The organism is Acaryochloris thomasi RCC1774, assembly GCF_003231495.1.
Taxonomy (GTDB): Bacteria; Cyanobacteriota; Cyanobacteriia; order Thermosynechococcales; family Thermosynechococcaceae; genus RCC1774.
Genome location: NZ_PQWO01000009.1, coordinates 1 through 57671, shown reverse-complemented (window position 1 = coordinate 57671; position 57671 = coordinate 1). Strand labels below are relative to the sequence as shown.

At 50.5% G+C, this 57671-nt stretch carries 53 protein-coding genes and 1 tRNA gene (1 of these 54 running past the window's edge); 25 read left to right on the top strand and 29 right to left on the bottom strand.

Annotation, left to right across the window (positions count from 1 at the left end):
* From polA to C1752_RS14880, 3 genes are all read left to right on the top strand, one after another.
* Window positions 1–1501, top strand: the 3' portion of a protein-coding gene (polA, locus tag C1752_RS14890; protein WP_233501610.1) for a DNA polymerase I. The gene continues 1400 nt to the left of window position 1, outside the view; the window shows 1501 of its 2901 coding nt (coding positions 1401–2901); its start codon lies beyond the left edge, outside the window; its stop codon occupies window positions 1499–1501.
* A gap of 115 nt (window positions 1502–1616) precedes the next feature.
* Window positions 1617–2405 (top strand): hypothetical protein, encoded by a 789-nt coding sequence (locus C1752_RS14885; RefSeq protein WP_110986872.1) that lies wholly within the window; start codon window positions 1617–1619, stop codon window positions 2403–2405.
* Window positions 2406–2576: 171 nt separating this feature from the next.
* Window positions 2577–3416: a response regulator transcription factor gene (locus C1752_RS14880; protein ID WP_110986871.1), complete on the top strand. Its 840-nt coding sequence runs from the start codon at window positions 2577–2579 to the stop codon at window positions 3414–3416.
* Between the two features lie 11 nt (window positions 3417–3427).
* Here C1752_RS14880 and C1752_RS14875 read toward each other — a convergent pair whose 3' ends face one another.
* A complete protein-coding gene (locus tag C1752_RS14875) occupies window positions 3428–4000 on the bottom strand; it encodes a hypothetical protein (RefSeq protein WP_110986870.1) in 573 nt (190 codons plus the stop codon).
* Between the two features lie 105 nt (window positions 4001–4105).
* Here C1752_RS14875 and C1752_RS14870 point away from each other — a divergent pair, with 105 nt between their 5' ends.
* On the top strand, window positions 4106–4924 hold the full coding sequence (locus C1752_RS14870) for an ABC transporter permease (RefSeq protein WP_110986869.1): 819 nt from the start codon (window positions 4106–4108) through the stop codon (window positions 4922–4924).
* A 10-nt stretch (window positions 4925–4934) separates the two neighbouring features.
* On the opposite strand, the gene C1752_RS14865 is transcribed toward C1752_RS14870, so the two are convergent.
* From C1752_RS14865 to C1752_RS14840, 6 genes are all read right to left on the bottom strand, one after another.
* Window positions 4935–6233 carry a sensor histidine kinase gene (locus C1752_RS14865; RefSeq protein WP_199464410.1) on the bottom strand — a complete coding sequence of 433 codons (1299 nt, stop codon included), beginning with the start codon at window positions 6231–6233 and terminating at the stop codon, window positions 4935–4937.
* A gap of 52 nt (window positions 6234–6285) precedes the next feature.
* Window positions 6286–6963 (bottom strand): response regulator transcription factor, encoded by a 678-nt coding sequence (locus tag C1752_RS14860; protein ID WP_110986867.1) that lies wholly within the window; start codon window positions 6961–6963, stop codon window positions 6286–6288.
* Between the two features lie 157 nt (window positions 6964–7120).
* Complete coding sequence (locus C1752_RS14855; protein WP_110986866.1) at window positions 7121–8305, bottom strand: DUF4168 domain-containing protein; 1185 nt, start codon at window positions 8303–8305, stop codon at window positions 7121–7123.
* A gap of 81 nt (window positions 8306–8386) precedes the next feature.
* Window positions 8387–8776: a hypothetical protein gene (locus C1752_RS14850; protein WP_146242353.1), complete on the bottom strand. Its 390-nt coding sequence runs from the start codon at window positions 8774–8776 to the stop codon at window positions 8387–8389.
* A gap of 1022 nt (window positions 8777–9798) precedes the next feature.
* Window positions 9799–10878 (bottom strand): class II fructose-bisphosphate aldolase, encoded by a 1080-nt coding sequence (gene fba, locus C1752_RS14845; protein ID WP_110986864.1) that lies wholly within the window; start codon window positions 10876–10878, stop codon window positions 9799–9801.
* Window positions 10879–11084: 206 nt separating this feature from the next.
* A tRNA-Lys gene (locus C1752_RS14840) sits at window positions 11085–11156 on the bottom strand.
* A gap of 268 nt (window positions 11157–11424) precedes the next feature.
* Between C1752_RS14840 and mgtE the strand changes: the two genes are divergently transcribed.
* The 11 genes from mgtE (at window position 11425) to C1752_RS14790 (ending at window position 22509) form a co-directional block, all read left to right on the top strand.
* Complete coding sequence (gene mgtE / locus C1752_RS14835; RefSeq protein WP_110986863.1) at window positions 11425–12822, top strand: magnesium transporter; 1398 nt, start codon at window positions 11425–11427, stop codon at window positions 12820–12822.
* A gap of 53 nt (window positions 12823–12875) precedes the next feature.
* Window positions 12876–14855, top strand: a complete 1980-nt coding sequence (locus C1752_RS14830; protein ID WP_110986862.1) for an ATP-binding response regulator — start codon at window positions 12876–12878, stop codon at window positions 14853–14855.
* A 174-nt stretch (window positions 14856–15029) separates the two neighbouring features.
* Window positions 15030–15311 (top strand): ATP-dependent Clp protease adapter ClpS, encoded by a 282-nt coding sequence (gene clpS, locus C1752_RS14825; RefSeq protein WP_110986861.1) that lies wholly within the window; start codon window positions 15030–15032, stop codon window positions 15309–15311.
* A 6-nt stretch (window positions 15312–15317) separates the two neighbouring features.
* Window positions 15318–16133: a CPBP family intramembrane glutamic endopeptidase gene (locus tag C1752_RS14820; RefSeq protein ID WP_233501609.1), complete on the top strand. Its 816-nt coding sequence runs from the start codon at window positions 15318–15320 to the stop codon at window positions 16131–16133.
* Between the two features lie 166 nt (window positions 16134–16299).
* Window positions 16300–17784 (top strand): glutamate synthase subunit beta, encoded by a 1485-nt coding sequence (locus tag C1752_RS14815; RefSeq protein WP_110986859.1) that lies wholly within the window; start codon window positions 16300–16302, stop codon window positions 17782–17784.
* A 91-nt stretch (window positions 17785–17875) separates the two neighbouring features.
* On the top strand, window positions 17876–18085 hold the full coding sequence (locus tag C1752_RS14810; protein WP_110986858.1) for a hypothetical protein: 210 nt from the start codon (window positions 17876–17878) through the stop codon (window positions 18083–18085).
* Window positions 18086–18295: 210 nt separating this feature from the next.
* A complete protein-coding gene (locus C1752_RS14805) occupies window positions 18296–18658 on the top strand; it encodes a hypothetical protein (RefSeq protein ID WP_110986857.1) in 363 nt (120 codons plus the stop codon).
* 52 nt (window positions 18659–18710) lie between these two features.
* Window positions 18711–18833: a hypothetical protein gene (locus tag C1752_RS29740; protein WP_274704520.1), complete on the top strand. Its 123-nt coding sequence runs from the start codon at window positions 18711–18713 to the stop codon at window positions 18831–18833.
* 10 nt (window positions 18834–18843) lie between these two features.
* Entirely contained in the window at window positions 18844–20499 is a 1656-nt protein-coding gene (gene bicA / locus C1752_RS14800; RefSeq protein WP_110986856.1) for a bicarbonate transporter BicA, read from the top strand.
* Window positions 20500–20569: 70 nt separating this feature from the next.
* Window positions 20570–21721 (top strand): metallophosphoesterase family protein, encoded by a 1152-nt coding sequence (locus tag C1752_RS14795; protein WP_233501608.1) that lies wholly within the window; start codon window positions 20570–20572, stop codon window positions 21719–21721.
* 218 nt (window positions 21722–21939) lie between these two features.
* Window positions 21940–22509 carry a DUF2808 domain-containing protein gene (locus C1752_RS14790; protein ID WP_110986854.1) on the top strand — a complete coding sequence of 190 codons (570 nt, stop codon included), beginning with the start codon at window positions 21940–21942 and terminating at the stop codon, window positions 22507–22509.
* A 58-nt stretch (window positions 22510–22567) separates the two neighbouring features.
* Here the strand turns inward: C1752_RS14790 and C1752_RS14785 are convergent, their stop codons facing one another.
* From C1752_RS14785 to C1752_RS14765, 5 genes are all read right to left on the bottom strand, one after another.
* On the bottom strand, window positions 22568–24844 hold the full coding sequence (locus C1752_RS14785) for a tetratricopeptide repeat protein (RefSeq protein WP_110986853.1): 2277 nt from the start codon (window positions 24842–24844) through the stop codon (window positions 22568–22570).
* 373 nt (window positions 24845–25217) lie between these two features.
* Window positions 25218–25991 (bottom strand): 2OG-Fe dioxygenase family protein, encoded by a 774-nt coding sequence (locus tag C1752_RS14780; protein WP_110986852.1) that lies wholly within the window; start codon window positions 25989–25991, stop codon window positions 25218–25220.
* Between the two features lie 47 nt (window positions 25992–26038).
* The gene (locus C1752_RS14775) at window positions 26039–26347 is read right to left on the bottom strand and encodes a hypothetical protein (RefSeq protein WP_110986851.1); all 309 of its coding nucleotides are present in this window, start codon (window positions 26345–26347) and stop codon (window positions 26039–26041) included.
* Window positions 26348–26516: 169 nt separating this feature from the next.
* Window positions 26517–27254 (bottom strand): dienelactone hydrolase family protein, encoded by a 738-nt coding sequence (locus tag C1752_RS14770; protein ID WP_110986850.1) that lies wholly within the window; start codon window positions 27252–27254, stop codon window positions 26517–26519.
* Window positions 27255–27517: 263 nt separating this feature from the next.
* Entirely contained in the window at window positions 27518–27988 is a 471-nt protein-coding gene (locus C1752_RS14765; protein WP_146242351.1) for a hypothetical protein, read from the bottom strand.
* A 469-nt stretch (window positions 27989–28457) separates the two neighbouring features.
* Here C1752_RS14765 and C1752_RS14760 point away from each other — a divergent pair, with 469 nt between their 5' ends.
* Entirely contained in the window at window positions 28458–30029 is a 1572-nt protein-coding gene (locus C1752_RS14760; protein ID WP_110986848.1) for a Ppx/GppA phosphatase family protein, read from the top strand.
* On the opposite strand, the gene ribBA is transcribed toward C1752_RS14760, so the two are convergent.
* A complete protein-coding gene (gene ribBA, locus C1752_RS14755) occupies window positions 30016–31689 on the bottom strand; it encodes a bifunctional 3,4-dihydroxy-2-butanone-4-phosphate synthase/GTP cyclohydrolase II (RefSeq protein WP_110986971.1) in 1674 nt (557 codons plus the stop codon). The two genes, C1752_RS14760 and ribBA, sit on opposite strands and share 14 nt — an antisense overlap.
* A 181-nt stretch (window positions 31690–31870) precedes the next feature.
* Here ribBA and argC point away from each other — a divergent pair, with 181 nt between their 5' ends.
* Together argC and C1752_RS14745 are read left to right on the top strand one after the other, a co-directional pair.
* Window positions 31871–32923 carry an N-acetyl-gamma-glutamyl-phosphate reductase gene (gene argC, locus C1752_RS14750; protein ID WP_110986847.1) on the top strand — a complete coding sequence of 351 codons (1053 nt, stop codon included), beginning with the start codon at window positions 31871–31873 and terminating at the stop codon, window positions 32921–32923.
* 54 nt (window positions 32924–32977) lie between these two features.
* Complete coding sequence (locus tag C1752_RS14745; RefSeq protein ID WP_110986846.1) at window positions 32978–33376, top strand: hypothetical protein; 399 nt, start codon at window positions 32978–32980, stop codon at window positions 33374–33376.
* Between the two features lie 32 nt (window positions 33377–33408).
* On the opposite strand, the gene C1752_RS14740 is transcribed toward C1752_RS14745, so the two are convergent.
* Window positions 33409–35094: an OmpA family protein gene (locus tag C1752_RS14740; protein ID WP_110986845.1), complete on the bottom strand. Its 1686-nt coding sequence runs from the start codon at window positions 35092–35094 to the stop codon at window positions 33409–33411.
* Between the two features lie 377 nt (window positions 35095–35471).
* On the opposite strand from C1752_RS14740, the gene cofG reads away from it, so the two are divergent.
* Window positions 35472–36509 carry a 7,8-didemethyl-8-hydroxy-5-deazariboflavin synthase subunit CofG gene (gene cofG, locus C1752_RS14735; protein ID WP_315865263.1) on the top strand — a complete coding sequence of 346 codons (1038 nt, stop codon included), beginning with the start codon at window positions 35472–35474 and terminating at the stop codon, window positions 36507–36509.
* Here cofG and C1752_RS14730 read toward each other — a convergent pair.
* Window positions 36463–37923 carry a GTP-binding protein gene (locus tag C1752_RS14730; protein WP_110986844.1) on the bottom strand — a complete coding sequence of 487 codons (1461 nt, stop codon included), beginning with the start codon at window positions 37921–37923 and terminating at the stop codon, window positions 36463–36465. The two genes, cofG and C1752_RS14730, sit on opposite strands and share 47 nt — an antisense overlap.
* Before the next feature lie 186 nt (window positions 37924–38109).
* On the opposite strand from C1752_RS14730, the gene C1752_RS14725 reads away from it, so the two are divergent.
* Window positions 38110–38631 (top strand): hypothetical protein, encoded by a 522-nt coding sequence (locus C1752_RS14725; protein WP_110986843.1) that lies wholly within the window; start codon window positions 38110–38112, stop codon window positions 38629–38631.
* Here C1752_RS14725 and C1752_RS14720 read toward each other — a convergent pair whose 3' ends face one another.
* The 3 genes from C1752_RS14720 to C1752_RS14710 are packed head-to-tail and all read right to left on the bottom strand — an operon-like array spanning window position 38632 to window position 40740.
* Entirely contained in the window at window positions 38632–39585 is a 954-nt protein-coding gene (locus C1752_RS14720; RefSeq protein WP_110986842.1) for an MDR/zinc-dependent alcohol dehydrogenase-like family protein, read from the bottom strand. It lies immediately after the preceding gene.
* Between the two features lie 31 nt (window positions 39586–39616).
* The gene (locus C1752_RS14715) at window positions 39617–40522 is read right to left on the bottom strand and encodes a cobalamin-binding protein (RefSeq protein WP_110986841.1); all 906 of its coding nucleotides are present in this window, start codon (window positions 40520–40522) and stop codon (window positions 39617–39619) included.
* Window positions 40522–40740 (bottom strand): ssl0294 family protein, encoded by a 219-nt coding sequence (locus C1752_RS14710; protein ID WP_110986969.1) that lies wholly within the window; start codon window positions 40738–40740, stop codon window positions 40522–40524. The genes C1752_RS14715 and C1752_RS14710 overlap by 1 nt, the downstream gene beginning before the upstream one ends.
* Window positions 40741–40829: 89 nt before the next feature.
* Here C1752_RS14710 and C1752_RS14705 point away from each other — a divergent pair, with 89 nt between their 5' ends.
* Complete coding sequence (locus C1752_RS14705) at window positions 40830–41324, top strand: OsmC family protein (protein ID WP_110986840.1); 495 nt, start codon at window positions 40830–40832, stop codon at window positions 41322–41324.
* A 401-nt stretch (window positions 41325–41725) separates the two neighbouring features.
* On the top strand, window positions 41726–43435 hold the full coding sequence (locus C1752_RS14700; RefSeq protein WP_110986839.1) for a calcium-binding protein: 1710 nt from the start codon (window positions 41726–41728) through the stop codon (window positions 43433–43435).
* 86 nt (window positions 43436–43521) lie between these two features.
* On the opposite strand, the gene C1752_RS14695 is transcribed toward C1752_RS14700, so the two are convergent.
* Window positions 43522–44169, bottom strand: a complete 648-nt coding sequence (locus C1752_RS14695) for a methyltransferase domain-containing protein (protein ID WP_110986838.1) — start codon at window positions 44167–44169, stop codon at window positions 43522–43524.
* A 53-nt stretch (window positions 44170–44222) separates the two neighbouring features.
* Here C1752_RS14695 and C1752_RS14690 point away from each other — a divergent pair, with 53 nt between their 5' ends.
* Window positions 44223–45320 carry a histidinol-phosphate transaminase gene (locus C1752_RS14690; protein WP_110986837.1) on the top strand — a complete coding sequence of 366 codons (1098 nt, stop codon included), beginning with the start codon at window positions 44223–44225 and terminating at the stop codon, window positions 45318–45320.
* Between the two features lie 489 nt (window positions 45321–45809).
* Here C1752_RS14690 and C1752_RS14685 read toward each other — a convergent pair whose 3' ends face one another.
* The 3 genes from C1752_RS14685 to C1752_RS14670 form a co-directional block, all read right to left on the bottom strand.
* Window positions 45810–46298 carry a hypothetical protein gene (locus C1752_RS14685; RefSeq protein ID WP_110986836.1) on the bottom strand — a complete coding sequence of 163 codons (489 nt, stop codon included), beginning with the start codon at window positions 46296–46298 and terminating at the stop codon, window positions 45810–45812.
* Window positions 46299–46336: 38 nt separating this feature from the next.
* The gene (locus C1752_RS14680; protein ID WP_110986835.1) at window positions 46337–47686 is read right to left on the bottom strand and encodes a tetratricopeptide repeat protein; all 1350 of its coding nucleotides are present in this window, start codon (window positions 47684–47686) and stop codon (window positions 46337–46339) included.
* Window positions 47687–48730: 1044 nt separating this feature from the next.
* Complete coding sequence (locus C1752_RS14670; RefSeq protein ID WP_233501606.1) at window positions 48731–49321, bottom strand: DUF2808 domain-containing protein; 591 nt, start codon at window positions 49319–49321, stop codon at window positions 48731–48733.
* Window positions 49322–49425: 104 nt separating this feature from the next.
* On the opposite strand from C1752_RS14670, the gene C1752_RS14665 reads away from it, so the two are divergent.
* Window positions 49426–50091 (top strand): transglutaminase-like domain-containing protein, encoded by a 666-nt coding sequence (locus C1752_RS14665; protein ID WP_110986833.1) that lies wholly within the window; start codon window positions 49426–49428, stop codon window positions 50089–50091.
* Between the two features lie 31 nt (window positions 50092–50122).
* Here the strand turns inward: C1752_RS14665 and C1752_RS14660 are convergent, their stop codons facing one another.
* The 6 genes from C1752_RS14660 to hisZ form a co-directional block, all read right to left on the bottom strand.
* Entirely contained in the window at window positions 50123–50896 is a 774-nt protein-coding gene (locus C1752_RS14660) for an MBL fold metallo-hydrolase (protein ID WP_110986832.1), read from the bottom strand.
* Between the two features lie 74 nt (window positions 50897–50970).
* On the bottom strand, window positions 50971–51798 hold the full coding sequence (locus C1752_RS14655; RefSeq protein ID WP_110986831.1) for a DNA adenine methylase: 828 nt from the start codon (window positions 51796–51798) through the stop codon (window positions 50971–50973).
* A 98-nt stretch (window positions 51799–51896) separates the two neighbouring features.
* Window positions 51897–52922 (bottom strand): HlyD family secretion protein, encoded by a 1026-nt coding sequence (locus C1752_RS14650; protein WP_110986830.1) that lies wholly within the window; start codon window positions 52920–52922, stop codon window positions 51897–51899.
* A gap of 8 nt (window positions 52923–52930) precedes the next feature.
* A complete protein-coding gene (gene hisS, locus C1752_RS14645; protein WP_110986829.1) occupies window positions 52931–54313 on the bottom strand; it encodes a histidine--tRNA ligase in 1383 nt (460 codons plus the stop codon).
* 193 nt (window positions 54314–54506) lie between these two features.
* A complete protein-coding gene (gene hisG, locus C1752_RS14640; RefSeq protein ID WP_110986828.1) occupies window positions 54507–55526 on the bottom strand; it encodes an ATP phosphoribosyltransferase in 1020 nt (339 codons plus the stop codon).
* Complete coding sequence (hisZ, locus tag C1752_RS14635) at window positions 55523–57085, bottom strand: ATP phosphoribosyltransferase regulatory subunit (protein ID WP_110986827.1); 1563 nt, start codon at window positions 57083–57085, stop codon at window positions 55523–55525. The genes hisG and hisZ overlap by 4 nt, the downstream gene beginning before the upstream one ends.
* A 122-nt stretch (window positions 57086–57207) precedes the next feature.
* On the opposite strand from hisZ, the gene C1752_RS14630 reads away from it, so the two are divergent.
* The gene (locus C1752_RS14630) at window positions 57208–57537 is read left to right on the top strand and encodes a DUF6883 domain-containing protein (RefSeq protein ID WP_110986826.1); all 330 of its coding nucleotides are present in this window, start codon (window positions 57208–57210) and stop codon (window positions 57535–57537) included.
* Here C1752_RS14630 and C1752_RS14625 read toward each other — a convergent pair.
* Window positions 57530–57671: transposase (locus tag C1752_RS14625; RefSeq protein ID WP_146242350.1), on the bottom strand; the 142-nt coding region annotated here is incomplete at its 5' end. The two genes, C1752_RS14630 and C1752_RS14625, sit on opposite strands and share 8 nt — an antisense overlap.

The window sequence follows — 57671 nt, the reverse complement described above, 5'->3', positions numbered from 1 at the left end:
GCTGGCGAGCTACGTCATTAACCCTGAGCAGAACCATAATCTGACGGACTTGTCCCGCAATTACCTGCAGGTGGTTGCCCAAAGCTATAAAGAAATTGTCAAAAAGGGCCAAACAATCGCGGATCTGCCCATCTCTAATGTGGCGGAGTACTGTGGACTGGATGTTTACACAACCCTGCAGTTGAGTGAGAAGCTTGGGGCTGAGCTAGATGCCATACCCGAGCTGTATCAACTCTTGATGGAAGTTGAGTTGCCGCTAGAGGCTGTGCTAGCGGATATGGAAACGGCAGGGGTCAAGATTAATCAGGAATATTTGCAATCTTTATCCGAGCAGTTGGGGACCGAGCTACAGCAGCTAGAGACGCAAGCCTATGAGATGGCGGGGGAGATCTTTAATCTAGGGTCTCCAAAGCAGTTGAGTGAAATCCTGTTCACCAAGCTAGAGCTAGACGTGAAGAAGTCCCGCAAAACAAAGCTGGGCTATTCGACAGATGCCGCCACCCTAGAGAAGCTCAAGGGCGATCATCCTTTAATTGAGGTGTTGCTGTCTTACCGAACGTTGGCAAAGCTAAAGTCAACCTATGTTGATGCCCTACCAGCTCTCGTACGGGAAGATACGCAGCGGGTCCATACTGACTTCAACCAGGCAGTGACGGCCACCGGACGCTTATCGTCATCTAATCCAAATCTACAAAATATTCCGATTCGTACAGAGTTCAGTCGTCAAATTCGCGCGGCATTTGTACCAGAACCGGGCTGGATTTTGATGGCGGCAGACTATTCTCAGATCGAGCTGAGGATTTTAGCGCATTTGAGTCAAGAGCCGCGCCTCGTTGATGCCTATCGCCAGGGGCAAGACGTTCATACGCTCACTGCAAAGCTATTGCTGGAGAAAGAAGAGATTTCGTCTGAGGAACGGCGGCTGGCAAAAATCATTAACTTTGGCGTTATTTACGGCATGGGGCCACAGCGGTTTGCCCGCGAAGCAGGGGTGAAGTGGGCAGAGGCCAAGGAGTTTATTCAGAAGTTTTACGATCGCTATCCGGGGGTGTTTGACTACCTGCAGCGCATGGAGCGAGAAGCCGTTGCCAAGGGCTACGTCGAGACCATTCTTGGTCGGCGGCGTTATTTTAACTTCGACAGCCGCAGTCTGACCAAGCATCAGGGCAAGCCCGTCTCTGAAATTACCAATCTTGATCTGAGTCAGGTCAAAATGAGCCACTACGATCGCGGGCTTCTTCGAGCTGCAGCCAATGCTCCCATCCAAGGATCCAGTGCCGATTTGATTAAGGTGGCGATGGTGCAGCTCCATGAGGTATTGAAGCCGTTCCAGGCTCAGCTCTTGATGCAGGTACATGATGAACTGGTCCTAGAGGTACCGCCAGAGGAAGTGGAGGAGGTGCGATCGCAAATCAAAACTACCATGGAAACCGCCCTCCCCTTGAGCATTCCTTTGATTGCCGACGTTCATGAAGGGAAAAACTGGATGGAAACCAAATAGCGCCCACATCTTAAATTTCCGTGATATTTTGCTCGATCCTGCTGTTCTTCAGCAAGGATACAAACGTTCCTGTAATATCGAAAAAAGTATAAATTGATACGGAATCAAAACGATTATGAGAAACATTTCATCCAAACTAATTTTGCTGGGAGCCGTCTGTCTGATCTCTGCCTGTGATGCCACAGAGCAAGTCTCTTCTAAAGTGCAAGATGCGGCTCAAAATATAGGGGGAACCCAAGAACTGGTGGGCATGACGAAAGGCGTCACTCAAACCCTCAACTCAGTCAAATCAGGAAACTTCGATCAGGCTAAACAAGAATTTAGTGCCGTTCAGCAAAACTGGACAGAGGCAGAAGGCAAACTAAAAGCCAGTCCAGAAACCCTCAATAACATTAAGAGCAACGTCCAGGCCATTGCCACGGATCTGAAAGCCAGTCCCCCAGACAAAGATAAGTTGCTAGGTAACCTCCAGTCTCTATCCGGTTCAGTCGGAGCCCTTGCCAAAGGCGAAGATCCCGCCCAAACCGCCTCCGCTCCAGGAGAAACCAGCGAGAATGGCGAAACAGCCATCGGCGGTGCCGAACTGCCTCAAACAAAAGCTGAAGAAGCTCAGGCCTTTGAGAACAATCTAGTGGCGATGAAAGAAGCACTAACACAAACCAATACCGCCGTTGAATCCAGCGATTTCTCTAGCGCCAAAGACTCTTTTGGTGAAGCGAGACAAACCTGGTATAAGTTTGGCGGCAGCGTCAAAGAAAAATCTGCTGATACCTACCAAGCAATGGACCAAGGCGTAAAAACAGTCAATACAGCTCTCAACCAAGCTGAACCTGCCCAGGCAAGCATACTATCAGACTTGAGCTCGCTCTCTAGCGAACTTGATACCGTCGCTCCATCTGAGTAGCGTCATAATTTCCTAGATTGAAACCTCATTGAATCTCTGCAAAAAGGAGGTTTGATGAGGTTTTATTTTGCACCAGAACAGCCACCGTGATGTAGCTGGAGCTACCGAAGCAAAATAACTTTTCTGCTAGCTTATTCTTAGAATCTTAAAATCATAAGGATAATATCCTTCGTGAGCGCTCTTCACATTCTTATCACTGAGGCTAATCCACACCTACGTTCTCTTTTAGGGTGGCATTTACAGCAGGCAAAGTACGTTATTTCCCTTGCATCATCCCTGCAGCAAGCACAGGATATCTTTAGTCAGCAGCAGCCAGAAGCCGTCATCATTGATTCCGACCTACCCGATGGACACGGCCTTGAATTCTGTCAGTGGCTGCAGCGCCAGCCCAGCACACTAGTCCTCATGCTCTCAGCCCAAGATAGCGAAGCCGATATTGTCGCGGGCCTGAAGGCTGGAGCCGATGACTACATGACCAAGCCCTTCGGCATGCAGGAGTTTATGGCGCGGGTCGAAGCCCTAACTCGACGAAATCAGGCGTCTCTCCCTAGCCAGCTTCGGTTCGGAGACCTCAAAATAGACTTGGTTCAGCGGCAGGTTCACTACACACAGGACCTGATTGATCTGACACCTCAAGAATTTAGTCTTCTGTATGTACTAGTGCAGGCCGGTGGAGCAGCTCTTAGTCGAGTTGAGCTGCTCCAGAGAGCGTGGCCCGAAAATATTGATAACCCGCGTACGGTTGACACCCACATTCTGTCTCTCCGCAAAAAGATTGAAAATACCCCCCAGCGGCCGCAGTTGATTCAAACGGTGCGCAACGTTGGGTATCGCATGAACATGGAAGACTTGGTTTCCCAAGGGAACAGACCCACAATCTCACCACCAGAGATCCAGGAACCGTCATCGCAGACGATCCAATCATCTGAAGCCCATAGTTCTGTCTACAGAGGTAGAGCCGGAAGCCATAGTGTCTCTATTGGGCAGCCGGCTAAGGTCTCCAATGGTTGAGTCTCAGCTCGTCAAATAGTTGTGGCGGTCCAGAAAACCCAGGCATCTGCCAGCCCTAGCAACAGCGTAAAAAACAGCAAAATGCTGTACATCCAGACCTGCGCCAAAGGTTTCACGTGTTCCATTCTTAAACCGGTTTCTGCCTCAATTCTCTGAGTCATGCGCGCAAAACCGGCAACGCGCATGGGCAGCAAGTAGGCCGTCTCTGTAGAATTAATCAGGTAAAAGACGCGACCGCCCTGCCCCGTCGCTCGCGCTTTGATATCTTGAATCATTGACCACTGCAAAGACCAAGTCTGCCGAAATAGGCTCGGAACCCAGCGTGGATAGCAGACATGAATGCCCTCAGTATCTAGACGAACCTCTTCACTCAGCGCAGCCTGCAGGGCAATGCCGCCCGCGACTAACCCCAGAACAAACCAAGACAGCGGCAGATCGGCTCCCGTGACCCAAGCAAGATAGGGTAACGGCACGATTAGAGCCAGATAAAGACTCCAGAGCGTCACCCAAATCAAAGGCGAGATGCGAAAGGTGTCCGCGAGTGGCTGTGCTCGCGTTTCTGTCGTCGTCGGCAAGTTTGGCATCGCATTCCCTTTCTCTAATCTTCGGCTCTGCAGTCTATCTCGGGGAATTTGTGTCTCTCCCAATATTGTTGTAACAATTAGTAAAGAAAATAGCGATACGTAACAGTGACCTTAAATCTTGACCTTCCCGTTAAACACCAGAGCAAAAGCAGTTTTTTGATAGAGATATGGCTCGATAGTCTCACTATATTTTGGGGAGAGTGGCTAGATTTGCGCGTCCGGGTCAAGCAAATCGTGGCTTCTGGCATGGTGTCTCCGCTCATTTACATTCTTGCCTTCGGGTTAGGTCTCGGAAATTCTCTGCCAAAACCTGCTGTGGGCGACAATTATCTCGAATTTATTTTACCGGGAATGATCGCTCTGTCTTCTATGACAATTTGCTTTGCGGGTACCACATTTTCGATCTGTGGCGATCGCCTCTTTAGCAAGACATTTGAGGAACTACTGCTCCTGCCCATTCATCCCCTTTCGCTCTATCTGGGCAAGGTGATGGCGGGGGTGGCTCGCGGGCTATTAACCTCATCATCGGTGATCGTGATCGCTATTTTATTTACGGGTAAGATTTTGAGCTTTCTCAATCCGCTCTTTCTCGCACTGCTAGTTTTAAACTGTGCGGTATTCGCAGGTCTGGGGGTTTTGGCTGGACTCAGCGTACAGTCCATTGAAAGCGTCGGCCTCTACAACAACTTCTTAATTGTGCCGATGTCTTTTCTAGGGGGGACTTTTTTCGATCCGACCAGCTTGCCTCCGGTCTTCAAGGTATTGGTTTACGCTCTTCCTTTAACTTATACCAGCATGGGACTAAGAGCGGCAGCATACCAGCCTATCGCTGATTTTCCCTGGTCTACGCTGCCAATTCTGCTGCTGATGGCCTTGATCTTGGCGGGCATCGGAGGCTATCAATTTTCTCATCAGCAAGACTAGCTTTACTGTTTCATGAATTTGAAGCTTTCTCACAGGTCTCCACTGCCGTCGCTTGATTAAGCAACCGTCGCCGAGGAAACTGTACTGCAGGCAAATGAACTCGGAAGCAGCTTCCGACGCCGACTTTGCTAGTCAATGTAATTTTGCCCTGATGGACGTTGGCGATTGACTTTGCGATCGCAAGTCCTAAACCCATTCCTCCTTTGCGACTCGTCCGGGCAGACTCTGCCCTCCAGAAGCGATCAAAAATCAGCGAGAAGTGGTCCCGATCAATCCCAACCCCCGTATCCTCAACCATCACAATCGCCGTTTGATTCTGGCGCGCAACAGAAAGCGTCACCGTTCCTCCACCCGGCGTATACTGCAGCGCATTACGAAGCAAATTAGAGAACAAACGCCTGAGCTGGTGGGCATCTCCCACAACCAGCATCGGAATTAAGTTTTGAGACTGCAGCGTAATCCCTTTTGCCTGTGCTGACTCCTCTAGACAAACAGTTTGCTCTCGTAGCACCTGATCAAGCTGTACAGGCATCCAATCCTGCACAGATGAGCAAGTCGCCACAGCATCAGTGCGGGCCAAAAACAAAAGATCTTCCACCAGATGATTAATCTGTCCGGTCGCCTCCACAATCGCAGCCAGCTTGCGAGCATCTTTTGGGTGAACCCGCTCTGGATGATTCAGCATCACCTCCGCCGAGGTCTTAATCACCGTCAAAGGGCTGCGCAACTCATGGGACGCATCCGCAGTAAATTGCTTCAATCGCCGAAAACTTTGTTCAATCGGCTGCAAAGCCCGCTCCGTCAGCCACAATCCGCCCACACCCACAAAACACAAAGCAACTCCTCCACCCATGCCTAGCCCCCACACCAGACGTTTTTGAGCATTTTTGACCTCTTCAGTTGATTGGCTAGCGCGAATATATCCACGCAGCAGCGGTTCATTGACAGTATCCGTATCGCTGTGAACCGAAATCGTATACATGCGCACCTTCAAAGGCCGCTCTGAAAGAATGGTCAGATCTTGAGACTTCAAGCGGGGCGGCAGACTAGAAGAGATCTTTCCCTTACTCGCCAATAGCTCACCACTGGCACTGAACCATTCCAGACTCTGGTAGTCACGATTAAAAATGTTTCGCCAAGGCACCTCAGGGACCCGATCGAGGTATTGACTGCCGCTTCGCTCAATATCTGACAAAGACGGTGCAGCCGCCTGAGCCAACAGCGTCAGTTGCTGATCAATTTGACGATAGAACCGGCGGCTGAAAAAACTGTAAACACCAGCACCAAAAACCGCCAGAATTGACGCCATTACAACAAGATAAGACAGCAACAAGCGCCAGCGTAAATCCTTGAATAATGGGTTACGGATCCTGTTTAAGTCGATACCCAAAACCATAGACCGTCTCGATTAAGTCCGGAGAAGCACCAGCGGACTTGAGCTTATGTCTCAAGCCCTTAATGTGGGCCTTAACCGTATCTTCCTCTGGCAATACTTCAAATGCCCACAAATGCTCTAAAATTTGAGCCCGACTAAAAACCCGTCGCTGATTGCGCAAAAAAAGCTCTAGCAAACTATATTCTTTCGGTGTCAGACTGAGCGACTGCTCCTGATAGGTAACCTCACAGGTATTCGGATCAAGCTGTAGATCAGCCCATTCCAGTACGGGAGGGGCCGTCGTACTCCCCCGCCGCAGCAAAGCTCGGATTCGAGCCGACAACTCTTCCAACGCACAGGGCTTGATCACATAGTCATCGGCCCCCGCATCTAGCCCCAGCACCTTATCTGTAATCGTATCGCGGGCCGTCAACATCAGCACCGGCATGCTTTGACCATGGGCTCGCAGACGCTGGCATAACTCAATGCCGTCCATTTTTGGCAACATCACATCAAGCAGCACAAGATCATAGGTGAAAGCCTGCAGCAGTCCCCAACCCGCTTCACCATCGTAGGCAACTTCGACAGCATAGTTTTGCTCAGTCAGATCCTCAGCAAGTGCCTCCGCAATTCGTTCATCGTCTTCAACAACTAGCAACTTCACACGTCATCTCATCCTATGTCATGGGACAGTCATACTTTTAACATTATCGCTGTCTTGGGAATTAATCGCGGTTCATCTCATTACAAAAAAAATTACGGTGACGCTCAGACACCACCGTAATCTCAAATATCAACGACTTGGAAACAATCAATAATCGCTAGTTAGGAATCATTTGCTGCACCTTTGTCTGCAGAGACGGATCCTGTCGAAGAGAAATTAAAATTTCCATAAACCGCTCAGGCTCCAAACCCTGCGATTGAATGACTTTTTCCTGCTCAACCTTACTCTTCTCCTCTATCACTTGGATGTCAGAGAGAGCCTGAGTGAAAGACTGCTTTTCTTCCTCTGTCACCTCTGCCGCAGCAGGAGCATCCGGCGACTGCTGAGACTGATAGATTTCGTTGAATCGAGCTTCATCAAATCCAGAGCCTTGAATCACTCCCGAAATCTCCTGCTGCGTGCCCTGCTCGATCGTTCTCAGCTCCGGCACCGTATTGGCAAACTGCTGTAGTTCTTGATCGCTAACTGGCGCTGCGTTAGGTGCAGCAGAATCAGAAGGTACGCTCTCATCAACAGGAGCAGCTTCACCAGCCGGACTCACGTCCTCTGAGCTAGCCTCTGGCGGCGCAGAAGGCTCACCCCCCTCAGCCACTAGCTGCGGAGCCTCAGCAGAGCTGGGCACAGAAGAGCTGGGAGAAATATCGCTTTCAGAAGGTAAGGCCTCTTCAGGAGCGTCTATCGAGCTATCCTCATCAATCAGAGAAGGATCCGCTGGGGCCGCGTCCTCTGAATCAACACTGCCCTCAATAGGGCCGGATAGATCATCATCTGCTGGAGGAACGTCTTCAGTCCCCCCAATCGGAGAGGCATCTTCTTCCTCGACGGTAGCCTCAGTACCCTCTTCAGTGCCTTCGACAGCCTCTACGTCATCGACAGGCACTTCCTCTTCAATTTCTGAAGAAGTGGCGTCACTATCCTCGGATAGCACATCACCTTCAGGAGTAGAGGCATCAGTAGGCTCCGTTGCCTCAAAAGATTCTGCGCCTCCGATTGACTCAGGGGCAGCCTGAGCGGGCGACTCTAAAGACGAAGCCGGTGTTACAGGTTCCAGCTGAGTGGCTGCTCCAGCAGGCTCAACCGGAGCAGAAGGTGGGTCCAGCGGCAGTAGTTGCTCAGCACCAGAAGGCGATGAGGCATCAGAAGCAGATTGCGGTTCACTCAGAGCCTCGGATGAGCCGCCCACTGGAGTAGTCTCAGCTCTAACAGGCGCAACAATTAGGGCGCCAGCGCCAGCAATACCCAACAAAATTTTAGCCAGGGTAGCACTCGTGCAGATTCTCATACATTGTCCTCACGTTTGGTATATCAACTTTTGGAGCGAGCAAATATCTACTTCAGCAGCACCCAGACATAAATCGACGCACTACTCTACAGGAGGAGCTTCCTCTGCGGATGGATCGGGTTCTGTTATCAGAGGCAACTCTGAACCTTGTGGCTCTTCTAATGAACCCTGAGGCTCAACCGCATCAGGAGCAGATTGCTCTAGATCTAAGGGAGGAAGATCCGAAGGACCACCTTGAGCAGCAGGATCAGAGGGTTCCCCCTGCGCGGCAGGATCACTGTCAGGACTGATAGCACTGTCGGGAACACTCGGGTCAGCCGGAGCTTCGCCAGATAGATCCTGCGGAGCCTCTTCACCCGGTATTTCAACTTGCCCATTAGGCTGGGGTGGAGCCTGATCACAAGAGACTAAAAATGGAGCCGTTCCTAACCCTACAAGTAGAAAAAGTAGGCTTTGTCGAATATATTTCATAATGTTGATATCTCCTAAAAACTCTAAGCTCACAAAGTAGAGCTATTATTTCCTTCACATTTCAAGTCTGCCTAAAGCAGAAAATCTTTAGGCTCTATCGACAGTGAACGATGAACATTAACCTGTTCGTAGACATCTGGTTGGAATAATCAATCTGACTGAAGTAGAGAGTTGATTTCCAAAAATTAGATGTCACAAGCTACGAATGTAAAGTGAAAAAGTGAAAAACGTGAGAAGCAATTCAGAAAGCCTGGGCACAGAACCCTTAGAGCTATATCCATGTATGAACTTCATACTTTGAGCATTCGATTCAAAAAGCGAAAATATCTTGGAAAAATATGACTTGGGGAAGGCCTTCAGATTAGTTCAGGACATCAAAGCTCTATTGGGTGCATCCCACTTTTGCGCAAATATTGCGTGGCTCCCACCCTAAAATCCCTCTCCCAATTCTGGGCGAAAGACTTTGAGTGCTTTTATCTTGCTCCCCTTCTCCCAAGGTTGGAAGAAGGGGCTGGGGGATGAGGGCCAGGTGCGAAAGTGGGATACTCCCTTCTCATTCCTCACGTGATGAGGGGCAAGACACGACAACTCAAAGTCCTTCTCTCAGAGCTAGGGAAGAAATGAAGGGTGAGCACCACGCCATACTTTTACCAAGATTAAGCATCCCTACTACTTCAATAATTTTTATCCGTCACGTAGACACGTCATTGATCATCGTTTATATAGCAGCACCCGACTGAGTTAGAACAGTCCTTCTCTAGCACAGATGGGCTTCAGTCATCCTTATGCCCTAATCAATACGTATATCTCTACACGTAAAGGTTTAAGCACAGAACAGTCGACGTCGATCTTGAGCAGAAGCAAAGCTACGCCTTCATTATTTTTGAGCCAAAATATTTGATCTTAGCCAAAAGTCAAAGGCATCAAAAAAGCCGGGAAGATTTTTCTTCCCGGCTTTTTTATTCAAGCAATAGGAACATCAAAGGGAATAAGAGAAGATCTCTCAAACCCTCGCGTGTTACCTAAGCTGTAACAGTTTGCTTCGTCTTAGCGTCAAGTTCGCCCTTCTCGTACTTAACAGCATAGATATCGAGGGGCTGCTGCTTGATTTTACTGGCGTTACCAGCAGTGCCAAAGGACTCATACCGACGCAGACAGACCTTCTTCATGTAAGCAATGGAAGGCTTAAGGAAGTGACGAGGGTCAAAGTTAGCCGGATCTTTAAAGGCCGCTTCTCGGATAGCTGCAGTAATAGCTAAGCGATTGTCCGTGTCAATATTAACTTTGCGAACACCAACCTTGATACCTTTTTGAATCTCTTCAACGGGTACACCATAGGTTTCAGGGATTTGTCCACCATTTGCATTGATGATATCGATCCACTCTTTAGGAACAGAGGAAGAACCGTGCATGACCAAGTGCGTATTGGGAAGCCGATTGTGAATTTCTTCAATGCGGCTAATGGCTAGAATCTCGCCTGTGGGCTTCCGGGAGAATTTATATGCTCCGTGGCTAGTGCCAATGGCAACAGCCAAGGCATCCACTTGGGTCTGCTGCACAAATTCAACGGCCTCATCAGGGTCGGTCAGCAACTGGTCTTTGCTGAGAGTCCCTTCAAAACCATGACCGTCTTCGGCTTCACCTTGACCGGTTTCTAGAGAACCGAGGCAACCTAGCTCGCCTTCAACGCTGACGCCAATGGCATGGGCGACATCGACGACCTGCTTAGTGACGGCTACATTGTATTCAAAGCTAGCGGGCGTTTTGGCATCAGCCTCAAGCGAGCCATCCATCATGACGCTAGTGAAGCCATTTTTCATGGCTGAGTAGCAGGTGGTGGGGCTATTGCCGTGATCTTGGTGCATGGCAATAGGAATATGAGGGTGGGACTCAACTGCCGCCAAAATCAAGTGACGAAGGAAGTTTTCACCCGCATACTTACGAGCACCGCGAGACGCCTGCAGGATGACGGGACTGTCAGCTTCCTCAGCAGCCTGCATGATCGAGATGATCTGCTCCATGTTGTTGACGTTATAGGCGGGAATGCCATAACCTTCTTCCGCGGCATGGTCTAGCAGAAGCCGCATAGGTACAAGCGCCATTGATGATCCTCCTAATTACTTACTCTGTGAATCGAGTGGGAAACGCGCGCAATTCTTACATTAATCTAAAGTTATCCTAACCTGTTCAGTGGCCTAGGCGTGAACAATCCATCAATTAGGGTGAAAGGGAAACGGATGGCAAGGTCCATTGACCGACATCTCAGGGCAGATAAACAGGGCCACAAGATCGGTTTAAATTATTAGGATGGGTCGCCCGGGACTCGAACCCGGAGCTAGTCGGTTAAAAGCCGAATACTCTACCATTGAGTTAGCGACCCCAAACGGGGTACATGCCTGTCAGGCACAGAAATCTACACTAGCATAATCTAGGCTTTTAACAAGAGCCAAATTTCTTTCACGTCTGGAGTCGTGATCGAAGTAGCCGCAACTCGTGAGTGTGCGGTATTTGCAGATAGCAAAGACAATTCTTTCAGAGGGGCATAAGTTGAGCTGCCCTGAGATTTTGAGGCTGAGCTGAGATATTGCGGGTTCATTACGCCTATATTCTTAAGTGGGCGGCAACCGGTAATTTCATGAGGGGCTGGCTTGGCAGAGAATACGCAAAATTTACAGATCCAGAGCATCTCTCGCAGGGAACTGCGGGAACTGGTGAGATCGCAACTCCTGATGCTTCTAGAGCGCAATAACCTGGAGGGGGCCAAAGCGCTATTGGTTCCCGTCCAGCCTGCCGACATCGCTGAAGCCATTGAAGAATTACCAGAAGCGATGCAGGCGATTGCCTTTCGCCTGCTGCCCAAAGATGAAGCCATTGAGGTCTATGAGAACCTCAATTCTGCTGTACAGCAGGCGCTGATCGAAGACTTCAAACGTCAGGATGTCTTGGACATTGTCGATAAAATGTCGCCTGACGATCGAGTACGGCTCTTTGATGAACTTCCGGCGAAAATTGTCACCCGTATCCAGGAGCAGTTGAGCCCCATGGAGCGGCAGGCCACCGCGCTGCTGTTGGGCTACGAAGCCGATACTGCTGGGCGGATTATGACGCCGGAGTACGTCTCACTCAAGGAAAATATCACGGTTTTTCAAGCGCTAGACCGCATTCGACAGCTAGCCCGGTTCACGGAGACCGTCTATTACCTCTACGTCACGGATACCGCGCGTCACTTAACTGGCACCCTGTCCCTGCGAGAGCTGGTAACAGCCACGCCTGAACAAAAAGTTGCAGACATCATGACCCGCGACGCCGTATTTGTCAGCACTGACACGGATCAAGAAGAAGTGGCCCGCACGATTCAACGCTATGACTTTTTGGCGATGCCGGTGGTGGATCGAGAGCAGCGTTTGGTGGGCATCGTCACGGTGGATGACGCCGCTGACATTATGGAGCAGGAAACCACCGAAGACATCTACACGATGGGTGGGATCCAGTCCGGCACCGACGATTACTTTCAAAGCAGCCTGATCACGGTGGCCCGCAGGCGAGTTCTGTGGCTGCTGGTCCTGCTGCTGACCAACACGGGCACAACGGCAGTCATCCACAGTCAAGAAGAGCTGCTAACGCAGGTGGTAGCCCTCTCCAGCTTCATTCCGCTCCTGATCGGAACTGGGGGAAACGTGGGTGCTCAGTCTTCAACGGTGGTGATTCGCAGCCTCAACGTTGAGACAATGAGACCTGGACGGGCCTTTTGGGTGATCCGGCGAGAGGCGATGGCCGGGGCCGTGCTGGGGCTTATGCTGGGGGCAATCGTGATTTTGTGGGCCTTTGTCCTACAGGGGAATTTAGCCGTGGCTATCACCGTGGGTTTGAGCTTAGTCGCGATCTCGATCCTTGCTTCGGTAGCCGGCTCCGCCCTCCCGTTTCTATTTCGGACGCTAGGCTTTGATCCCGCCTTGATGTCAGCCCCTTTTATCACAACGGCGGTGGATGTTCTCGGTGTGTTGATATACTTTGCGATCGCACGCGCTATGCTACAAGTTCTGTAGAATTACAATAGGCACCATTCATTATTTCTAGCGCTGTCTACCCTAGCAAGTCAGTGTCACCCCAAAGCCTGAAGGCATATGTGCAGACTGTTCTGGCTTGCAAACATCCCATTGACCTAGACGAGGTGCTAGCAAAGCTCCGTCAAGCAAACAGTGCAGCCTCTAGCTCAAAGGCACCTTTGGGTTCAACTACGATCGCCCATCTAGTCGTATTTGATCGCTCGACACACCCCGTCGGTTGTGTACCCATTGCCAAGCTCATAACGGCTTTTCCTCAGTTGCCTGCTGCTGGCGTGCTTTTAGAACCCATAGCCTGCTTACCTGAAAGCACTTCGCTACCGGAATTTTGGGAAAAGCTACAGACTTTATCGCCGGATGAAACAGTGCACTGGGGGGTAACAGACACTGATGAGAATTTTCTTGGGCTGGTCGATTTAGAGAAAATCTTACCTGCTCTGGCCCGTGGCCAAACACTCTCGGCTAAAAGTGTGGTAGCAGAGACCCATAATCCAGCAAGTGCGATCGCAACACAGCGGCTTATTCTTGAAAATCGTTTGAAAGATAAGTTGCTAGCAGAAATTAGCCATGACCTCAAAAACCCGCTCACGGCTATTCTGGGTCTGTTTAATATCCTTCAGCAGAGCAAGCTAGAACACATTACCGATCGCCAGCAGCAATATCTCAAGCTCATTGACGAAAAAACGCAGCAGTTAATGACGGTTGTGCAAGAGATCATGCTTCTGAGTCAGCTGCAAAATCAGCAGCGAACGCTGCAGCTTGAAGTAGTAGAGCTCTCTTTTCTTTGCGAACAGGTGATTGCCTCCTGCACACAATCCTCCCGAACATCTGTGGTTCAGCTCCATATTGATCAGCAAATTCCCCCTCTCATAGCTGATTTAAGCTGCCTGCAAAAGATCCTCAGCTCGTTAATCAAACAGATGCTGGCGCTGTCAAAAAAACAAATCACACTCCAAGTCGAGCAGTGGGGCGGATGGATTGCCTTTACGGCTTCAACCCAGGCTCCTACGGCAGAACCTAGCGCCATCAAGAAACGTAGTGCAGTCCCCCTCGATTCTGAGAACAATCGGTTAGATCAGTATTTAGCCCATCAACTTGCCCGCTTACATCAGGGTGCTATTTCTGTATTCACGAACGCTAGGGGCAGCCGTCAGGTCACCTTGCTCATTCCACCGAATCTCGCATCACTGCGAGCAGGCAACACTCAAATCGCTCAGTTGAGTCAGCGTCTTGCCCTGGTTGTGGCCCAAGATCTAGAGATTATCGAAGCTTTGAAAGCTGCTCTGCAAGAACAAGGATATCGAGTTGCGATCGCACAATCCGGCCTTGCGGCTCTAAACCTACCCCACCAACTTCAGCCCGCAGTTGTTTTTCTAGAACAATCCTTTGCTTTACCCTCTGGAGGCGACACACTCGCGCTAATCAAAGACAGCGCCCCTGTCATCCTCCTGGGGAAGGCCTCTGCACAACATGAGGCTCAGGCAGTTTTAAGCCAACCCATCACCCACCAAGCCGTCGCAGACTGTCTAGACATTGTACAAAAGCGCGTTGCTCCCCCCTCGTCACCCACCAAAGCGGTCCCCAATAAACAACCTGAGTACGATCGCAACCTTAGGGCTTCAACCTCCCAAAAGAGGGACAAACTGACAATCCTGCAGCTAGAGACAAGCTCTACCCGCTCGCCCGCCATCACCAGTAGTCAGCACCTCAACCAACAGGGTTGCCGCGTGATTTCCATAGAGAATCTCGAAGAAGCGGCCCTACTGCTGCAGATCTGGAACCCCCAAGTCATTCTGTATACGGATACTGACCCCGCTCAACTCCAGCAGCTCAATCAGAATTCGCCCCTCATACAGTTGCCAATTGTAGTCACAGCTCCCAATGTTGCCGCCCAAGCGCGTCATATCCCCTATTTAGACGTTTATGAATACTCCGCTTCTTCCGTCTCTCAGACATCAGAGACCGGCTCAAAGACTCTCGTTCAGGTCTTACAGACCGTAGCTGGCATTCGCTAAGCCCTCGCCTCTGTTCATAGGTCTCAGGTTGTTGCAGGCAAGCTATCGGCGTTACAATACCAAGCTACGGAACACCGTTTGTACCTGAGCCGCCGTGTTAATCTCGGTCAAACCCTACGTTAATTGAACGATAGGTGTGTTGGTTCTGTCCCCTATTGAGCGAACATTAAGCCCATGTCTGTTGAAACCCTCGACAAACAAGAAACCATCCGTAAAATCGCCCCGCGATATCGCGTCTTGCTTCACAACGATGACTTCAACTCCATGGAGCATGTGGTTGAAGTGCTGCTCAAGACCGTCAATAGTCTCACCCAGCCCCAAGCCGTGAGCATCATGATGGAGGCCCATGCCAACGGCATTGCCCTTGTCACTGTTTGCGACCTTGAGCCCGCAGAGTTCTACTGTGAAACGATGAAAATGAATGGCTTAACAAGCACCATTGAGCCAGATGAATAAATCTACGTGAACCTGCAGCTCGCGCATCGTTCAGCCCCGGTACGGCTCGCCGTTTTTATGGGACTGCTGCTGCTCATCTGGAGCCTTCCCGCTCTAGCCATCACACAAATCTGGGGAGCAGGCCCTGCAGCGCTGATTTTGCTCTACGTGCTGTTCATCTGCGGCTTACAGATCTGGTCAAAGAAACTCTACGGCTACGCTCAACCGCTTCAGCACTACGGTCTCGAAATTACCCAAAGCAACGCGATCAATCTATGCCTGGGTCTGGCGATTGGGGGGCTTTCCCTGGGTTTGATGCTGAACGTAGAGGCGCTGTTCGGATGGTTGACCTGGCGTCAGCCACCTGGGTTATCAGTCGCCTTGACGGGCCTGGGAGTTGCGATCGCAGTCGGCTTTGCCGAAGAGCTGTTGTTTCGAGGTTGGCTTTTAGATGAGCTAGAACGCGACTATTCACCCAATCTAGCCCTGCTGATCGGCAGCGCTATCTTTGCCGCACTGCACTACATCAAGCCCTGGTCAGAAATCGTCCAAAACTGGCCCCAAGCCTTTGGTTTATTCCTGCTTGGCATCACACTGGTATGGAGTAAACGAGGCTGCAGGGGTCGTTTAGGTCTCGCCATCGGTCTCCATGCTGGCCTCGTCTGGGCCTATTACTGCGTGGATGTCGGTAACTGGCTTGCCTACACAGGATTAGTCCCCGCCTGGATTACGGGCATCAACGAAAATCCCTTGGCGGGCTTGATGGGACTACTTTGCCTCAGCAGTATTGCTCTCAACATCCGGTATTGGACAACACGCAAGACATTCCAAAAGCGCCCTTAAATATTTATTCAAAGAAATTCATAGCACTGCTGCCCTAGATTCGGTATAGATTAGAGAGCGCTGCCTTGGTCAAATATAAGAATCTTAGATTTGTTGGCCCTGACTGTTGTACAAAAGCTAAAATCATCAAACCTCTGACTCACCATAAGATTTACGTTTAGACATCATGGGCAAACCAACCGGCTTCATTGAATTTGTTCGAGAGATTCCCACAGATCGCCCGCCCCTGGAGCGCATTAAGAACTGGGATGAATTCCACGAGCATCTACCGGAAGAGCGACTGAAGAATCAAGGTGCCAGATGCATGGACTGTGGCACCCCGTTCTGCCACACCGGTACCGTAATTAGCAATATGGCCAGCGGTTGCCCCATTAATAACCTCATTCCCGAATGGAACGATCTCGTCTATCGAGGACTGTGGCGTGAAGCACTTGAGCGTCTGCACAAAACCAATAATTTCCCTGAGTTTACGGGACGGGTCTGTCCAGCACCCTGTGAAGGTTCCTGCGTGTTGGGGATTAACAATCCACCAGTCACCATTAAGAACATTGAGCAAACCATTGTCGACCACGGCTGGCAAAATGGCTGGATTCAGCCCGAGCCTCCGGAGAAACGCACCGGCAAGAAAGTGGCGGTTATTGGTTCCGGCCCCGCTGGACTGTGTGCCGCAGCTCAACTCAATAAAGCGGGCCACTGGGTCACTGTATTAGAGCGAGCCGATCGCCCCGGCGGCTTGCTCACCTACGGCATTCCCAATATGAAGCTTGAGAAGGAGCAGGTGGTGATGCGCCGCGTCAAACTACTTGAAGAAGAGGGCATCAAATTTGTCTGCAACACCGAAGTGGGCAAAGATTTACCCGCTGAATCGCTCCTCAAAGATTTTGATGCAGTGGTTCTCTGCACTGGATCGACTCGTCCCCGTGACTTACCGATTGAGGGCCGAGATCTGAAGGGCATCCACTTTGCAATGGATTTCTTAACTGCCAATACCCAGGCGGTCATGGATCCGAGCCTCAACGATCAGGTTATTTCTGCCCGTGAGCAAGATGTCGTGGTCATTGGTGGAGGAGACACGGGGACGGACTGCGTAGGTACCTCCATCCGCCACAACTGCAAGAGTTTAGTGCAGCTTGAGATTATGCCAAAGCCCCCAGAAGAGCGGGCTGCCAGCAATCCCTGGCCTGAATGGCCGAAGGTCTACCGCCTGGATTACGGCCAAGAAGAGGCAGCCGCGGTCTTTGGTGATGACCCCAGAGGGTACTTAACGATGACCACTAAGTTTGAAGGCGATGAAAACGGCCACGTTAAGGCACTACATACGGTTGAAGTTAACTGGCAAAAAGATGAACAAGGCCGATTCACTCCCGTTCATGTGACCGGCTCTGAGAAGGTAATCCCCGCCCAGCTTGTTCTACTGGCGATGGGATTTTTAGGACCAGAGCAGCCCTTGTTAGATTCACTGAAGCTTGATCTTGATCCCCGTGGTAACGTCAAAGCAGAGCATGAAAACTATACGACTAGTATTCCGGGGGTGTTTGCTGCTGGAGACTGTCGTAGGGGCCAGAGCCTAGTGGTTTGGGCCTTTAATGAAGGTCGAGGTGCGGCCAGGGAATGCGATCGCTACCTGATGGGCCACACCGATTTACCTTAAGTTTTCTTAACTCGATTTCTATTTAAATTCCTTTTTGTTGACGTCGATAAAATCTTCTATTGTCCTACACATAAGTCCGGGAGCTAATGCTATGAGCCTCTCTCCGAAAACTGTCTACGACAATCTTCAGCAACTTGAGAAAGTTGACCGAGTTAAAAGTGCCACTTATCGGCAGATGGCCCAGGAGATCTTGGCCGATCTGTCCGTGAGTCAAAAGTGGCGAGAAGCGATTGCAGAACGACTCAATTCAGCAAATCGGACGCTGGGCCTACAGATGGCAAACGAGAACGACAGCTATTAGACAATTCTGTCATAGCCCCTAATAGCACGTAATAGCATTTAACCCTCACCCAGCCTATGAGGCTGGGTTTATCGTATAGATTTATGAGAATCATCAACTTTTGTTAGTGAAACTTCATCTATCTCAACTATTATCTAGATAGGCAAGCACTGGGGTAAATGTGCCCTTGGCTTGACGCGCTGAAGTTCAAGGCAAAAGGAAAATCACAGCATGGCTACCTCTAACAAGTCTGACGATAAGGGTGAACTCGAACTCTACCAGACGCCCCCTCTGCCCAATAATCGCCCCGTTGCGGAGCAATCCCTCGATTACATTACAGATGGAACGCTACCAGGGAATCGCCCAATCACGATCAGCCACCTAGATGTTGTGGATACAGAGACGCTTCCAAACCATCGTCCGATCATCCGCTCTGGCCTAGACATCGTAAATATGGAGCAGATGTCTGGGGGCCGCCCCATCATTCGCTTGGGCCTACCGCTGATGCCTTCATCTGATTTGCCCAACAATCGCCCTATCTCAACAGGATCTGTTGATGATTCTTCCGGCATCTTGATGGGCTTTATTGACTAAATAGCGAATTAAGACAGATCCCGAGCAGCAAAAACTGTAGGCCTATTTAGAGATGAGATCGCATCTCCTCTACGTAGAGCATCTATTCGGTCAAACGGCTTCTGAGCATGGTACCGTTTGGAAATTGCTAGGCGCTAAGTCCCAAGAGGAAAGCAGCCTGCAGCCAACGGATTAGGCCCAACAGTATGCAGCTTGTAAATCGAATTCACTTCAGGAACTGGCGAGGTGATTTATTCGGTGGTTTGACGGCAGCCGTCATTGCGCTGCCGATGGCCCTTGCGTTTGGAGTTGCCACAGGGGCTGGAGCAACTGCGGGTCTCTACGGAGCCGTTTTGATTGGCCTGTTTGCGTCACTATTCGGAGGCACTCCCGCTCTGATCTCAGAGCCAACGGGGCCAATGACGGTGGTGATGACAGCTGCGATCGCAAATCTAGTAGCCGCCAATCCCGAAAATGGTCTAGAGCTGGCCTTCACAACCGTCATGATGGCAGGCCTCCTGCAAATTGGGTTCGGCCTCTTAAAGCTAGGTCGCTACGTAACGTTGATGCCCTACACCGTGATCTCAGGCTTTATGTCAGGGATCGGCATCATCTTGCTTATTCTACAGTTGGCCCCTTTTCTCGGGCAGCCAGCCCCTCCCGGTGGCGTCATTGGAACGCTAGAGCAACTCCCCCAGATCTTAAGTAACATCAACCCGATTGAGACGCTGCTGGCCGGCCTCACGGTCGCTATTATTTTCTTTACGCCTAATGCTATCTCACGCTGGGTCCCCGCACAGTTGGTGGCATTATTGCTGGGCACTTGCGTCCCGCTACTCTTCTTTCCGAATCTAGAGCTGCGCCAAATTCAAGATTTAGGGGAATTTAGTACCCGTCTGCCCTATCTGCATACACCCACCTTTAGAACCAGTCAGCTCCAGATGATGCTCACCAATGCAGCTGTGCTCGCCATGCTGGGTTCCATTGATGCTCTGCTGACCTCTGTAGTGGCTGACAGCTTGACACGAACAGAGCACGACTCAGACAAAGAACTGATCGGCCAAGGTATCGGGAATTTGGCCGCAGGACTGTTCGGCGGCATTCCTGGTGCAGGAGCAACAATGGGAACCGTCGTTAATATTCAAGCAGGCGGCAAAACGATACTGTCAGGTCTCATCCGAGCGCTGATTCTGGTGATCGTCGTGCTCGGTGCAGGGAACCTCATGCAGTCTATTCCCTTGGCAGTTTTAGCGGGTATCGTCTTCAAAGTAGGGCTAGATATTGTTGACTGGGGCTTCTTGAAGCGTGCCCATAAGATCTCCAGTAAAGGAGCCCTAATCACCTACAGTGTTATCTTTCTAACCGTCTTTGTGGATTTGATTGTAGCCGTCGGCGTCGGGGTCTTTGTCGCAGATACGTTGACGATTGATCGACTCAGCAAGCTGCGCTCTAAGGGGGTAAAAACCATCACCGATGCCGATGACGAGATTGACCTGAGCGATCAGGAAAGACGGCTACTCGATCAGGCAAAGGGACGGGTTTTAATCTTTCAGCTCAGCGGTCCTATGATTTTCGGGGTCGCGAAAGCTATCTCGCGCGAGCATCAGGCCCTAGAAAACTGCGACGTGCTGATTTTAGATTTAACAAACGTGCCTCACTTGGGCGTCACCTCTTCTTTGGCATTGGAGAATGCGCTGCAAGAGGCAGCAGAGAAGAATCGCACGATCTTTTTAGTAGGCGCAAAAGAGCAGAGTCGCAGTCGCCTAAATCGCCTAGAGGTGCTGAGTTTGATTCCAGAAAATCGTCGGTTGCAAAGCCGAACTGAGGCTCTAGAGATAGCTGTGGGGCTGGTCAACGTGTAGCCTAAGAGCAACAAACACACCGACAGCTTCTCGTAAAAGAATTTTGGTATAAAAAACGTAGATATAACCTGTGGGACAGAAAGCCATGCCGCTTAATCGTCGAAAGTTTTTGCTGCTCGGGGGCACAACGATAGGATTAGCCACTAGTGCCGCGGTCCGTGGCCTAGACCGCAAAAGTGCGTCCCAGGCCAATCACAATCTTTCCTCCGCTCCACAGACATCGCCAAGTCCGGCGCCTCAGGGGGTGTTTGCTCCTCAGCGGGGTGATGTTCGTCTGATTGTAATCAGCGATATGAATAGCCAGTATGGGTCAACCACCTACCGCGCTGAAGTAGAAGCAGCAGTAAAAATGCTGCCGGATTGGCAACCCGATCTCGTCATTTGCGCCGGAGATATGGTGGCTGGACAAAGCCTCAAGCTCTCACAGCAGCAAGTCCAGTCCATGTGGGATGCTTTTGGTCAAAAGATTTTGCAGCCGATTCGCAAAACAGGGCTTCCCTTTGCTTTGACGTTGGGCAATCATGATGCTTCTAGCTACCGTAACCCTAACGGCAAATATGTTTATGCCCTCGACCGGGAAGTTGCGAACAGCTATTGGAGCCACCAGGAACCAGGACTTCAGTATGTTGATCGAGCCGACTTTCCGTTTTACTACAGCTTTCAGCAGAACGAGATTTTCTACCTAGTCTGGGATGCATCTTCAGCAAATATCTCTGATGAAGAACGAGTCTGGGCAGAACGAAGTCTGGCCAGTGATGTAGCTCAGCAGGCCAAGATGCGGATCGTGATTGGGCACCTGCCTTTTTATGCCGTGGCTCAGGGACGCGATCGCGCTGGGGAGATCTTAAACCGTGCCGATGAACTCCGGTTACTTTTAGAAAGACACAATGTACATACGTACATCTGTGGACACCACCATGTATATTTTCCAGGTCGTGCTGGAGAGCTAGAGATGCTTCACACAGGGGCGCTGGGGAGTGGACCACGGTCATGGCTAGGGTCAAATACAGCACCCATTCAAACTTTGACCGTCGTTGATATTACATTGGATACCCAGACAACATCTTATACAACATACGACATGGGTTCTTTGGAGATCGTAAAAACAGAACAGATTCCTAGATTGCTGGTCGGTCCCAACGGCAGAGAACTGCGTCGTGACCTAACCCTTGCCGATCTGACGCCTGAAGAAAGTAATCAACAGCACGTTCTGAGCAAGTAAAGGCTCTATGACTCTAGCAAACGACACAGGGACCACATTGCGGCACTTGTGTTCCGTTCGTAGATAACGCGCAGGCACTCGCCAATCACTTCATTACTTGTGGCCGTTCTTCCATGAATTTGATTCCCTCAGGTACTTTTCATCGGAAGCTCAGAACAGTTGCGTAACCTTTGGTTTAGCAACAGATACGTTAATAGATTTCTATTTGAAAAGAGAAAATGAAAAATCCCAAATACGGTAAGGATAGGTTGCTGTTTCCGTCTCTTCTGGTGGCAGCACTATACATCGGTGGCCCCCTATCTATCTCTGCTCAAGCAGTACAGCTAGCCAATGGAACAGTCCATTTTGTCCAAGTCCCCAGGCTGCTCGGTGCAACCGTTGATTTTAAGTCTGTTCGAATCCCTCGACCGAGATATGATTTTCAACTCTCTCTACCAGATTCAGCTCAAGAATCGCTTAGGCAGGTAACGTTTGCCCAAAGGGAAGGATTTGACTCGATCTCTTTCAACTTGAAAGATACCATTGCCTTCATTGGGAAAAATCGCAAACAGCTTTTGCCACTTAAAAATGTTGAGGCAGATCGGCAAGGTAAGGTTACAGTTACGTTTGAGCAACCGATTCCACCGGGCACTGAGTTTACGATTCGCTTAAGAGCCAAACGCAACCCTGATACCGGAGGGACATACCTCTTTGGGGTAACAGCATTTCCAGATGGAGAGAAAGCGCACGGACAGTTCCTGGGCTTTGGACGACTCCAATTTTATGAGGGAGGAGACAGCGGTTTCTAGAAAATATAGCCCCTTGTCTAAGACTGCGGGGAAACAGAAAAGGAGACCGTTTAATGGATTAATCTTGCAAGGCTTTAATCATACCTTCCGTACTGTCTACTGAGGATTGATCTCCCTGAGTCTTGTACAGAGCTATGGCAGTCTCAAGATCACCGAGAGATCGCTCACTATTACCAAGCTTATCTTGAGCGACGCCTCGGATTACGTAGGCAACGGCCAAATCAGGCTGTTTCTTAATCGTTTTATTGAGCATAGGGAGGGCTTCGGTGTACCAAGTATCACCGGTCAGCATACTCTGGCGGAATGACGTTGCCAGAGCTTTCCCAAACTGGACATCTTGCCGACCGGCATCGCGCTGCAGGACTTGATCAAAATCTTTAATCGCCTGGTTATAGTTAGACGCAAAAAAGTTGAGATATCCTCGTTTAACAGAGGCTTCTGTTAGGGCTGGATTGAGTCGCAATGCATCTGTGTAATCGGCCCGCGCCAGATCATAAAGCGAGAGGTTCTTGAGCGCGTTACCGCGAAGATAGTAAGCATCGGCATCTCTAGGATCTAGAGTGATGGCTCTTGAGAGAACTCGTGTTGCTTCTGTATGGTTCCCTTTCTTCATAAAGGTTTGGGCCTGGTTGAGGTAGTCTTTTTTATAATCAATCGCCCTAAACTTGCGTTCTAATGAGAACACAGCTTGAAAACTACCTGTTTGCTCCCCATATATTGCTGGGACATAGCCCATGGCTTCACGAACTTCAATGTTTTGGATGGTATGGAGAGAACGCTTCTCTGAGATCGCTTTTGAAATTGCGATCGCAAGTCCTTCCCCAACACCCACATTAAGTTCAACAATCCGGCCCGCTGTGGTTCCAAGTCCGCCAAAACCAGATGCCGGCCCTAAGACCGCAAGATTCTGGCGTTCTGTGGGCAGAGTATGGCGAAACCCATAGTTAAAAACCGGAAGCTGACGAAAGTTTAAAGATCGTAGAGAGGATTGCTGCACCTGTTCATCCAATCCGTCAATGCCCCCGCGATCATCTAAGTGATAGCCAAAGGTGCCTAGCGCTTCAGAGGCGGGAACCCCCCCAGCAGTCATTAGGGTCGCTGACAGCTCATCCAGGGGATTGGCAATCTGCCCTGCATTGCGGACATACAGTTCATCCATCACCTCAACATGGGTCATACCGAGGCGCTCAAACAGGGCTTTTATTTGGGTCGCAACCTCCAGCATCTCTACCGTGGGCTTTGCACCTGAGGTACTCAGGTGCCGAGCTTGCTCAGCATTGGCGTAAAACAGCAGAGCATTAAAGCTGAGTCGATCGGGTAAAACAGCAATGTTGGCCCGATCAAATAAGAAACCTGAAGATTTGAGATCATATTCACGCCCCAATCGGCCATGCATCGCAATACTAAAGGCCAGGGATCGGACATCGGCAGAATCTTCTGTCCCGGTATAAAGCAATTTCGGGTCACTGCCTTTTTCGATCAGAGATTGAACTAGATCATGCCCTTTCGCTTCGTTCGGACCGCAGGCAATCGCCAACCACTTCTGCGCTTCAGCATCGTTGGGATCAGTAAACCGCTCAATGAGCTTTGCTTCCGTCGCCTTTAACTGTTCAATATTGACTCCGTAGAGTTCAAAAACAAGGCCGATGCTCAGGGTGCTATCGGGAAACCCCAGAGCTTCAAGGCCCTGCATCATTTCGACACCACTAGCTTCAGCTAACTCTCCACTCTGGCTCGCATCGACAAACTGCGTCGCGGTGTAGGTTTTTCCACTCGCCGTCAAACTACAAACTAGATTGCCCGCACTCTTAGCAGCCTGTAGTTCTACATTGCCAATCACATCAATGTTTTGCCCATTCAAGGTCCGCTCAAAACCCTGAGCGACGGTGAAGCGATCGAGGGCAATGGTTTTGACACGTCCGAGACTCAGGAATTCTTGATACAGGCGGTTGGGCTGACCAAAAACACCATATTTAGAACGCTTTTCCTTGGGGACTTGATTGCGATCAAGATAGGCCAACCCTCCTCGAACTAAATGCCCCCCAATGCCGTTGTTAATGTCACCTTCTGTGATCAGGGCAACCCGACTTTGCTGTCCCCGCGATCTAAGTTCTCGCTTTACCTTCAGTGCGGTCATCACCCCAGGGACTTCATCCCCAAACACAATCACATCGTATGGGTTAGCATCTTCAACGACCGGACAGGCTGATGAGCCTGGGATAATTTTGTCTAATTTTAACGACGGAGAACTTGTTTGAGCACTGACGGGTAGCGTTAAAGCAAAACTTGTGATCAGAGGTATGCCAAGACAGAAAAACGAGGGTAGATGATTCATTGAGTATTATCTATCTAATGCGATAGCCTTCTAAAGGCACTGCGAAATGAAACTACGTGTTGGGAGTTTATTTAGCAGAGCCGAAGTAATCGCAGCATATAGAAAATGCGAAATTTAGTCTTATATATTTCTGCCGAATCCATTAAGATCTTGCGATATGATTTTGCCGCTGGCACCGGCCCTTGAGGTAGTAGGGTGAGGGCCTTGCCGCCCCTAGCTTCTAGTCACGCCTTTTGGTCATCGCTTAAGAGGACGCCAATATTCTGCTTGTCTTGTTTTACAGATCCATCTCGGCGGTAGAGTCTATCATGAATAGAAACCCTGTTCTCCTTGATGCGGGGTAGTTTATGTGAGTGACTCAGCATGACAGACTTTACAATTTGTCTCGCAATCGTCTGTCATCCTCTACAGCATTACTTCCCAAGGTGTTGTTGGGGTTGACGGTTCCCCTGAGATACTGAACTGCTGGATAATGAGCAATGAGGACAGTCCGGCTTCCTTCCCTCCCTAAATCAGCGATTTGGGCAGGTTGGACGCTATGAAAGACCTGATTATCATGCCACAGCATTGCGTGACCTTCGTTCAAAATAAAAGGATTGATGAGTAAGCGCTGTCCTTCGAGGTCAGCATAGATAGCGTTTGCAGCCCCTTTAATGTTGTCGCGCTGTAAACAGACCAGCATGGCTCGGTCAGCACCATCAGAGTGAATGCCCTGCCCCGTTAAGCATTGGCCCTCATTTTGGGCAGTCACATGGCTTTCCTGTACCTGTACTAAGACAGGTTCATTGTCAGGAATGCTGTAGGTCGACTTGAAGGCATTGAGCACTTTCTTCGTCGCATCACAGTTGATAAATTGTTTGGGCATCTCCCGATAGCAGCGCTTGTACCCCCCGGAAAAATCATTGTATTGGTGGGGCTGAGTAAAGCAATGCGCTTGAATTTGGTACCATTCTCCACCGATGCACAGGACGTATGCAATATTTTTTGTGCGGGCCGTGAAGTAATCTGAGCTTGGGTCAGGGCCTAACTCACCGCAAGACGAGATTAGCTCTTGCGCTTCAGTCTGGTCCAATAGTGGCAGAGCAACGGCCAGGGTATTTTCGAGTATCTTATCTGGCGCGATCGTCAACTCTTGTACGTGCTGCATGAAAGCCTCCTTGAAATCTCTCGGACTTGTTCACACTTTTGAGAGAGTTAGCGGAAATGGGGATTGTGATGAAATTTCTGGTGGCCGACGAACTTCTTTTTGCCGTGAAACTTGTCGTGACCATGGTGGATCCTTTTGACTTTCTTAAAACGTTTCGGGCTGTGATGGAACTTCTTGTGGCCGTGGTGGCCCTTCTTGAATTTCTTAAATTTGAGGGCAACCAGTTGCGTCTCTGACTGATTTTCAAGGGCGTGGTCAAGTGTCTTCGCTGTAACTGTACGACCTGTCAATAGGCCAAGGGTAACTACGGCTAGTCCGACAAGAGCGGTGTTGATCAGATGGCTTTTGTTGTTCATTATTTAGTTCTCCAACCTCAATGACTTCAATCTACGAGGGTTGTCTGAGAACCAAGTTATCCGTTTCTATGCGTGGGCGACGAACTTGCTGAGGGTATCGGTCTAAGTCGCTGAGAAAACTATGAGCAATGTGCACCCCAGACGGTCAGAACATCTGGTAGAAAAGACTTCAAGCCAACGCTCGCTTCAAAAATTCAACGGCTTCACGCCAAGCTGCATCTGTTGCGACGGGATCATATCGATAGCCATCATCCCGCATGAAGGTATGGTTCGCTTCAAACAGTAATGTCGCGTGACTAACATCTACCTTGTCCAACGCTTGTAGAATCTGCTGCCGCCCTTCAGCCGGAACGTGGGGATCTAACGTGCCAAAAACAGTTAAGACTTCTGCGTCTAGTTCATCGAGGCGGTCAATGGTATCGGCCGTTCCTTGCCCCAGCCTGCCATTGTGAACACCAGTGGGATAGAAACAGGCAGAAGCCTTTACCCCAGGCTGGAGCGCGGCCCTCAAGGCCAAATGCCCTCCAATGCAGAAGCCGAATGTGCCTAGCTTCTCAGCAGCCACGCTATCTTCAGACTTGAGCCATGCTAAGACAGCCTGGGCATCGGCATCATAGTCTACTATCGCAGTCCGCTGGGCATCATCATTGCCCCGGAGTCTTCCCAAATCATTGGGTTCAATTACGGTACCAATGGGTTCAAGACGATGGAAAATTTCGGGAGCTGCAACGACATAGCCATATCCAGCAAGGCGATCGGCCAGCAAAGTAATGGGTCTGCCGAGTTGATAAATATCTGAATAGAAGAGAATTCCGGGGTATTGGCCTACTGGTTCTGGTGCGGCGACATAGACGCGCATCAGACTCTCACCTACAGTTAGACCGATGTTGCGCTTTATGATTTGCACGATAGAAAGCCTAGTTTGGGTCGGTTCCTACTGTATCGAAAGACTTCGATAGTGACAAAGCTCTAGCCCTCGTGAATTCTGGGAACTCTGATGGGCAGATCGAGATCTGACTCTGGAATTCGCGCCAGGTTGCGGAGGAAATCGTCAACAGCTCAGAGATTGCTTAACCCTGAAGATATTGTGGGAGAGGGTAACTTATTCGAACAATTGAAAGACGCGTTTCGTAAAGCAAGCGCTAGCAAGAACATCAACAACCTCCGGTCCTACTGGATGTTGTTAGTTATTCCATCAAAGACTGAAAATATGGTGGTTCCAGTTATCTCTGTAGAGAGCGGATTTTGGACAGATGAGCTTTGGGGTTCAATCCCTATTTCTCCAAGGGAAAAGTCAGATCCAAGGGTCAACCACTCGTCTGGTACATCCTGTTCGCCAGGAAAATCAGTGACTTGACTGACGATGCCATTGAAAGCTCTTTCAGAAAAGGTTATGGCATCATTGGATGATAATTCATCCTGGATAAAATTTTGAATGGCTAAACTCAGAGCCTCTTCACCCACGACAATCGAATTGGTCTCCAAACCAGTAATGGGATCTAATATGCTAGGCGTCTCCTCTTCAACGGATGTCTTCTCAGTTGAAGCGCCAAAAAGGAACTGAAAAGCAGCAACGTCAATAGCTTCAGAGTTTTCTTGGTCAATTGTTTGGGGTTCGTTTGCCAGTAAATTCGTTTTCATTGTCTTGGACCACTGCAACTGCATTGATTACAGAGTAGAAAGATAGGATGAGACACCCCTGATCTGACTCTGTGATGAGTTCTATGGATGTCTGAGGAAGTCGCTTAAGTATTCTGAGAAAGCTGAAGGCTCCATCAATTTGAGAGCATCAGCGGGCTTTTGCTCCCCGTCTGCAACGATGGTGGGATGAAGCTGTCCTTTGGGATGTGCGATCGCAAAGCTCCCCACAGCACACAGAATTTGAGAAAGTCACTCAGGAATTGTCGAACTTTCGACGGTCAGCTTGGAACTATATTGTTATAGACAAGCGCTAGAGAGTCCTGAGATGCCTCAACACGACAGCCAAGACCTTACTGACCTTACTCTCCCAGCAAGTCCGCTCTACGAATAAATGCTGACTCTGCCACAATTGCAGCTCCAGCCCATTCAGAGCTGACACAACTCATTACAAAAAAGCTACCGGAAGCTAATGAAACTAGCCGCGATCGATATTGGCACTAATTCTATCCACATGATTGTGGTCAAGGTGCTGCAACAGCGAAACTTTGAGGTCATTGAGCGCGAGAAAGAAATGGCAAAGCTTGGGGCCGGGGTATTTGCCACCAATCGGCTCAGCGATCGCGCCTTCAAAACGGGCCTTGACACAATCGAGCGCTGCGTTCAACTGGCTGACCAACTGGGCGTCGATGAGATTCTGACCGCTGCCACCAGCGCCATTCGAGAAGCGCAAAACGGCGAGGCATTCTTAAATGAGGTTGTTCGCCGCACCAAGATTACGCCGCGCATGATTTCTGGGAAAGAAGAGGCTCGGCTAATTTTTCTGGCTGTACGGAATGCGATCGCACTTGCAGACCAAAACGCTCTGGTCTTAGATATTGGCGGCGGCAGCACCGAAGCCGTGGTCGGGAATCGGAAGGAAATTTTGTTCGGTACCAGTATGAAGCTTGGCGTCCAGCGACTCCTGGATATGTTTGATGACCAAGGTCCCATCGGAGACGAAGCCCGAGGCGTATTGGAAGCCCACATTCGTTTCTTGGCGAAACAGACATTGGCAGAAGTCAAGAAAATTGGGTTCACTCAAGTTATTGGCACCTCAGGTACGATCCGTACCCTTGGAGAAGCGGCCTATTTAGCGAATCATGAGCAATCCCTACGCTCCGTCAACGCTGAAGTCATTCCCATAGAGAACTTACAAGACATTACCCAACAGCTCATCGATCTCAAACCCGGTAAGCGAACCAATATCGACGGCATCAGCGAGAAGCGGACTGACACGATTCATTTGGGAGGGGTTTTGCTGGTGCAGCTCCTGCAGATGGCAGAGGCAAAAGAACTAACCCTCTGTGATGCTTCGCTGCGAGAAGGGATGATTTTAGATTACCTAGAGCGGCATTCCCAGGACGTAGCGGACTTCCCGATTCAGAAGAGTCTGCGCCACCGGAAGTCCGCTCAGCTTGTCCAAAAGTATGATGCTGATTGGGACAGCAACAGTCACATTGCAGCTTTAGCGCTACAGCTCTTTGAACAAACCCAGGAACTACATTCCTATGGCGACTTTGAGCGAGACATTCTTGAGTACGCGGCTTTGCTGCATGATATTGGTCAATATCTTGCCTTCAAGAGCTATCACAAAACCTCGCGTTATATCTTAGAGCGATCCGATCCCCGGGGGTTCACCGACGAAGAGATGCTGCTCATCGGTCATGTGATCCGCTACCATCGCAAAGCTCATCCAAAGACAAAGCACAAAAAGTTCAAGCGCTTATCCGATAGGCAGCGCCAAATAGTCTGGGTGCTGGCGGGTCTACTCAGAATTGCAGTGGGTCTAGACCGGACGAAGAATCAGCTTGTTAAAGCCGTCTCAGGTCAGGTCTCAGGTCAGACTCTTGAAATCACCCTCTTGGGCACCGAAAATGCAGAGCTAGAACTATGGGCCGCTCAAGATGAATGCGCAGTTCTAGCGCAGGCTTTGAATCTTGACGTGATTCTCAAATCTGAATCCGGGACAGTGACGTCAGCAGGAGGATCTAATCAGCGTTGATGGTGGCGCTATAAATCACCTCAGTTTTTAACTGTCGACAGACGGGGAACGGTAAATGCTGGTAGTCAACAGCTTGCCGGTCCAGGTTAACCCGCAGGTTTTTCAGAGAGTCTGCTCCTGCCGAGACTAGAAATTCAATACAGCTAATCTCAGGCCAAGCATTCAAGTCCTTAAGGATATGGCACACGGCCTGCAGGTAGGGATGCTCGGGCTGTTGATACCAATCGCCCGAGGCTAATCCCGCCTGATCAAGCCCCAGATGGACAATCAGAGAAGCCTGCCGGAAAACGGCAGTCGCAACCGGCCTAACCTCTTCCTGCAGGAGCAAGTGCTCTGTGTCGGCGAGCTGACGAAATTTCTCTAGACGGTCATACCGCTGCGTCACATCTGGCTCATCTCGCCAATGAACCGCCACCGTCATCAAGAAGGTCTGCAACAGCATATGCCCTAACTTTTCTGCCTTAGTGCTGAGGTAGGGCGAATTAAACGTATTGGCTTCAATGAGCAGAGGGACACGCTCCGTCACCTCCAGGCCATATCCCCGCAACCCAGCAATTTTGCGCGGGTTATTGGTAATCAAGCGAATGTTATGAATACCCAAGTCGTTGAGAATCTGAGCGCCCACCCCATAATTCCGCAGGTCCGCTGGGAATCCCAACTTTTCGTTAGCCTCCACTGTATCCAAGCCCATATCTTGCAGGGTATAGGCCTTTAACTTGTTAATCAGACCAATGCCTCGCCCCTCTTGACGCAGGTAGACGACAACCCCCTGCCCCGCACTTTCAATCATCTTCAACGCAGCCTGAAGCTGCATGCGACAATCACAGCGCAGCGAACCAATCGCGTCCCCAGTCAAACATTCAGAGTGCACACGCACCATCACGGCAGTATCGGTGAATGCCCCAGGATCGCCTTTCACAATAGCAACGTGATCCGAGTTATCGAGGGTATTCCGATAGCCATAAATTTTGAACGTCCCAAACTCGGTGGGCAGGTCTGCAATCGTCTCCCGATGGACAAAGCGCTCATGCTGCAGCCGGTAGCTAATCAAGTCAGCGATACTAATGATCTTCAAGTTATGTTGACGGGAATAGTCAAAAAGCTGAGGCAGCCGAGCCATCGAACCATCTGCATTCTGAATTTCACAGATGACACCTGCCGGATAGAGACCGGACAGACGAGCCAGATCAATGGCAGACTCAGTGTGACCCGCACGGGTCAGAACACCACCCGTACGCGCCCTCAACGGAAAAATATGGCCCGGTCGCTGCAGATCGGTGGGCTGAGAATCGGGATTAACCGCCACCTGCATGGTTCTCGCCCGGTCTTCCGCAGAGATGCCGGTGGTGACCCCTAGATGGGTGGCTGCATCAATGCTGACGGTGAAAGCCGTCTGGTTGCTATCGGTGTTGCGCTCCACCATCAGCGGTAGCTCTAGCTGATCTAACCGCTCACCCGTCATCGCTAGGCAAATCAGCCCCCGTGCTTCCACCGCCATAAAGTTGATCATTTCCGGGGTGGCAAACTGGGCGGCACAGATCAGATCGCCTTCATTCTCGCGGTTTTCATCATCGACCACAACGATGGCATGACCCGCCTTGAATTCCGCTAAGGCAGATTCGATAGAGTCAAACTGAAGAGAGTCGCTAGTCGCAGCCATGAGAAAAAGGTCGTTAAGATTTCTTAACATCATTCTAATCTGATCGCGGCCCTACCTGCACCCGCTTCACCGTTAGATTTTTGCATTCAGAATCAAACTTTGGTACTACAATGCACCAATGCTATCAATGCACTAGCAGCCCTCTGCTGCTGTAAAACACTATCTGCAAAGGATATAGATCATGGGTTCCCAGGCACGGGTCGGGATTGTTGGGGCATCGGGGTATGGTGGCATCCAGTTGGTTCGCCTGCTGACGGAGCATCCCAATGTCGATTTGGTCTTTCTGGGTGGCGAAGGGAGTGCTGGCAAAGCCATGTCAGAGATCTATCCCCATCTGCATCATCGGGGGATGGGAGATATTGAGCTGGTTAACTTAGAAGAGATTGCCCAGCGCGCCGAGATTGTGTTTCTGGCTCTGCCCAATGGTTTGGCAGTCAAAATGGCCCCAGAGCTGGTGGAAAAGGGTTGCAAGGTTCTCGATCTATCAGCGGACTATCGATTTTCTGATTTATCTACTTATACGCAGTGGTATCGAACCACGCATCCTCGGCCTGAAGTAGCAGAACAGGCCGTCTATGGACTGCCGGAACTGTATCGAGATCGCATCTCCAGCGCCCAACTAATTGGCTGTCCGGGATGCTATCCCACCGCGAGCTTGCTAGCTTTAGCGCCCCTCCTCAAGCAAGGTCTAATTCAGCCGGAGAGCGCCATTATTGATGCGAAGAGCGGAACATCAGGCGGTGGCCGACAGGGAAAGCTGAACCTCCTTCATGCTGAGGCAGAGGGAACGCTGGGAGCCTACGGGGTAGCACGCCATCGACATACACCAGAGATTGAGCAGATCTGCAGTCGTTTGGCAGGCAATGAAATCATGGTGCAGTTCACGCCCCACCTCGTTCCGATGACACGCGGGATTTTATCAACGGTTTACGCCACGCTGCGCGATCCGGGGTTAGTCACTGAAGATCTGCTGACTATTTTCAACGTTTTCTATCGTCATGCACCCTGGGTACAGATTTTGCCCAGTGGCGTCTATCCGCAGACCAAGTGGGCTTGGGGAACCAATCTCTGCTACATCGGCATTGAGGTCGATCAGCGCACCGGTCGCGTGGTGGTGATGTCCGCCATTGATAATTTGATGAAGGGACAGGCCGGTCAAGCTGTTCAGTGTCTTAACCTGATGATGGGCTGGCCGGAAGATTTGGGCTTACCGAAGCTGTCGTTTTATCCCTAGGAGCGGGATTGAGGGACAATAGAGCCGGTCTATATTTTCACTAAGGGGCAAGCAGTGGTCACGGCCTGGATAGTTTTAGTTGCGATCGCACTGACAATCGGTGCGGGTTTAGGAGCAATGCTCGGTTCCGTCAACCTCTCGCAGGGAACGACGCTGGCGGTGGTCACGGGCATGGGGGCGGTTCTATCTAGCGGCTGGCTGGCGCGTCGGTTCTTGGATTGGATAGAGCAGCAGCGGCCTGAAACCTGGAGGGCCATTTCTATTCGCACCGGGTTTATTTTAGGCGCCATCAACTTAACGGTGGGCTTGGTGTTGGCAGTGATCACCGTTTGGCGAGTCATCTGGCCCACCCAAAGCTGGCCTTGGATGCTGCTTGGCAGTGGCCTGGGTCTGTTAGGAGCTAGTTTAGGCGGCCTGATTGCAGTCAGAGCTGTATCTGAAGCGAACGGTTAGCCGCTGTCGAGCAGCAGGAACGCTCAAAGACACTATCGTGAGCTAACGGTTTGAGAATCAATGCGAACCAGCCGAATTTCAGTTCGCTGATTTTGAGGATCATCTGGGGATATATTTGGCAACGGTTCGCTGAAGCCTTTGCCCTCGGCACTAATATTTTGCTTGAGCCCTTTATTTTTTAGGTACTGAGCAACGACATCTGCACGCTGCTGGCTGATGATCTTATTTGTTTCAGGATCTCCAGTTTTAGAGGTGTGACCAATCACCCGTACAGCCACCGTTTCTGGGTTGAATTCAGAAATTTCCGCTGCCAGCTGATCCAGAACCTGGGTGCCGTTGTCGGCCAATTGCGTTGAAGCAAACTCGAACCGAACCTGCTGGACATCCAGGTTGCCAATATTCGGTGCATCCTGAATTTGGCGGGTGCTGACGGCAGCTTGAGGGCTTCCCTGACCGGCAACAGCTCCCTCTAACTTCGCCGCCAATTCGGGATCGTCAGCTCGAATCAGGCTAATCAGGGTTTGTGTATTTTTCGCCGCCTTAGCCAATGGCTCAGGGTTATACAATTTCTGTGGTTCTGCAGGCACGGCATCTAACTGTCCTGAGAGAACTAGCACAGATGCGATCGCATTAATCCGCTGCGTGAGCGTCCCCTTCTCCATCCATGTTTTAGACTCTGCGGCTGTGAAAAAATCAATCCCGTCTAAAACGGCGGCGGCATCCTCAGGCGCGAGATCGCCGTCTTCAGCGATCTGCTGCTGCAGTTCTGCCGCCGAGCGCATGTTGGTGTCAATGCGGCGGTAGTAGGTTTCTAACAGGTTGGAGACCTGCTCTGGCTGGGATTGAATGACGCGGTCAGAGGCCACCAACACATCAACGATTGACTTAGGCGTGTCTCGACTGGAGAGTACTACCGTATACCCCTGCTCGCGCGCCTGCGTGACAAAGGGTTCCCAGAGAATTGCGATCGCAACGTTTTTAGACGGCTCTTGCATAACCGCCCAAGCGTCAGAGGCATCGGCAACCTCGATTAGATCAAAATCAGACAGATTAAACGTATCGAACTTGGTATCCAGAACCAACGCTAAATATTCGCTGGGGGTATCTACTGCATAGACAATACTCGGCTTTTGGCCCTTCGCCTTCGCCTCATCCACCAGCTTCTTGAGATCGAGCAAAGACTTGAGCTGGGGATACTTTTTGTTGTTCAATACTGCGGCATCGGCCCCAATGGTGTTGTCGATCATGCCAACAATCTTGCCCTTGGGCTTGTGGCGTAGAAATTGATCGAGCGTGGTCACTAGAAAGTCAGCTTTGCCGTTGCCCAGCGCCGCCGCTCGGGCCGATTGATCAAACTCATCTTCGTAGTTGAGCGTAGTACCCGACTCTTCGAGGGCGCTTTGGAAAGCCCCATTGCGAAAGGTACTGTACCCGCTGAACGTATCGCCTAAAAGCGTCAGTTCAGGACGGTCTACAGTCCTAGATGAAACCTCTGCTGAGCGATCAGTATCACCTAAAATCAAGGGCAGCATGATGTTCTTTGCTAAGAAGTATCCTCCTGCAATGAGCACGCCATAGGCCAATAAAACTGGAGCAATGGAGCGGAGCCGGTTGGGCTGGCTCAATTTTCGACCACAGTTCTCACATTGTTTCGCGGTAGACGCATTGCGACCATATCCGCACTGGGGACAGGTAACAGGCTGAGACTCAACAGGCATAGGAGATCTTGGTACAAAAACGATGGATGAAACGTATGAGGATAGGCCGACTGCCTTATTTCTTTTTTCCTCAGAAAAAACTCAACAGAAGAGCAGCTCGCCCCTTGCTGAATCTTTACGCATTTACCGATAGCAACCCCACTCATCGATTCATGGAATTTTTCCGTGTAAAGGATCCTTTAATTCCATCCCCCATCAATGTTAGTTATTAGCTTAATCTGAGTTCTGCACAAAAGTCTGTTTTCAAGCAGACAGAGTTGAACAAAATACGCAATTATCGAAGGCGATCACGAAGAAAAGATCCCTCTTCACAGCCAGCGGGAACAGTTTCCGCTGTTCGTAGCCAACGACAGAGTTTATTTGAGACAATAGGGGCTGTGCGCCACTCAAGTTTTGTTTTGCCAAGCCAGTCTCTCCTGTCCCAACAACAAATTACCTACAGCCCTGCCTACACACTCGTGCCCACCTATGAGTGCTTCAATCGGTGCACCTACTGTAACTTCCGGGTCGATCCCGGCCAGGATGCATGGCTGACGCTGGCGGATGCCGAGCAACGTCTGCACTCGTTGGCGGGACGGGGGATCATTGAAATCTTACTGCTCAGTGGCGAAGTCCACCCTAGTAGTCCACGGCGTTCAGGCTGGTTTGAGCATCTTTATCAGCTCTGTGAACTGGCGCTGAACCACGGATTTCTACCCCACACCAATGCTGGACCGCTCAGCCACCCTGAGATGGAACGGTTGCGTTCGGTGAATGTTTCAATGGGTCTGATGCTAGAACAGCTTAGTCCTAAGCTCTTGGAGACCGTCCATCGTCACGCCCCCAGTAAGGAGCCTAATCTGCGTCTGCAGCAGCTAGAGTGGGCTGGAGAGCTGCAAATCCCGTTTACGACGGGCTTGCTACTGGGTCTCGGGGAAACGGAGGCCGATCGCAGAACGACGCTAGAGGCAATCGCCACCGTTCATCGTCGCTGGGGCCATATTCAAGAGGTCATTTTGCAGCCCCATAGTCCTGGAGAGCGGCAAACCTGGGAAGGTGAGGCGTTTAGTGCTGAGGATTTAGCTAAGGTCGTTGCGATCGCAACCCAAATTCTCCCCCCCGACATTACGATTCAAGTTCCCCCTAACCTGATTGAGACCCCCAATATTCTCATAAATTGCCTCAAGGCAGGAGCCAGAGACCTAGGAGGCATCGTCCCCCGCGACGAAGTCAACCCCGACTATCACCATCTCTCTCTTGAGCAGCTATCGGCAACGTTGCAGACTGCAGGCTACGAGTTAACCCCTCGCCTGCCGGTCTATCCCCACCACGAAAGCTGGCTAGCGCCTAGACTCCAAGCCGCTGTTCAGCAGCACCGTGGGCAAATCACTAAGCCCGTGACATCGGATCGAGTTTCTGACGCAGCTCCGCTTTAATGCGATTGAGAATATAGGTCTGATCTAGAGATTCCAGAATCTCTGTCACCACCGTCTTCGGCCCCTGCGGCCCCCAGGATGCACCATTGCTGAGGTACTGTTTGGTCACCTGCCCAATACTGTAGGACGATACCCCTGCCACCGCCGCCTGAGTAATCGCAACCGACAGATAGGGTACCAGTGATGCCCCACCCGTGACCGGTGCAGCAACGCCCAGAATTCCCTTCAGAGAACTGAGTCCAAAGGTTGCCAACAGTTCAGTAGCGCTGATGCCCCCCATTGCCACCGCAATGTTTCGCAAGAGGCCCACGGCCCCCTGCTGAGTCATAGAAATACCGTAGAGCTTTGACAGGGTGAGAATCATAGCGATATCAATTACGGCACTGCTGAGGATATCAACCAGAGTGATCGGGTTCAGTGCGATCGCAACCCCTTTCGTCATCACGCTCTGCCAAATAATCTGATTGGCACTCCGGTCTCGGATTTCCATTTTCCGCTGCACCACCTGCTCATGAATCTCATCGGCGTAGAGCAGCGTATTGAGAGCCACTAGCGCCTTACCTTCCCGATTGAGAATTTCTAGAATCTTCAGCTTTAGATCCGTAATTTGAGGCGGTCCCGGCACCAGTTCAGCCCCGAGGCTACCGTCTGCTCGCGTCACGGCCTTCGCCATGAGAGGGGCAGCTGACGCCATCACAATCTCGTCGGGGGAGAGCAGTTCTCGCACCCGGTCATCACGAATTTTTTCATAGATGAGCTGTCGATCTGCCTCAGGATACTGATCGACCTTATTGAACACCAGCAGCAGCGGCTTACTAGCCTGCCGCAGGTTCGATAGCGCTTCATACTCGACCTTGGTCAAATCACCCGCAATCACAAATAGAATCAGGTCGGCCTGCTGAGCCACGTCTTTAGCCAGTTGCTCCCGTTCCTCTCCAGCAATCTCATCAATGCCGGGGGTGTCAATGAGCTGGACTTGCGATCGACCATTGCCTGCCAGAGAGACGCGCACTAAACCATCAGCATTTTCAGCCACATCCCAACGAGCCTGCTGTGTGGTTTGAGTGACGCCGTGGGTCGGTCCCGTCGCAAAAATAGACTGCCCCACCAGCGCATTCAGCAACGAAGACTTACCGCGACTAACGAGGCCAAACACCGCAATATGAACCACCTGATTTTCCAACTTATCCAGCATGGACTGCAGGCTGGCAATTTCAGACTCCAGCCCCGCCTGTTCTCGCCGCGACAGATCTAGCTTCTGCACCAGCATCTGTAAAGACTCCTGTGCATGTTGGTAGCCCAAATCAGATTGAATGCGCTCAAAGTCCTGAATCGCCTGCTCAAGATCAGACTCTAGCTGTATCAAGTCATCTGTCGGGTTCTGGTTTCGGCTATCAGGAGCATCAAGAGGCATTAAAGTTCCATTCTTCGAAAGAGGTACGCAGGAGCGTTACTAAAGTATCTCTAGAGTAGCGCCTGTCGATTTTGGCAAACGACTTTCAAGCCCGCAGCTCCAGAAAACACTGTCGCGAGGTATAGCCTTTAATTCGGGCAAGTACATTCGAGCGATAGACTTGAAGCTATTAATCATCTAAGAACAATGCCCACCCCAACACCACCGACCACTCGTTCAAAGCAAGCTCCTTGGGTTTGGGGTATTGTCGGCTGCAGCGTTATGGTACTGCTTGGCTTCGCGGGCTGTGTTGCAGGAGTTGGCTATTTCGGACAACGGGTGTACACAGAGATTCAGAAGCCTGTCAATGAAGATGACATCGTCGCAGCGCTAGGGGATATTCCCGTCTACCAGCCCAGCAAGTTTGATCCAGAGTTAACGAAAGTTCTGAGAAGCTCCACGGCGATTCTGCCGGACCGCTTAGTGGCGACTCACGCAGCTTTTCGCTCGCCAGATCCAGAAGATACAGTGATCGATTGGTATAAGACTGAAATGTCAGAACTGGGCTATGAATCTAGCGATACAGAACTTGGATTTATACGTCAGGTTCAATTCGAAAATGGGCGCGACAGTCTACTTGTACAGCTACAGCCAGATTCAGAAGGAGCTGAAGGCAGCTCAAGAATTTCGCTGAGCCTTTTTCAGCCCCTTCAGTCTCAAGAGAAATAGTTAGCCCATCTGCAGCAAGACCTTCAAGGTTCCGCGCTGCTGGGCCTGTTTAAACGCCATCAATCCCTCGGACAATGGATATTGAGCATGAATCAAAGGCTGGACATCGACCTGTCCCTTTTCTAAGACTCTCAACGCCTTAGAAAAGGGTCCACATCGAGATCCCACTACTGTAATTTCATCGACGACTAACGCCGAAGCATCTAGGCTGAGATTGCCAGCATAGGTGCTTTTCATCACTAGAGTTCCCCGAGGGCGGAGCGCCTTGCGTGCAGTTTCAAACCCTGCTGGATTGCCGGTGCAGTCCACAGCGATGTCAAAGCTACGGTTTTCGATAGATTCTTCGCGAGTGGTTGAGATTCCCAAGGCTTCGAGATGGGCCAGTTTTTCGGGGTGACGACCGACCACCCGCAAATTACAGCCCGTTAGCGCTAGGGTTTGAGCGATGAGTTGCCCCAGCTTACCGTCTCCGACGACTAAGATGCGATCGCATCTCTCAATTGCAACCTGCTCCTGAATCTCTAGCGCCGCCGCAATCGGTTCTGTAAACGTCGCCGCCTCCGTAGAAATTGCCTCCGAGACCAAATGAAGATTCTTCGCCGGCAGCGTCAAATATTCTGCAAACGCTCCATGGTGATTCATAATCCCAAGCACCGTCCGATTTTCACAGTGCGTCGGGCAGCCGATTTGGCAATAGTGACAGACACCACAGGCCGCATTAATTTCACCCACCACTCGCTGATCGATCAGATCAGCAGGCCCCTGCTCCACCACCCCAACAAACTCATGGCCAATCACCCCCGTATAGGGGTAGTAGCCCCGCAGTAGCTCCAAATCGGTATTGCAGATGCCCGCGCAAAGCACCCGGACGAGAGCCTCCCCCTCTGCGGGCTGGGGTTGGGGCAGATCAGTACAGAACTGGAGTCGTTGATCTTCTAGCCAGAGTCCTTGCATCGTATCGTCTTCATCAGCTTACTCTTAAAATCTAAAGCCGTTCCCAGCCCTGACCGCCATAGACTGACACCGGCTCTGGGTGGAAAATTTCACACAGCAGCTCCGCCGAATCAACAAGGCGCGGACCCGGGCGATTGAAATACTGATTACCATCCGCCAGAAAAACCTGTTGCGCCTGCACAGCCTTCAGCTTTCCCCAGTGAGGATGCTGGATCATATCCTGAGCAGCCCTCCGAGTTTGCTCCAAATCAAAACCACAGGGCATCAGCACCATCACATCAGGGTTAGCCGCGACCAGCGCATCCCACGTTAGCCACGGAGAATGCTGCCCCGTTTGCCCCAACAAATTTTTACCACCCGCAATTTCGACCAGCTCTGGCACCCAATTACCTGCAGCCATTAACGGATCGGTCCACTCGATACAGGCTACCCCTGGACGACTAGCGTACGTCCGATTCTGACAGACATCCAAGCGAGCCTGCAGCGCAGAAAGCAAAGGAGTTGCATCCACTCCTAAAGCCGCAGCAACACGCCGGATATCCTGCCACACATCTCCCAGAATTTGGGGCTGAAGCGAAATAATCTGCGGCGAATGATTCGTCAGTTGAGCAACGGCATCCTCAACCTCAGAAAGACTAACGGCACACACATCACATTGAGCCTGAGTGATCACGTGAGTCGGTCGTAGCTGCTCTAGCTGTTCGAGATCAATCCGATAGATGCTGAGCGCTGCCTGCAGTAAATCTTCAACTCGATCATGAATCTCTCGACTGCTGCCCTGGGGATCAAGGTTAGGAGCCGTACAAACCGGCAAAGACTCAACGGCAGGGGGAGCATCGCATTCGTGCGAACGCCCCACCAGGCAATCTACTAATCCCAGCGCTGCCACAATTTCAGTCGCGCTGGGGATCAGCGAAACAATGCGCAGCTCAGCCACTAGTCAATACTGATGGACTGGGGACCACCATTCTTGCTGCTGTCGAAATTAGAAGCAGCAGTATCAGAGACAGGCTTACCCGTTTCCTTCTCTAGCCAACTCTTCACCGGATCATCTGCAAGGTTGAGACGAAAAACGCCCGACGTAAACCCGCCCATGAAGGCCAAAGGCTTTTGCAGAAACTCTTGAAACAAAGGTGATAATTCGTCGAAAAACATCAGTCGTATCCACAGCATCAGCGCAACGTCTACCATGTTAAAGCGTTTTTTGCTCTGTTGGCACAGCGATTCTTAGCGAGGCACTAGAGATGGAAGCATCAGATACAAGCCATTCCTACAGGGTTGGTGTGCAATGGACAGGTAATTTAGGCACAGGAACCCGAACCTATACTGGCTACGAGCGTGCTCACGTCGTTCAGGTCCAAGGCAAGCCCCCACTTCTGGGTTCATCAGATCCACAATTTCGGGGCGACGGCAGCCGATACAACCCCGAGGAATTGCTCGTTGCTTCTCTGGCAAGCTGCCACATGCTTTGGTATCTCCATCTCTGCGCTGAAGCAAGCATTGTCGTGACAGACTACTGCGACGATGCCGTCGGCAAAATGATCGTTCAAAAGAACAGCAGCGGATGCTTTGCGGAGGTACGTCTTTTCCCTCAAGTCACAGTTGAGCAAAGCGCTAACGCACTACTAGCTGATCAGCTTCATGATCGAGCCCATCAGCTCTGTTTCATTGCTAATTCTGTCAATTTTCCCGTACACATTCAGGCAGCAACTATTCAGAAGCAATCAGAAGTGATATAGAATACCAAATCCAAATCCAAATTAACCCAACAAGCTCATAGCGAAACAGTCAGACTGGGCGCAAAAAGCCTTTGATGCAAGGAATTCATCTATCTGGGGCACAACACAAAGCATCTTATTTTTTAGAGTTAGAAGCGGCAACAAATCAAATACCGCCCTAATTTTTATTGGTGCTGAGCACAAATCAAAGTAGGCGACCTCAACAAAAAGCCTTTACTTTTCTAAAGTTCAAACATTTTGTCTCAATATATAAAAATTGAGCAGAGAAAAATTCACCAGTCCTTCACGGCCTTAATTATAAATTTAGTGAAGTTTTGTCAGAATTTGACAGAAGCTAAGAACTCAGGGCAAGTAGCTCTCTAGTTTGATCGATATGTAAATTTTGTGAGTGGAGGTAAATTATGCCTAGAACCAATGGAACGGCTGGTAAGGATACGCTCACGGGGGGAAATGGGAAGGATACTCTATTTGGTGGTGCAGACGGAGCTGATCTCCTAGATGGCCGTGGCGGGAATGATCGGCTCATTGGCGGAAATGACTCCAGTGGTGGTGACCGTGTTTTTGGTAGAGCGGGTAACGACAGCTTGTTGGGGTGTACAGGGGATGACTCACTGTACGGCGGTCGTGACAATGACACCTTAGATGGAGGAGATGATCGAGACTTTCTCTCTGGTGAACAAGGCAATGACATGTTGTTCGGTGGCAAGGGCAACGACACCCTCAAGGGCGGAGTGGGGAAAGATACGCTCAATGGCGGTGAAGGAAATGACTCGCTCTGGGGTGAAGCGGGCAACGACTCGCTCTGGGGAGGCGCAGGCAAAGATACGCTTTACGGTGGCGACGGAAACGACATCGTTAATGATGGAGACGGTAGCAGTAAGCTTTTTGGCGGAAACGGCAACGACCGTCTTTGGAGTGGAGCAGGTAACGATACGGTCAAAGGTGGCGATGGCGCTGACACCCTAAATGCAGGCAGCGGCAACGATATCTTAGACGGCGGCAAGGGGAACGATTCTCTCTTTGGAGCAGACGGTGCCGATGTTCTCTATGGTCGCGGCGGAGATGACACTCTAATCGGCGGTAACGATTCTGCTGGCGGTGACCGAGTCTATGGTGAGGCAGGTAACGATAGTCTACTAGGCTGCACAGGGGACGATTCTCTTTATGGCGGTATCGGCAACGACACCCTTGATGGAGGCGACGACAAGGATCTTCTGATCGCCGGTAGCGGTAAGGATAACCTCTACGGCGGCAAGGGCAATGACACCTTAGATGGTGGCGATGACAATGACACCTTAAATGGTGGCGATGGCAACGACGTGCTCTGGGGTAAAGCAGGCAACGACTCACTCTGGGGAGGCGCAGGTAAAGATACGCTTTACGGCGGCACTGGGGACGACTTTGTCGGCGATGGCAGCGGTAGCAGCTTGCTGTTCGGGGGAGACGGCAATGACCGTCTCTGGAGCGGCGACGGGAACGATACGCTAGATGGTGCCAGTGGCGCGGACAGTCTAAACGGCGGCAACGGCAATGATGAATTGAAGGGTGGAAGCGGTAGCGATTCCCTCTTCGGGGGCAATGGCTCTGACCTGCTGCGCGGGAGTTTTGGCAACGACACTTTAATTGGCGGCAATGAATCCAGCGGTGGCGATCTCATCTTTGGTGACGCAGGTAATGACTCACTTCTGGGCTGCACGGGCGATGATTCGCTCTACGGCGGCAGCAACAATGACACCCTTAAAGGTGGTCTAGATAATGACCTACTCGTCGGTGGACGGGGACGTGATGTGATTGCGGGAGGAGCAGGAGCTGACACCATTCGGTTTAACTCTGCGACAGAAGGCCCAGACATCATTGAAGGCTTTTCAGTCGCGGATGACACTGTTCAAGTTGTTGCCAGTGGTTTCGGAGGACTAGCGACCGGAGGGTTGGCTGCCAGTGCATTTGTTCTGGGCACAGGGGCAAGCGACGGTAATGATCGGTTCATCTACAATCAAGGTAATGGCAGATTGTTCTTCGATGCCGATGGCAGCGGTGGTCAGGGTCAAACCCTAATTGCCACCTTCTTAAACCGTGCGAATCTCACGAACAGCGATATTAAGATCATCTAATCGATCCGAAAGGCATCGCTACGCAAGATAGAAACCATCAAGAATGAAAGGTAGGGCTGTATTTCTCAGCCCTACCTTTTAAATTTCTATGCTGCTTTTGTGGCAGTGACAGCAAGGAAGGGATCGCTTGTCCCAATATTAAATAGGGCCAGAATAGCGTTCTCTTCCGGTCGATTGACGATGGCTTCTGGAGAACCGAAGCCCTTAATGGATTCGAAGTAGGTTTTGACCATCTGCAGATGCTCTTGATCGCCTGATTCCCGCCATGCCTGAATGGCTTTGTTAGGAAACATTCGGTTGGAGAAGCTAACAATGGCAGCGCCCCCAACCGTCAAAACTCGATGAATTTCACTAAACACGGCTTCAGGATACTGAAGATACTGCACCGATACGGCAATCAGAACAGCGTCAAAGCTCTGGTCTGCTAGCGGTAGCTTCGGATTCTCGTTGAGATTTTGCACAAAGTAGTGATCTAATTGCGGATTTTTGGCCAATTCCTCAGCGTTGAGGCCGTGACCTTCGACATGGCTGTAGGTGACGTCTTTCGGCAGGTGAGAGACCCAACTGCTCATTAAATCCAGGACGCGAGCGTTTGTGGGGATGCGATCGCAATATAGCTGCGTCAGTTGTTCAATGAACCGATCATCAACATGGGTCACAAAGCGAGGATAGTCGTAGAATAAATCGTCCTGAGTCTCGTCGAGTTTGGTACGCTGATGGGGCTGCAGCAACATAATTGTGAGTGGCCTAGGGTTACTAAGAAATATTAACAAACAGGTTTAGGGCTATGCTGCCGTTTATTCGTTCAGATCTCGCTCAACTCACGGCCTATACACCTCATCCTGAATCGGCGGAACAGCCCGCTCAAGTGGATCAGTTAGACACCAACGAGTGTCCCTACGATCTGCCAGAGCCTCTTAAGGAGAAGCTAGCCTGGAACTATCAGCAACAGATTTCAGCTAACCGATATCCAGATGGTGGTCACTTAGCCCTCAAGCAAGCCATTGCTGCCTACGTCAGTGAAACGAGCGCACTCTCTTGCTCAGCAGACGCGATTTCCGTGGGGAACGGGTCTGATGAGCTAATTCGCTCGTTGCTGATTGCGACTTGCCTGGGAGGGCAGGGTTCTATATTGGTGGCCGCTCCTACCTTTTCGATGTACGGCATTTTGGCCCAAACGTTAGGCATCCCGGTGGTGACGGTTGATCGCCATGATGATTTTTCAATGGATCTAGAAGCAGCTCAGGCTACAGTTTCAACACCAATCAACGCTCCGATTCGCACTGTGTTCGTCGTGCATCCCAACTCTCCGACCGGGAATCCACTCACGACGACAGAGATCGAGTGGTTAAAAAGTCTGCCGGAAGAGATTCTGGTAGTGGTAGATGAAGCCTATTTTGAGTTTTCGCAGCAGACGTTGGTGGCAGAGGTGCAGCATCGCACGAACTGGATCATTCTGCGAACCTTCTCTAAGGCTTTTCGATTGGCAGCGCATCGGGTGGGATATGCGATCGCAACACCTAAACTCACCAACGTTTTAGAAAAAGTACGGCTCCCGTACAATCTACCGGCAATGTCTTTGGCTGCTGCGGAACTGGCAATGTCTCAACGGCAAGAACTACTGCAGAACATTCCTGAAGCAATCTCAGAGCGAGATCGTCTTTATCAGGCCCTGGCTCAGTTCCCGAGCCTACAGCTTTGGCCCAGCGCGGCTAACTTTATCTATTTGCGAGCCTCTTCAGCAGAAGCGACGGCTAAACTGGCTCAAGATCTCAAGCGTCAGGGCACCTCGATTCGCCACACTGGGGGCGGTCTTCGCATTACCGTTGGTTCGCCTGAGGAGAATCAGCGAACGATTTCTCGCATACAGATAGCGCTTGAATAGCAATGACTTTCGTCTTACACATTAGCTTGGACTAAAACAGCTTTTGCAACGTGAAAGAACAAAGACAAAGACATCTAGATAAAAAATAGCTTCCTCAACGGTTGCTCATATAAGCAGTGCAAAGTGGCGCAAGCTTTTCAATGTATTAAGAGAGTTCGAAGGATGATTAGGCGGATTACAACTGAAGTTTATTAATGATGAGCGTTTTTTCCGCTGCTTTGGAATACCAGGCCCATATAGTGAGGGTGAAGTTAGTTTTAGAGATGAAATGCCAGCGCCTTACACACCTTTTAGAGAAATAGAGTTTTTACTGATTCCAAAGACATTTCAAAATCCAAAGGCAGACCCAAGCCGCCCTCTACCAGATATACCTAACGACATAGATTTATTAACTTCATTATTTAAAGAATTCCGCCAGTTTTCCTCTTCAGATTTGTGAAGAGGAGATCAAGATTCTTGGCTATGAATGGGATGTTTTTTGATTAGTGATCATACACTTGCCAACAGAAACTTTTCTAGGTCACGCTGGCTGCGATTAGCTTCACCCCAAAATGCGAACCAGGCAATCATCAGAAAGAGGAGAGGCATCCCAAGAAAGACGAGTCCGATTCCGGTCGGGAATAGATTCGTGGTCAGATTTGCGATCGCAATCGGCACCGTAAACCCATACCAGAAGAGCAGCCATACCCCTAGAAACAAAGATACAACAGGATGAAAGCTCATCGTCACATGGACGAGAGTCATGTCACCCTGTTCTTCAAAGCGTCCTCGAATAACGGGTAAGAACGAATTGCGATAGTGAATAATCCGATGGATTTTAAAACTCTCTTCAGACACCACCCCTTGATAGGGGGCATGATCGCGCAAGAGCAAACGCAAAAGCTTTACTGGCTCCACTTGCTCCTGAAGACGTTGGAAAACCAAGGACTGCGGAGAATCCGTTTGCAACGTAAAAGTATGGTAGGGAACCAGCCTCATAATCGAGAGTCTCTTGCATGCAGAGAGACACTGTTTTCCTATTGGTCGCTGGGATTTAGCATATCATTTGCCACAGCCTGGATCGTTTGCCTCAGCTTCCCGTCAGGAGCATTCGCCTCCGCCTTAGCAAACAACGTACGTGCAGTCTCTACATCACCCTGAGTGCTGCGGAGAATCGCCTTATTCGTCAGTGCCGTGACGTTATCGTTCTGCTGGGCCAGTACTTGATCATAGGCGGCCTCCTCCTTATCCTTACGATTCATCGCCGCGTAGAGATCTGCCTTCGAGAAATAAAGATTGAAGTTACCCGGCTGAAGGGCAATGAGCCGTTCTAAATAGCCCACGGCAGACTCATACTGCTCCTGCTCTCGATGCAGGTCCACCAGCCTCAGCAACGCCTCACCATCTTGTGCATTCTTCTTTAAAGCTTTTTCATACCTCCTAACCTCCAATGACGCCTGTTCTTGCAAAGGAGAGGACTGTGCTTGCCCAGCCTGGAACTGCAGTTGACTGCCCCCCAACCAAAGTCCCATGCCCACAGCCGCAATCCCAAAAGCCGCCAGTGCTTTCGGCATGAGATTGGCTGACTGCCCCAAAAGCGGAGGAAGCTGGGTCTTCAGTAGCGCCTTTTCACAGCCATTGCCTAGCTTTAAGAGGGTTCGAGTTCGAGACGCACTATATAGTTCCGAGAGCATCCAAGAAATAGGGGCAGACGTATTCCTAGCCACCGCCACCGAAGTCTTTCCAGAAGAAATAATCGAGACAGAGGAGTAGAACTGACGGTAAACGGCACGGGCTGCATCTAAGCGAGTCGTGAGCGGTCGCAACCTTTGCTCAATGTCGATCAAGTTCGCAGAACCAGCAGGCAGCAAATCACACTTCGTCAAAATCAGGGCGAAAAGATACTTCAAACCGCTTTGAGCCGCCAAAGAAGCCATCGCTTCTGCCTGCTGAGCCATCTCGTCTAGCTGCGTTGGATAGTTCAGATCCTGGACAAGGGCGACAGCATCAATAAACATGCAGCACCCGTGGGAGTTGAGCAACATTGCCTCAAAATCAGGATGGGTGGGGCGGCAGATTTCACCTGGAACGTCAGCCCAGCGGAATTCACATAGCGTTTGATCGTGACGGCGGCGCGGCGTACCCCTGAAGGTAAAGTCAGTCATCTTTAGGGTAGGTGGCGGATATTGCCCCGTCTGCTCCATATAGTCCAGAAGTTCCTCAAGCTGTGCCTGAGTTTGATCATTAGCACCCTCAAACCGGATATAGCCCGAGTCTGCCTGTCGACCTGAGCGGACATCAGCATAGGTACCTGCCAAAAAAACTGACTTCCCAACACCACGATGGCCAATACTCAGCAAATTAAATATGGGTATATTTTTGATCATGATGAATTACGCAAGAGAGCAACTGACGGCAGAAATCGAAGAATATGTAAGTTTTAGAGTCTATATAACCCAGAATGAGCGTTTCTAAAACTGAATCACGTTTAAAAGACCACAAAAGCAGGAAAACTTCATCATTTCAAATTCAGTCTCTTGAGTGGGAACAGTGCCTCATTTGCTGTAGCAGGCATATGACACCCCTAACAGCGCTATTCAGTAGGAAGGATTTACTCTCAATCCCAATGGACAGAGCCATGAGACAAACTCGCCTACGTAATGGTTACCTCCCTGGGGGTGAATAATGGGTGAATGCGCAACGTTGCATGCGCCAATATGAACAAGAAATATATCAGGGTCCATTGAAATTTAGCATTGACATGCGCTTCTTCCTCAGCAGCGGGGAAACAGTCACAGTGAAATTCCATACCTCAAAATAAGAAGGGTTGACTTAACTTAGCCCCCAAATAGTTCTGAGATAGAACAGGGTACGCTATCGGTACTTGAGTAGATCAGCTATCAGATTCAAGCGATTTGTCGCAAATCACTGCGCCTTGAACTTACTCTCTAAAGAACTAAAAATAAGCATCAGCATTGAGACAGTGCAGTGACGACAAAGATTGCAACAAACTCAAATTTAATTTATTTCCAGCGCTGATCTTGAGCAAGAGGTGATCATGCACAAGCATTACCCATTGACACAGTACACGACGTTTTTCCCAATGTCAGTACCTGTCCCATAAAAAAAAGGGGAAAGACAGTCCACTCATTTCAACCGTAAAGGGAAATAAAGGGAATCTTGCCTAAGAGTGTTCCTAAAAAGAAGACCACCCTGATATTCAGCACAGTGAGATCAACCACCCCGCCAAAACATTTAGCAAGCTTCGTGAAACCTTGCATATCGAGGAGTGGCTCTTCTTGAAAGAACGGAAGCAGACTTAAATTCTTTCTTAAAAAGAAAATTCGGGAGATCACAAAAGGCTTTTCTATAAACCACAAAACGGCTCAAACAACTTCCAAATTTTTGATCAAAGAACCTATTTTTGGCGTTTAGCCTCTACCACCACCGCCTGCTCTAAAAAAGTGGAGACGCCCGTACCCCAAAAACTGCCCCTGCGCTTTCTCTCCCGCAGGAAATGCTGTCACTCCAAAGAGGTAAACACCTCCTAAATTAGGATTGCGCTTAGCCTTTAAACTTATAGTGATCGTTTCCCCAGGCAAAATAGGTTCATCAAAACGAACAGTAGTCTGCTGTTGAGCGTCAGTTGTGGCGACTAGGGCAATTGATTGTTTGCGCTGTCGAGAGGGATAGGCACGGGTGGGACCTAGCCGAAAGTCAATTTGCTCCAATCCTTTGCGTTGGGCAAAGGTAAGCTGCTGTAGAGGTTCACCGGCATCTTCAGGGATGCGGAAAGTAAAGTAGTAGTCAGCGCCTCGAAATGCGGCGCCAATGTGAGGCGTGGAGGCTTTAAGCAGTTGGGGAGCTTGAGCAAAGGAAACAGTCCCATCCGCTAACTGGAGAGATTGTGCGGCAGACGGAGAAAGGACTGCAATTGCCGAAGGCAGGCTAAAAGCCATCGCACCCCAAAACGGCAGACTCATCCCCATTCCTAAAGCCTTCAGTTGTTTTACCTTGTTCATCGGCCTCTTCCTGCAAAAGTTATGGTGTGATTACCAGTGAACGGAATGTTCCATTCTTCACCTGTAGCCCACACTAAAGTATCTGACTGAGAATCTGCTTAATCATGAACGAGTATCTTCAAGCTAGCCCGGTCATTGACTGGAAGCACCCAGCCGTTTTAGAGCGTGCTCAGCAGATTGAATTCGCGCAACAATCAGCAGTCACCGCGTCACAATCTGGGCAAAACGTAGTCTCAGAATCCGGTCAAACGGAACGTCTTGCCAAACTCTGCTTTGAATGGGTCCGTGATCAGATCGCCCACAGCGTTGATGCTCAGATGAATCCAGTCACCTGCTGTGCATCAGACGTTCTCAAGCACAGGACCGGCTACTGCTTTGCCAAGAGCCATCTTCTTGCCGCCCTTTTGAGGGCCAATAACATCCCCGCAGGCTTTTGCTATCAGAGATTGAGCCTTAACGATCAGGGTACTCCTTACTGTCTACACGGCTTCAATGCCGTGTATCTAGAAGCATTCGGTTGGTATCGCCTCGATCCAAGAGGCAATCGAGAGGGTATCAACGCACAATTTACGCCACCTCAAGAACAGCTCGCTTACGCAACAACGCTTGCAGGAGAAGTTGATTTTGACGGCATTTTGGCAGAGCCTTTGCCTATGGTGATTAAGGCTCTAGAGAATCACCAGGAATGGGATCAGGCGCTGCAGAATCTTCCTGATCTTGCTCCCGATCAGGGGAAACTGTACGGTTTGAGCCCAGCCCTGAAGTCATAGGCACAGCTCATCAGCCTCCAAGCTGTGATACCTAAGCGGCAGCAGAGACCGTCAACGGGACTTCGAATCGCTGACCAGGTTCTGGATCAAGGATCTGAGTTTCACAGTCGCTGTCGGCGAGTAGCTTGCGAAAGTCTTCCACGTCCCCGTCCATTTTCAGAATTTTGTCGAGGATGCCTTCGTATTTAATATCGCCACCGGCAGCCGTTGACAGAATAAACTCGGGCTGCAGCCATTTGACCACGTCTAACGCGCTTTCCCCACCTTTGATAAACGGCCCTAGGAGCGGCAGGCTTAAGTTGATCAGTGGCGTAATAATCACGTCCACATGCTTGACGGCCTGTACGGCCTCAGAATGGAAGCCATGAGGTTCGTAATACAAGCTTGCCTGACTCGTCAAATCAGTGACCACAAACGCATTTTCCACCAGCAGCGGACCAATGGGAGAGCCGGGGAATGCCTGAACTTTGACCCCATTCTCAGAAAACGTTTCACCGTGATCGAGCGCTGTGACCTGGCGATAGCCCATTTCTTTCACGAGCTTGGCCGCGTTTGGTGATGCCACGACCGGGATGTCATGATCCAGCGCTTTAAGCGTAGGAGGATGAGCATGATCCGGTAGCCCCTGCGAAAGCAAAATCAGATCAATATCATCTGGAATCGGGCGTGGTGTGGTGTGCTCTGCTTTAAAGAACCAAGGCTGATTACCAAACACGAGGGGACCGACTAACCAAGGGTCTAATAATATTTTTTTGCTCGCCAGTTCAATCAGCCAGCTATTGCTATCGAGATAGGTTAGGTGCATTACAGATTCTTGGGTGACTCTTGTTCATGGTAAAGAATATCTGCAGGGAGCGCGGACCAGCCCACAGAGATGGACTAACTTGACATCACCAGTACTTCAGAAATTTTGCCCCGTTTGGCTGGGTTAGAGTTGATCGCTCGCGCGGCTTGAATGGTGCGAATCGGAAAACCTTGGTAGAGATCACGGATAAAGTCACAGTCTGAATTAGAGAGCATCACGCGCACACCCCGCTCAGCCAAGATCACAAACACATCTCGAAGCTGCACCTGATCTTGAGCCGTAAATGCGCCCCGAGAATAGGCGGTAAAGTCACTGGTGGTGCTGAGAGGATGGTAGGGCGGATCAAAGTACACAAAGTCTTGAGATGTTGTGGCGTGCTGCAAAATTTCAGAAAAGGGTCTTAGATAAACCTGAGCAGCCTGCAGAGTCATAGAAGCCGATCTGAGAAGCTCGGGGTTACAAATCGTTGGTTTTTTGTAGCGCCCCATCGGCACGTTAAATTTGCCCTGAGAATTCTCTCGATAAAGGCCGTTGAAGCAGGTTTTATTGAGGTAGATAAATCGAGCAGCCCGTTCAATCGATGAACCTTGGTCTGCAGCCCGCATTTGATAGTAGTATTCGTGACCGTGATGTTGAGCGTGTATTTCTAGCTGTTGAATCAGCGCTTCGACTTGCGATCGCACACAATCGTAGACATTCACCAGTTCAGGATTAATATCAGACAGCGTTGCGGATGCAGGACGCAGATGAAAGAACACAGCGCCGCCCCCGACAAAAGGCTCATAGTATCGAGAATAGTCCTGCGGGAACCAGGGTTGATACTGCGCCAGCAAGCGGCTTTTACCCCCCGCCCACTTCAGAAATGGCCGGGGAGGGATTCTGGACGGACAATCGACGGTCATAACCTCACATCAGCCTCAACCGGGAAAAGTGTTTGACAAAGTTCAGCGATCCCCCAGCAGGATTGTAGCCGATGTCTCGATCAAGACAACGCTACCGTTTAGTTTGGAGGCTGGGAGCTGGGCAACAGGGGGCTTCGTTGAGGGAGCGGCGGCAAAGAGGAACCGGAACCCTGAGGAGAGATTGCCGGCGGCGTTGGTAGCGGCAAAGTGGGGGTCGATAGCCCAGACGGAATCTGAGGCGATGTCGGATCTAACGGATTTTGAGGCGGCGTTGGAGCGAATGGATTTTGAAGCGACGAAGGGCTCTGGGCTTGGCTTGCGATCGCAAGCTCAAATTGAAGACTGCCGTTCGTACTTTTAAGGGGCGTAATTTTATTAATGAGGCCCGTATAGGGTGAATAAAAAACTTTAAGGTTTTTGGCCTGCGCCTCAAGCTGCTGTAGCTCCTTAGCAAGACTGGCTTGAGTTGACTTTAGATTCGAGAGTCCCTGCCCTTGGTTAGAAGAGGGACTAGCCTTAATCCTAGCCAGTACTGCCTGCTCTCTTGCCACAGCAGCTTTTGCCGCCTGAATCTCGCCCTGAAGCCGTTCCAGCTTAACCTGCTCTTCCGGGAGCGGGAGGTTCTGCAAAGCGAAATCAGTATAGGGAGAGTCCTTCCGATACTGAGCGAGTGCTGCTTCTGCCGCATTAAGCCGCACCTTCGCACGCTCAACCCCCTCAGCACTCACTTGTGGGGCCGTAACCTGAGACAGTCGTGGCTCTAGCGCTAAGGAGTTTAGCTGAGCGAGCTGTTGCTGAATTGCCTGACGCCGCTGACTGATGCGTTGCTTTGCATCAGTCGGTTCAGCAATCACCTGCCCCTTAACCACTGAAGCGCCTTCTTTGACCTTGAGATCGGAAATCGAAGAAACCGTCACCTTGAGCTTTGTCAAAACCGGCGTAGGAACAGGGGTCGCCTTGGTCAGACCCGATTCTTTAGGCTTAGGAACGGGGCGACGTGCCAAATCTTGGAGCTGAGTGTCACAGCCAGTCAAACATAGAATCAGACTCACGCCCGCCAAAGTCTGAAGTGACCACTTGGCCTTCGTTTGGAATTGACAGATACCCGCACCCACTTTACTCATTGTCAGGGTTACCTCTCTAACAGTTGCCGGATCTGAGGCACGAGATCAGAGAGGGGAATATCGAGCTGTTCTCCCGTTTCCATGACCTTGACGCGACAGATCTGAGCCTCGTGCTCATTCGACCCAATAATAATGCACAGCGGGATACCCAACTTGTCGGCTCGATCAAGCTGTTTACCAATGCCTTTCTTTTCAAATCCGGTTAAAACTTTGATCCCCGCCTGCCGCAGCCGTTGAGAGATTTCAAAGTAGACCGGCATCAATTCCTGCTGCATGTTAACGATCATTACTTGGGCAGGGCTGGCTGCTAGAGGCTGAATAATGTCAGCATCCAGTAGCTTTCGCATCAGCCGCGTTAGGCCAATAGACAGACCCACACCCGGCATTGTTTCTTGGGCAAACATGCCCACTAATTCTTCGTAGCGTCCACCTGAGCAAATGCTGCCGAGGCTTTCGTAGCCCAAAAGCGTTGTTTCGTAGACGGTGCCGGTGTAGTAATCTAAGCCCCGCGCAATCGATAGATCAATACAGAACTGAGTCTCTGGCACCTGCAGCAGGCGAACGTTTTGGATGACTTCATCTAACTCTTTGATACCCACGACGAAGGTTTCGGGCTGGTTAAGTTCTGTGGCGGTTTGCTGGAGCTGAGCTAAGACTTCATCAACGGAGCCTTGGATCTGAGTGAAGGTGATCATGCGATCGCAACTCTCCTCCAGCACCCCAATTCCCAGAAGCTGATCCTTGACCTTCGCCACGCCAATCTTTTCCAGCATGTCAATAATCTTGATGCAGCCCTTAATCTGATCGGCTTCAACCCCCAATGCCTCAAAAAAGCCCGTCAGGACCTTGCGGTTATTAATCCGAATCAAGAAATCCCCGATCTGGAGCGCCGAAAAGATTTCCGCAATGATCGCAGGCATCTGAGCATCGTAGAGCAGATTAAGGGATCCTCGCCCCACCACATCAATATCGCACTGCCGAAACTGCCGGTAGCGACCCGTTTTAGCGCGCTCCCCGCGAAACACCATGTCCATTTGGTAGCGGGCGAAGGGAAAGACCAGCTCATTGCGATTCCGAGCCACGTAGGCCGCCAGGGGCACCGTTTGGTCAAACTTCAGCGCCCGAGAGTCCTTGCCTTTATCACCCTCCACCTGCATCTGAGGCGGTAGAACCGGGGTGATGGCATAAATAATGTTGTCGCCCTGATTCCCCTTCGCCTGCAGGAGTTCTATCCGCTCCACCGCTGGCGTTTCAATGGGGGTGAACCCATAGCGTTCGTACACTTGGCGAATGGTGTCTAGCCAGTGCTGTTCCAGGCGCTTTTCTCCAGGAAGCAGTTCAATATCAAATCCGCTGGGGAGGGTGTAGTTAATTCGGTCTGACTTAGCCATTTCTTCTATGTATAAAACTGCGGCGTTATTGAAATTGTTTTACAGAGGGGGTAGTGAGGATGTTACGCATCGGATGATCCCCACTAGCCCCCCTTAAGAAGGGGGGAATAGACTTTAAGTCCCCCTTCTTAAGGGGGATTTAGGGGGATCTAAGATACTTCGCCGTCAACCACAAGACTTCTCTCAGAACTTTTCAAGACTTTAATCGCTGGAGCAACGTCTCGCCACTTTTGCTGCTGGGACCAAAGATATATCGAGGCGGCGACACGGTAATGTCCTGTCCTTCCACCTGACGCAGATGCTGGACAGCCTGAAACAGATGCTCCTGCTGTACAACAACAGTGACGGCATACCAGTCGTTACTGCCGCTCCCATTGGTGTATACCTTGGAGATCGTAGGTCCACGCTGTCCCGTGAGCTGATCAAGCTGTTCACGGCTGGTAAGTAACGCCCCCACCTCATCCATTGAACCAGCCCGCACATTGGCGGTGATCGATGTATATTTTTTAGCCTCTTGATTCGCTTCTATCCGTTCTAAAATCTGCTGCGTAATCGCCAGTGCTGTATCCGACTGCAACGCCTTGCGATTGGCAATCAGACAGGCTTGAGACTTGAGAATATTGCCTCCGGCCACCTGCTTGAGGTTATTTTCCCGCAGGGTGGTACCCGTACTGGTGACATCCGAGATCATATCGGCATAACCCATATTGGGCGCCGCCTCTAGGGCACCATTGGCATCCACCAAAACAAAGTTGGTGATGTTTCGATCAAACAACAGCTTCTTGGTGAGATTCTTATACTTGGTTACGATCCGCAAAGGTTTGCCTTGGGCTTTCCACAACAGCGTTAATTCCGCGAGATCTTCGATGGAGGTAACATCAATCCAGCTATTGGGGACCGCTAAGACCACCTCACACTTACCATACCCAAGGGTTTCGTAAGCCGTAATCACGGTACCATCGCCAGGATCTTCTTCGGAGACGACATCGTAACCAGTCACACCTAAATCGGCACTGCCTTCATGGACTTTGACAAAAATGTCTGCGGCTCGCTGAAACAAAACCTCAATTTCAGGCACTGCGGGAATGGTCGCCACGTACTGTCGGTCGTTGGGACGATTGACCTTGAGACCAATGTTGGCGAGTAAATCCATCGTCAGCTTGCCCAAGGCTCCTTTGCTGGGGAGCGCTAGGCGGACTTTGCGATCGCTCATAAAACAGCCTCTGTTCTAAATCTCAAAATTTGCTGGGCGGCCTCATCAACCGTGAATCGCTGGCCTTCTTGTTCAGCCTTGGTTCGCAGGGTGACCGCAGACTGCGCCTGTTCATCAGCCCCCACCACAATCACGAACGGGAAGCTTTGTTTTTCAGCGTACTGGAAGTTTTTGGAGACGGTGCGATCTCGAATCGCTAGCTCAATCTTCAGGCCCTGATTGCGAAGTTGCTCAGCGACGGATATTGCATAACCATGTTGCGCAGCATCTAGAACAATCACAAAGGCATCAAAGCGCAGATGACTGCCGACATTGAAATGGCCCTCACTTTCAAGGGCGACGCAAACACGCTCTAAACCAAAAGAGAAGCCTGTAGCAGGCGTACTGCGGTTACCACCGAGTGTCGTTACCAACTCATCGTAGCGACCGCCCCCGCAAATCTGGCGCTCCCCACCGAGCGAGGCATGGTGAATTTCAAAAATAGTGCCGGTGTAATACTGCAGACCACGGCTAAGACCCAAATCTAAACTGACCTGACTCCAGTCGAGATCGTAAAGCTTCAGCACCTCAACAATAGACCGGAGTTCTTCCAGAGGAGCTGTGTCAATCCCGTAGCGCGGCAACAGTTCTTTGCCCTTTTCTAGAACCTCAAAGGGTTCTCCCTCCAGCGCCGATAGCTCTGTCATGAACTCTAGCGCTTTATCAATGAGGGGAATACGGTTTTGCCGATGAATCTTTTCAAGCAGCCGCGACGCAATTTCTTCGGGACTACGACTACCTTTAAGATCTACATTCAAGCTCCCTAACAGTTCCAGAATGGCAGCTTTAGCATCTGCATCATTCAAGTGCTGAAACAGCGTAACAAGCTTATCGAGCTGACCTTCCTGTTCAGGCGTCGCCGTAGAAGAACCGTCTGTAGGTCGATAGTCTGGATAGATTTCCTGTAGTGTCTGCGCAACCTTTTGCCGACCGTTTTCAGAGCGCAGCAGATCAGTACTGGCCAGCAGCAGATTTTGCAGCCGACTGCCTAACTGCAGTCCTTCTAAAAATTTTGACAGAACCCCAATGTGACCGATAACCACTCGATAGTTCTTCAGACCAAGCTGGTTCAATCCTCGACAAGCCGTCCAAATCACCTCTGCATCAGCCATCGGACCTGCCGATCCCAACAACTCCACGCCCACCTGTGAGAACTGCCGATAGCGCTCCCGCTGCGGACGCTCATAGCGAAACACGGAGCCACCGTAGTAGAGTCGCACAGGCAGCGGGGTTTGCTCTTCTAGATGCTCAACATAGGCCCGAATGATAGAAGCGGTCATCTCAGGCCGCAGGCAAAGCCGCCGATTTTGATAAACGAAATCGTACATTCGGGTGACAATTGCTTCACCCGACTTTCGCAAATACAGCTCAGTATGCTCCACCAGCGGCACGTTAATAGGCCGATAGCCAAATTGCTCAAAGCATTGATGCAGCTCTGTTTCGACAGCCCGATACGCGGCGCAGGTATCGGGCAGAACATCACTCATGCCCCGAACAGGTTGAATTCGGTTGGTTTCCATCTCTATGCCTATACGTTATTCAGCAGCCGCGTCACCCATTTTGGGAAGGCTGCGATACTAAACCCTCAGTGGTCTATTGTCACCCTAAACGGCACGTTCAGATGCAGTATCTCTAAGAAAGAATGGAACAAGATTGGGAAACAGGAGGTGCGCTGCCTTACGCAGACAAAGCACTCATTGACCCCGCTAAATTTGAGCACTACTCAATGAACCCTCAAAATCCTGGCAATCAAGGCAAGTGGATAGCCTTCAAGGAACTTGGCTACAGAACTGAGACAGCGGAAGGACGACGCATTGGCGCACGGCATATTGTCCAACAGCTAAGTGGAGCTTTACCAATGACAGCAGCTATTGAGGGGAGACGAAGTAATCATGGTCGCCGTTTCATAATGCGTGTGGTTATTCAAGGCTTAAACAATAGACAAGCTACCCTAGGGCGTGTCATCAATTAAGCCATATAACAGAGGCTGCTAGGTAAATAGCTCCTAGAAAATTGACGGCTCGTTTATCGTAGCGTGTGGCAATTGCCCGATACTGCTTGATCTTGGCAAAAAAGTTCTCTATCAGATGTCGAGCTTTGTAGAGG

Coding starts and splice junctions, on each gene's coding strand:
- C1752_RS14885 (WP_110986872.1), top strand. CDS start 1,617: ATGAGAAACATTTCATCCAAACTAATTTTGCTGGGAGCCGTCTGTCTG.
- C1752_RS14875 (WP_110986870.1), bottom strand. CDS start 4,000: ATGCCAAACTTGCCGACGACGACAGAAACGCGAGCACAGCCACTCGCG.
- C1752_RS14865 (WP_199464410.1), bottom strand. CDS start 6,233: ATGGCGTCAATTCTGGCGGTTTTTGGTGCTGGTGTTTACAGTTTTTTC.
- C1752_RS14855 (WP_110986866.1), bottom strand. CDS start 8,305: ATGAGAATCTGCACGAGTGCTACCCTGGCTAAAATTTTGTTGGGTATT.
- C1752_RS14850 (WP_146242353.1), bottom strand. CDS start 8,776: ATGAAATATATTCGACAAAGCCTACTTTTTCTACTTGTAGGGTTAGGA.
- fba (WP_110986864.1), bottom strand. CDS start 10,878: ATGGCGCTTGTACCTATGCGGCTTCTGCTAGACCATGCCGCGGAAGAA.
- clpS (WP_110986861.1), top strand. CDS start 15,030: ATGTCTGTTGAAACCCTCGACAAACAAGAAACCATCCGTAAAATCGCC.
- C1752_RS14815 (WP_110986859.1), top strand. CDS start 16,300: ATGGGCAAACCAACCGGCTTCATTGAATTTGTTCGAGAGATTCCCACA.
- C1752_RS14810 (WP_110986858.1), top strand. CDS start 17,876: ATGAGCCTCTCTCCGAAAACTGTCTACGACAATCTTCAGCAACTTGAG.
- C1752_RS14805 (WP_110986857.1), top strand. CDS start 18,296: ATGGCTACCTCTAACAAGTCTGACGATAAGGGTGAACTCGAACTCTAC.
- C1752_RS29740 (WP_274704520.1), top strand. CDS start 18,711: ATGAGATCGCATCTCCTCTACGTAGAGCATCTATTCGGTCAAACGGCT.
- bicA (WP_110986856.1), top strand. CDS start 18,844: ATGCAGCTTGTAAATCGAATTCACTTCAGGAACTGGCGAGGTGATTTA.
- C1752_RS14790 (WP_110986854.1), top strand. CDS start 21,940: ATGAAAAATCCCAAATACGGTAAGGATAGGTTGCTGTTTCCGTCTCTT.
- C1752_RS14785 (WP_110986853.1), bottom strand. CDS start 24,844: ATGAATCATCTACCCTCGTTTTTCTGTCTTGGCATACCTCTGATCACA.
- C1752_RS14780 (WP_110986852.1), bottom strand. CDS start 25,991: ATGCAGCACGTACAAGAGTTGACGATCGCGCCAGATAAGATACTCGAA.
- C1752_RS14775 (WP_110986851.1), bottom strand. CDS start 26,347: ATGAACAACAAAAGCCATCTGATCAACACCGCTCTTGTCGGACTAGCC.
- C1752_RS14765 (WP_146242351.1), bottom strand. CDS start 27,988: ATGAAAACGAATTTACTGGCAAACGAACCCCAAACAATTGACCAAGAA.
- C1752_RS14760 (WP_110986848.1), top strand. CDS start 28,458: ATGAAACTAGCCGCGATCGATATTGGCACTAATTCTATCCACATGATT.
- ribBA (WP_110986971.1), bottom strand. CDS start 31,689: ATGGCTGCGACTAGCGACTCTCTTCAGTTTGACTCTATCGAATCTGCC.
- argC (WP_110986847.1), top strand. CDS start 31,871: ATGGGTTCCCAGGCACGGGTCGGGATTGTTGGGGCATCGGGGTATGGT.
- C1752_RS14740 (WP_110986845.1), bottom strand. CDS start 35,094: ATGCCTGTTGAGTCTCAGCCTGTTACCTGTCCCCAGTGCGGATATGGT.
- C1752_RS14730 (WP_110986844.1), bottom strand. CDS start 37,923: ATGCCTCTTGATGCTCCTGATAGCCGAAACCAGAACCCGACAGATGAC.
- C1752_RS14725 (WP_110986843.1), top strand. CDS start 38,110: ATGCCCACCCCAACACCACCGACCACTCGTTCAAAGCAAGCTCCTTGG.
- C1752_RS14720 (WP_110986842.1), bottom strand. CDS start 39,585: ATGCAAGGACTCTGGCTAGAAGATCAACGACTCCAGTTCTGTACTGAT.
- C1752_RS14710 (WP_110986969.1), bottom strand. CDS start 40,740: ATGTTTTTCGACGAATTATCACCTTTGTTTCAAGAGTTTCTGCAAAAG.
- C1752_RS14705 (WP_110986840.1), top strand. CDS start 40,830: ATGGAAGCATCAGATACAAGCCATTCCTACAGGGTTGGTGTGCAATGG.
- C1752_RS14700 (WP_110986839.1), top strand. CDS start 41,726: ATGCCTAGAACCAATGGAACGGCTGGTAAGGATACGCTCACGGGGGGA.
- C1752_RS14695 (WP_110986838.1), bottom strand. CDS start 44,169: ATGTTGCTGCAGCCCCATCAGCGTACCAAACTCGACGAGACTCAGGAC.
- C1752_RS14690 (WP_110986837.1), top strand. CDS start 44,223: ATGCTGCCGTTTATTCGTTCAGATCTCGCTCAACTCACGGCCTATACA.
- C1752_RS14685 (WP_110986836.1), bottom strand. CDS start 46,298: ATGAGGCTGGTTCCCTACCATACTTTTACGTTGCAAACGGATTCTCCG.
- C1752_RS14680 (WP_110986835.1), bottom strand. CDS start 47,686: ATGATCAAAAATATACCCATATTTAATTTGCTGAGTATTGGCCATCGT.
- C1752_RS14670 (WP_233501606.1), bottom strand. CDS start 49,321: ATGAACAAGGTAAAACAACTGAAGGCTTTAGGAATGGGGATGAGTCTG.
- C1752_RS14665 (WP_110986833.1), top strand. CDS start 49,426: ATGAACGAGTATCTTCAAGCTAGCCCGGTCATTGACTGGAAGCACCCA.
- C1752_RS14660 (WP_110986832.1), bottom strand. CDS start 50,896: ATGCACCTAACCTATCTCGATAGCAATAGCTGGCTGATTGAACTGGCG.
- C1752_RS14655 (WP_110986831.1), bottom strand. CDS start 51,798: ATGACCGTCGATTGTCCGTCCAGAATCCCTCCCCGGCCATTTCTGAAG.
- C1752_RS14650 (WP_110986830.1), bottom strand. CDS start 52,922: ATGAGTAAAGTGGGTGCGGGTATCTGTCAATTCCAAACGAAGGCCAAG.
- hisS (WP_110986829.1), bottom strand. CDS start 54,313: ATGGCTAAGTCAGACCGAATTAACTACACCCTCCCCAGCGGATTTGAT.
- hisG (WP_110986828.1), bottom strand. CDS start 55,526: ATGAGCGATCGCAAAGTCCGCCTAGCGCTCCCCAGCAAAGGAGCCTTG.
- hisZ (WP_110986827.1), bottom strand. CDS start 57,085: ATGGAAACCAACCGAATTCAACCTGTTCGGGGCATGAGTGATGTTCTG.
- C1752_RS14630 (WP_110986826.1), top strand. CDS start 57,208: ATGGAACAAGATTGGGAAACAGGAGGTGCGCTGCCTTACGCAGACAAA.